This window comes from uncultured Brachyspira sp., from assembly GCF_910588665.1.
Classification (GTDB): Bacteria; Spirochaetota; Brachyspiria; order Brachyspirales; family Brachyspiraceae; genus Brachyspira.
The window spans coordinates 1-57,671 of record NZ_CAJUPR010000008.1; the positions used below are offsets into that span (position 1 = coordinate 1).

Annotated in this window: 45 protein-coding genes; 17 read left to right on the plus strand and 28 right to left on the minus strand. The window is 28.0% G+C overall.

From position 1 onward, the window contains the following. Positions 1–866, minus strand: an 866-nt coding sequence (locus QZ306_RS07080) for a BspA family leucine-rich repeat surface protein (RefSeq protein WP_295162517.1), incomplete at its 3' end; no start/stop codon positions are given. Positions 867–1,097: 231 nt separating this feature from the next. On the opposite strand from QZ306_RS07080, the gene gdhA reads away from it, so the two are divergent. Continuing rightward, on the plus strand, positions 1,098–2,450 hold the full coding sequence (gene gdhA, locus QZ306_RS07085; RefSeq protein WP_295162518.1) for an NADP-specific glutamate dehydrogenase: 1,353 nt from the start codon (positions 1,098–1,100) through the stop codon (positions 2,448–2,450). A 131-nt stretch (positions 2,451–2,581) separates the two neighbouring features. On the opposite strand, the gene QZ306_RS07090 is transcribed toward gdhA, so the two are convergent. Beyond that, positions 2,582–4,030, minus strand: coding sequence for a hypothetical protein (locus QZ306_RS07090; RefSeq protein WP_295162520.1), 1,449 nt, complete (start codon positions 4,028–4,030; stop codon positions 2,582–2,584). Between the two features lie 65 nt (positions 4,031–4,095). Further along, complete coding sequence (locus QZ306_RS07095) at positions 4,096–5,316, minus strand: N-6 DNA methylase (RefSeq protein WP_295162521.1); 1,221 nt, start codon at positions 5,314–5,316, stop codon at positions 4,096–4,098. A 184-nt stretch (positions 5,317–5,500) separates the two neighbouring features. Between QZ306_RS07095 and QZ306_RS07100 the strand changes: the two genes are divergently transcribed. The 5 genes from QZ306_RS07100 to QZ306_RS07120 all read left to right on the plus strand — a co-directional run bounded on the left by QZ306_RS07100 (position 5,501) and on the right by QZ306_RS07120 (position 11,807). Next, positions 5,501–7,318 (plus strand): family 10 glycosylhydrolase, encoded by a 1,818-nt coding sequence (locus tag QZ306_RS07100; RefSeq protein ID WP_295162523.1) that lies wholly within the window; start codon positions 5,501–5,503, stop codon positions 7,316–7,318. A gap of 46 nt (positions 7,319–7,364) precedes the next feature. Further along, positions 7,365–8,069, plus strand: a complete 705-nt coding sequence (locus QZ306_RS07105) for a hypothetical protein (protein ID WP_295162525.1) — start codon at positions 7,365–7,367, stop codon at positions 8,067–8,069. A gap of 108 nt (positions 8,070–8,177) precedes the next feature. Beyond that, positions 8,178–9,338: a cyclic nucleotide-binding domain-containing protein gene (locus QZ306_RS07110; RefSeq protein ID WP_295162526.1), complete on the plus strand. Its 1,161-nt coding sequence runs from the start codon at positions 8,178–8,180 to the stop codon at positions 9,336–9,338. Positions 9,339–9,359: 21 nt separating this feature from the next. After that, complete coding sequence (locus tag QZ306_RS07115) at positions 9,360–10,508, plus strand: cyclic nucleotide-binding domain-containing protein (protein WP_295162528.1); 1,149 nt, start codon at positions 9,360–9,362, stop codon at positions 10,506–10,508. Positions 10,509–10,613: 105 nt separating this feature from the next. Further along, on the plus strand, positions 10,614–11,807 hold the full coding sequence (locus QZ306_RS07120; protein WP_295162530.1) for a cyclic nucleotide-binding domain-containing protein: 1,194 nt from the start codon (positions 10,614–10,616) through the stop codon (positions 11,805–11,807). Here QZ306_RS07120 and QZ306_RS07125 read toward each other — a convergent pair. Both QZ306_RS07125 and QZ306_RS07130 read right to left on the minus strand, forming a co-directional pair. Then, positions 11,804–12,529 carry a TlyA family RNA methyltransferase gene (locus QZ306_RS07125; RefSeq protein ID WP_295162532.1) on the minus strand — a complete coding sequence of 242 codons (726 nt, stop codon included), beginning with the start codon at positions 12,527–12,529 and terminating at the stop codon, positions 11,804–11,806. The two genes, QZ306_RS07120 and QZ306_RS07125, sit on opposite strands and share 4 nt — an antisense overlap. Positions 12,530–12,542: 13 nt before the next feature. Then, positions 12,543–14,036 (minus strand): DUF4836 domain-containing protein, encoded by a 1,494-nt coding sequence (locus QZ306_RS07130; RefSeq protein WP_295162534.1) that lies wholly within the window; start codon positions 14,034–14,036, stop codon positions 12,543–12,545. Positions 14,037–14,242: 206 nt separating this feature from the next. On the opposite strand from QZ306_RS07130, the gene QZ306_RS07135 reads away from it, so the two are divergent. Next, a complete protein-coding gene (locus QZ306_RS07135; RefSeq protein ID WP_295162536.1) occupies positions 14,243–16,543 on the plus strand; it encodes a DUF3536 domain-containing protein in 2,301 nt (766 codons plus the stop codon). Between the two features lie 27 nt (positions 16,544–16,570). Here QZ306_RS07135 and QZ306_RS07140 read toward each other — a convergent pair whose 3' ends face one another. The 7 genes from QZ306_RS07140 to QZ306_RS07170 form a co-directional block, all read right to left on the minus strand. Then, positions 16,571–17,020, minus strand: coding sequence for a hypothetical protein (locus QZ306_RS07140; protein WP_295162538.1), 450 nt, complete (start codon positions 17,018–17,020; stop codon positions 16,571–16,573). Positions 17,021–17,031: 11 nt separating this feature from the next. Beyond that, on the minus strand, positions 17,032–17,454 hold the full coding sequence (locus tag QZ306_RS07145; RefSeq protein WP_295162539.1) for a SoxR reducing system RseC family protein: 423 nt from the start codon (positions 17,452–17,454) through the stop codon (positions 17,032–17,034). Positions 17,455–17,471: 17 nt separating this feature from the next. After that, entirely contained in the window at positions 17,472–18,053 is a 582-nt protein-coding gene (locus QZ306_RS07150) for an RlmE family RNA methyltransferase (RefSeq protein WP_295162541.1), read from the minus strand. A 118-nt stretch (positions 18,054–18,171) separates the two neighbouring features. Continuing rightward, positions 18,172–19,578 (minus strand): tetratricopeptide repeat protein, encoded by a 1,407-nt coding sequence (locus QZ306_RS07155; protein ID WP_295162543.1) that lies wholly within the window; start codon positions 19,576–19,578, stop codon positions 18,172–18,174. Between the two features lie 78 nt (positions 19,579–19,656). Beyond that, the gene (locus tag QZ306_RS07160) at positions 19,657–22,296 is read right to left on the minus strand and encodes a calcium-translocating P-type ATPase, PMCA-type (protein WP_295162545.1); all 2,640 of its coding nucleotides are present in this window, start codon (positions 22,294–22,296) and stop codon (positions 19,657–19,659) included. Between the two features lie 339 nt (positions 22,297–22,635). Next, the gene (locus QZ306_RS07165) at positions 22,636–23,454 is read right to left on the minus strand and encodes a TatD family hydrolase (protein ID WP_295162547.1); all 819 of its coding nucleotides are present in this window, start codon (positions 23,452–23,454) and stop codon (positions 22,636–22,638) included. 26 nt (positions 23,455–23,480) lie between these two features. Beyond that, positions 23,481–23,831, minus strand: a complete 351-nt coding sequence (locus QZ306_RS07170; RefSeq protein WP_295162549.1) for an HIT family protein — start codon at positions 23,829–23,831, stop codon at positions 23,481–23,483. Between the two features lie 177 nt (positions 23,832–24,008). Here QZ306_RS07170 and QZ306_RS07175 point away from each other — a divergent pair, with 177 nt between their 5' ends. Next, positions 24,009–24,944 (plus strand): alpha/beta hydrolase, encoded by a 936-nt coding sequence (locus QZ306_RS07175; protein ID WP_295162550.1) that lies wholly within the window; start codon positions 24,009–24,011, stop codon positions 24,942–24,944. A 53-nt stretch (positions 24,945–24,997) separates the two neighbouring features. Here QZ306_RS07175 and QZ306_RS07180 read toward each other — a convergent pair whose 3' ends face one another. The 6 genes from QZ306_RS07180 to QZ306_RS07205 form a co-directional block, all read right to left on the minus strand. After that, entirely contained in the window at positions 24,998–25,726 is a 729-nt protein-coding gene (locus QZ306_RS07180) for a hypothetical protein (protein ID WP_295162552.1), read from the minus strand. Positions 25,727–25,844: 118 nt separating this feature from the next. Beyond that, positions 25,845–32,780 carry an ABC transporter gene (locus tag QZ306_RS07185; RefSeq protein ID WP_295162554.1) on the minus strand — a complete coding sequence of 2,312 codons (6,936 nt, stop codon included), beginning with the start codon at positions 32,778–32,780 and terminating at the stop codon, positions 25,845–25,847. 100 nt (positions 32,781–32,880) lie between these two features. Beyond that, on the minus strand, positions 32,881–33,213 hold the full coding sequence (locus tag QZ306_RS07190) for an STAS domain-containing protein (RefSeq protein WP_295162556.1): 333 nt from the start codon (positions 33,211–33,213) through the stop codon (positions 32,881–32,883). Between the two features lie 69 nt (positions 33,214–33,282). Continuing rightward, a complete protein-coding gene (locus QZ306_RS07195; protein WP_295162558.1) occupies positions 33,283–33,801 on the minus strand; it encodes a hypothetical protein in 519 nt (172 codons plus the stop codon). A 9-nt stretch (positions 33,802–33,810) separates the two neighbouring features. After that, positions 33,811–34,332: a hypothetical protein gene (locus QZ306_RS07200; RefSeq protein WP_295162560.1), complete on the minus strand. Its 522-nt coding sequence runs from the start codon at positions 34,330–34,332 to the stop codon at positions 33,811–33,813. 116 nt (positions 34,333–34,448) lie between these two features. After that, entirely contained in the window at positions 34,449–35,036 is a 588-nt protein-coding gene (locus QZ306_RS07205; RefSeq protein ID WP_295162562.1) for a TetR-like C-terminal domain-containing protein, read from the minus strand. A 498-nt stretch (positions 35,037–35,534) separates the two neighbouring features. Here QZ306_RS07205 and QZ306_RS07210 point away from each other — a divergent pair, with 498 nt between their 5' ends. The 7 genes from QZ306_RS07210 (at position 35,535) to QZ306_RS07240 (ending at position 41,765) form a co-directional block, all read left to right on the plus strand. Continuing rightward, the gene (locus tag QZ306_RS07210) at positions 35,535–35,753 is read left to right on the plus strand and encodes a hypothetical protein (protein ID WP_295162564.1); all 219 of its coding nucleotides are present in this window, start codon (positions 35,535–35,537) and stop codon (positions 35,751–35,753) included. A gap of 257 nt (positions 35,754–36,010) precedes the next feature. After that, positions 36,011–36,394 carry an efflux RND transporter permease subunit gene (locus QZ306_RS07215; RefSeq protein WP_295162718.1) on the plus strand — a complete coding sequence of 128 codons (384 nt, stop codon included), beginning with the start codon at positions 36,011–36,013 and terminating at the stop codon, positions 36,392–36,394. 64 nt (positions 36,395–36,458) lie between these two features. Then, entirely contained in the window at positions 36,459–36,614 is a 156-nt protein-coding gene (locus QZ306_RS07220) for a hypothetical protein (protein ID WP_295162566.1), read from the plus strand. A 19-nt stretch (positions 36,615–36,633) separates the two neighbouring features. Beyond that, positions 36,634–37,083 carry an efflux RND transporter permease subunit gene (locus QZ306_RS07225; protein ID WP_295162568.1) on the plus strand — a complete coding sequence of 150 codons (450 nt, stop codon included), beginning with the start codon at positions 36,634–36,636 and terminating at the stop codon, positions 37,081–37,083. A gap of 108 nt (positions 37,084–37,191) precedes the next feature. Next, entirely contained in the window at positions 37,192–39,357 is a 2,166-nt protein-coding gene (locus tag QZ306_RS07230) for an alpha-hydroxy-acid oxidizing protein (protein WP_295162570.1), read from the plus strand. 9 nt (positions 39,358–39,366) lie between these two features. Then, the gene (locus QZ306_RS07235) at positions 39,367–40,389 is read left to right on the plus strand and encodes a hypothetical protein (RefSeq protein WP_295162572.1); all 1,023 of its coding nucleotides are present in this window, start codon (positions 39,367–39,369) and stop codon (positions 40,387–40,389) included. A gap of 14 nt (positions 40,390–40,403) precedes the next feature. After that, on the plus strand, positions 40,404–41,765 hold the full coding sequence (locus QZ306_RS07240; protein WP_295162574.1) for a tetratricopeptide repeat protein: 1,362 nt from the start codon (positions 40,404–40,406) through the stop codon (positions 41,763–41,765). Between the two features lie 97 nt (positions 41,766–41,862). Here QZ306_RS07240 and tsf read toward each other — a convergent pair whose 3' ends face one another. After that, positions 41,863–42,717 (minus strand): translation elongation factor Ts, encoded by an 855-nt coding sequence (gene tsf, locus QZ306_RS07245; RefSeq protein WP_295162576.1) that lies wholly within the window; start codon positions 42,715–42,717, stop codon positions 41,863–41,865. 42 nt (positions 42,718–42,759) lie between these two features. Next, positions 42,760–43,572, minus strand: a complete 813-nt coding sequence (gene rpsB, locus QZ306_RS07250; protein WP_295162578.1) for a 30S ribosomal protein S2 — start codon at positions 43,570–43,572, stop codon at positions 42,760–42,762. A 333-nt stretch (positions 43,573–43,905) separates the two neighbouring features. Here rpsB and QZ306_RS07255 point away from each other — a divergent pair, with 333 nt between their 5' ends. Next, on the plus strand, positions 43,906–44,880 hold the full coding sequence (locus QZ306_RS07255; protein WP_295162579.1) for a tRNA-dihydrouridine synthase family protein: 975 nt from the start codon (positions 43,906–43,908) through the stop codon (positions 44,878–44,880). Positions 44,881–44,961: 81 nt separating this feature from the next. Here QZ306_RS07255 and QZ306_RS07260 read toward each other — a convergent pair whose 3' ends face one another. From QZ306_RS07260 to QZ306_RS07295, 8 genes are all read right to left on the minus strand, one after another. Beyond that, positions 44,962–46,698 carry a DUF342 domain-containing protein gene (locus QZ306_RS07260; RefSeq protein ID WP_295162581.1) on the minus strand — a complete coding sequence of 579 codons (1,737 nt, stop codon included), beginning with the start codon at positions 46,696–46,698 and terminating at the stop codon, positions 44,962–44,964. Positions 46,699–46,726: 28 nt separating this feature from the next. Then, positions 46,727–47,530 carry a methyltransferase domain-containing protein gene (locus QZ306_RS07265; RefSeq protein ID WP_295162583.1) on the minus strand — a complete coding sequence of 268 codons (804 nt, stop codon included), beginning with the start codon at positions 47,528–47,530 and terminating at the stop codon, positions 46,727–46,729. A gap of 65 nt (positions 47,531–47,595) precedes the next feature. Further along, positions 47,596–48,228 (minus strand): PASTA domain-containing protein, encoded by a 633-nt coding sequence (locus QZ306_RS07270; RefSeq protein WP_295162585.1) that lies wholly within the window; start codon positions 48,226–48,228, stop codon positions 47,596–47,598. 24 nt (positions 48,229–48,252) lie between these two features. Next, entirely contained in the window at positions 48,253–49,191 is a 939-nt protein-coding gene (gene fmt / locus QZ306_RS07275; protein WP_295162587.1) for a methionyl-tRNA formyltransferase, read from the minus strand. A gap of 63 nt (positions 49,192–49,254) precedes the next feature. Beyond that, a complete protein-coding gene (locus QZ306_RS07280) occupies positions 49,255–50,691 on the minus strand; it encodes a hypothetical protein (RefSeq protein WP_295162589.1) in 1,437 nt (478 codons plus the stop codon). Positions 50,692–50,714: 23 nt separating this feature from the next. Further along, the gene (locus QZ306_RS07285; protein ID WP_295162591.1) at positions 50,715–51,329 is read right to left on the minus strand and encodes a hypothetical protein; all 615 of its coding nucleotides are present in this window, start codon (positions 51,327–51,329) and stop codon (positions 50,715–50,717) included. Between the two features lie 491 nt (positions 51,330–51,820). Then, positions 51,821–53,677 carry an ankyrin repeat domain-containing protein gene (locus tag QZ306_RS07290; protein WP_295162593.1) on the minus strand — a complete coding sequence of 619 codons (1,857 nt, stop codon included), beginning with the start codon at positions 53,675–53,677 and terminating at the stop codon, positions 51,821–51,823. A 93-nt stretch (positions 53,678–53,770) separates the two neighbouring features. After that, complete coding sequence (locus tag QZ306_RS07295) at positions 53,771–56,374, minus strand: ABC transporter substrate-binding protein (protein WP_295162595.1); 2,604 nt, start codon at positions 56,372–56,374, stop codon at positions 53,771–53,773. Positions 56,375–56,678: 304 nt separating this feature from the next. On the opposite strand from QZ306_RS07295, the gene QZ306_RS07300 reads away from it, so the two are divergent. Continuing rightward, a complete protein-coding gene (locus QZ306_RS07300; protein WP_295162597.1) occupies positions 56,679–57,605 on the plus strand; it encodes a tyrosine-type recombinase/integrase in 927 nt (308 codons plus the stop codon). Positions 57,606–57,671 lie beyond the last annotated feature (66 nt).

The window sequence follows — 57,671 nt, forward strand, 5'->3', positions numbered from 1 at the left end:
TTCAAAGCAAGTTTATAAAACTTTTTTACATCTAATTCAGATACAATGCTGTCTAATTCTTTAATGGCTTTTTGAGTATTTTTATCAGAACAAAATTTTAAGTAAAACTCTAAGGCATTATTTTTATCAAAATTTAATGCAGAATTAAACATATAATCAATATACCTCAATTTAGAAATATTCCAATTATTCAAAGACTGATTAAAGCTTTCAGCTTTAAAGAACATACTTTCCATATTTACAACTTTAGAAGTGTCCCAATTGTCTAAAGGCTGATTAAACTCTAAGGCTCCAGAAAACATACCGATCATATCCGTAACATTAGATGTATCCCAGCTATTTAAAGCCTGATTAAAACTTTTTGCTCCATAGAACATATATATCATATTTTCAACATTAGATACATTCCAATTATTTAATGGCTGATTAAAGCTTTCAGCTTTAAAGAACATACTTTCCATATTTACAACTTTAGAAGTGTCCCAATTGTCTAAAGGCTGATTAAACTCTAAGGCTCCAGAAAACATACCGATCATATCCGTAACATTAGATGTATCCCAGCTATTTAAAGCCTGATTAAAACTTTTTGCTCCATAGAACATATATATCATATTTTCAACATTAGATACATTCCAATTATTTAATGGCTGATTAAAGCTTTCAGCTTTAAAGAACATACTTTCCATATTTACAACTTTAGAAGTGTCCCAAGTTTCTATTCCTGAAAAATCTTCTCTTTTGCTATCATAAAATAGTTCACTCATATCAGTTGTTAAGCTTGTATCAATACTGCCTAGATTAATATTTTCATCTTCAGTTAATTTTTTTAATTCTTCTTTTGTTTCAGGTTTAAATTTTTTTTCCATTTTTTGATTTCCTTGTATTTACTAAAAAGTTTTTCTGCATAACAGTTTTTTAATTTCAAAATATATATTAATATATACTATATAAAAAAATAAATCAAGTATATTAATTTAATAAAAGACAGTTAATAAAAACATATTTTTTAAATTAAATAATAATATTACTATTGAAAATAATACTGCTTAATATATAATATCTTCAGAAAATAAAAATTAATATTAAGGAGGTTAAACATGTCTTCTCAAATGAATGAACAATTAGAGGCTATTTATAATAAAATAGTAAAAAGAAATCCGGGCGAGGCAGAATTTCATCAAGCGGTAAAGGAAGTATTAAACACTTTAGAAGCTGTATTAAAGAAAAAGCCTCATTATGCTGATCAGAAAATAATTGAAAGAATATGCGAACCTGAAAGACAAATAATGTTTAGAGTTCCTTGGATGGATGACAAGGGAGAAATACATGTAAACAGAGGATTCAGAATACAATTCTCAAGCGTAATAGGACCTTATAAAGGAGGGCTTCGATTTCACCCTTCCGTTTACTTAGGTATTATTAAATTTTTAAGTTTTGAGCAGATATTTAAAAATGCCCTCACAGGCTTGCCTATAGGAGGCGGAAAGGGGGGGGCAGACTTTGATCCTAAGGGAAAAAGCGATAATGAAGTTATGCGATTTTGCCAAAGCTTTATGACGGAACTTCATAGACATATAGGATATGATATTGATGTTCCTGCAGGAGATATAGGAGTGGGAGCCAGAGAAATAGGCTATTTATTCGGACAGTATAAAAAACTTAAAAACAGATTTGAGTATGGCGTATTAACAGGAAAAGGATTGGGATATGGGGGTTCTTTAGTACGCACTGAAGCCACAGGCTACGGACTTGTATATTTTACAGACCTTATGCTTAAAACTAACGGCAAAAACGGATTTGAAGGCAAAAAAGTTATAGTTTCAGGCTCAGGCAATGTTGCCATATATGCTATGCAGAAAGCCTGTCAGCTGGGAGCTAAAGTTATAGCCTGTTCGGACTCTAACGGAGTTATTTATGATGAAAACGGCATCAACTTAGACACCGTTAAGCGTCTTAAAGAGATAGAAAGAAAAAGAATTAAGGAATATATTAATACGCATTCTAATGCCGTTTATAAAGAAAATGGAAATATTTGGGATATTGCCTGCGATATTGCTATGCCTTGTGCAACTCAAAATGAACTTGATGCTAAAAGCGCCGAAGCATTAGTAAGAAACGGCTGCATATCGGTTACAGAAGGAGCTAATATGCCTGCAACTCCTGAAGCTATTGAAATATTTCAAAAATCAGGTATTCTGTATGCTCCCGGAAAAGCCACAAATGCAGGCGGGGTTGCAACTTCAGCTTTAGAAATGCAGCAAAATGCTTCTATGGATAAATGGGATTTTGACTATACGGATAATAAACTTAAAAATATTATGTCTAATATTCATAATACCTGCTATCAAACAGCAGAAGAATACGGATTTAAAGGCGACTATTTAAAAGGAGCCAATATAGCGGGATTTGTAAAAGTAGCTGATATAATGATACCTTACGGTTTAATTTAATAATTCATAGCTTAAAGAATGCCGTTAAAATAATTTTATGCTAACGGCATTTTTTACAGTCAATAAGTTATTTTAATCTTTCAGATTTATATAAATCAAAGAAAAAGCTATTTTTATGTTCTAAGCTGCACTCATTCATAATTATTATTAAATTCTTTTATCACTTCAGAATATCGTCTGAATCTGAACAGTTCGAATTTATAATTATATTTTTTAAGAATTTCCTCTGCTCTTTTTATAAACTCATCTTGATTATATAAAAGCAAATCTATATATCCTGCCGCTGTACCGATAGCACTGCCCAATACTATACCTATTTCTTTACCGCCATCGCCCATAATACTTATAAGCTCATCTGTAATATTATTTTTTTCATTTAAAAGATTTTTATTTATATTTTCATCTTCAAAATCATTATCTTTATTATCTACAAACATATAAGTTAAATATACAGCTCTTGCCCCCATTTTTGAAATATCAACAACAGAGTTTATATTATAATTGATATAATCATTTATAAGATTCATATAACAGCTGTTGCCTAAAAATATATCTTCTCTTAAAAAATTATCAGATGGCTTACACTCATAGACTGTGTATTTATTGCATGGATCTGAAATTATTTTTTTGCCTCTGTTTTTAATAGTATTAGTTATAAAATCGTATAATTTTGTAAGCTCTATTGCCTGATAAGGTTCCTCATCGCTTTTATTAACAGAGCCTAAATACAGACTTGATATATTTTCCCCTATTGTATGCTCAAGCATTATATAAAAAGCATTATAAGCATAATCTTCATCTATTTCATTTAATTTTTCATTATAAAATTCCAAGTTAAATAAATCAGTTTTCTCATCAAATTCAGCAGAAACTAAAATTTCTTTAAAACAAAAATCCTTACCGTACATTTTAAAATTAAAATTTTCCGAATTCTGATTAGTCATATAAGGATAAAATTTCCATTTGCTTTTTAATTTCTCAGGCATAGCATCAACTATTCTAGGAGTAAGATAAAATAAATATTCCCTGCCCTCTATAGTAAATGTAAACTCATAACCGCCCCCGAAATTAAAGTGCAAATCACTTGATATTAAAGATACGCCATTATAAACAAATTCTGCTATTTCATCAGGTGACATATCAGATTTATTTTCCATATAATCAGATATAACTTTTTCATTTTCTTCAAACCATTTCCAAAATCTATTAACTCTTTCATTAAAATTGATTCCATTATCTCTGTCTTCAGAGCATAGTATATAAAAATTATAAGCGTCGGTATCTTCATTATCTAAATCATAAGCCTTTTTAAAATATATTTCTGCATTTTCCTTATTGCCCTTATAATAATAAGCATAACCTACTCTGTAATTCCATAAAAAATCATCAATACTATCCTCTCTGATATACATTAAATTATTTAATGCTTCATCATACTTTTCTATATTATTATAAGCTCTTGCAAGTAAACTGAAAAGTTTTACATCTCTTTCATCGCTTGGAATTTTTTCTATAATCTCAATAATTTTTTCATGTTCATCATTTTCATGCAGTTTATCAATTTGTTCAATTATATCCATTATATTGCCTCCCGTTTATATATTATATCATGAAAATATTTTTATAAAATTAATTTAATAAAAAATTATATATTAATAATCTTTACAGGAAGAAGTTTTTCCAATTCTGTTTTTGAAATCTGTGTATTTCCTGTTATAAGACTTAGTACCTTTATATTATTCTTATCATTCAAGGCATTATAAATATATTCCAATGTATAATTTTTATTATAATTACTAAGAGGATATATAACATTTACATGATTTTCACATACAAATTTCTTTTTTTTTACTATTGCCGATTTTATATTTATATTCTTATGAGATCCTGTTACTCTATTAACGGCTATAACATTATTTTTTATTATTAAATCTTTTGGAATATTTCTTATATACTGAAGCTTTCTTTTACAAGGTATAAGTATTTTTCCATCAACTATATTAGATGAATATATCAAAGGTATAGCATTATTTTTATCATCGGTGAGATTTTCTTTATATTTATTCCAAGCAATACTTCCTGTTCTTACTTCATAACCTATTTCTTTTAAACTTATGGTATCTTTATATGCTTTATTTAAAAATGCTTTATCCTCTGTAAATATTGTAATCTCATTTTTTGAGAATATATATTTTTTATTTTTATGACTATTAGTTTTTTTGAGTATTAAAATCATAACTTTCTGATTTGCCTTATAAAAATTATAAGAACTCTCTAGAACATGCAAATATTCAATACTGCTGTTATTCATTATATATTCTCTTAATTTACTGAAAAAAGACCCGTTATTCATAGAAGGAGGCACTACATAGGCTAAATATCCGTTATCTTCTAAAAGCTCCAAGCCTATTTTTATGAATACGGAAAATATATTAACCCTCCCGTTTATTATATCAGAATATTTTTTTTTAATCTTTTTATCAGGCTTAAACTCAAAATACGGAGGATTTCCTATAACATAATCATATTTAATAAATTTTTTGGTATCTAACTGCAAAGTATCCAAGCATTTTATATCAGCATTATTTACTAATTTTTTTGATATAGAAACTAAAGTTTTATCAATATCAAAACCATATAATACAGGGCTTTTAAAATATTCATTGCAAGATAAAAGAAACTCTCCGCTTCCGCATGCAGGATCAAGTATTTTAACATTATCTTTTTTATCTGAAATAGATACTAATTTTGATAAAAGCAAATCTCTTATACCTTTAGGCGTAAAGTACTGCCCTAGTTTTTTTCTTTTTTCTATATCTGTATTTAATAGATAATTGGTACTCTCTTTTGTATAATCTTTATGCATTATATATTTAATCATTTTTTGCAGAGGAAAGTATATTTTTTATTTTTCTGTATATCTATAAAAATATCGCTGAGCATCATAGAAATATATATAAAAAATAATATATTGTCAAGTTATATTGACTGTTACTGTCATTAAATATATAATCTAAAAAATATATTAGTGAATATCAGATAAATAATTTATGAAGAAAATCATTATAATAATATCTATAAATATAGTTTTAATATTGTCATGCCAAACATTGAATATAATTATACCAGATAATGCAAGAACAATGCTTGTAAAAACTATGAATGAAGACAGAAGCAATAATCCTCTTTACAGAGAATTCAGAGCCGTATGGATTTCTACAGTTGTAAATATAGATTGGCCTGTTGAGGGAGGAAGCGAACGCGAACAAAAAAAACTCATAATAAAACATTTAGACACATTGCATCAAAATAATTTCAATGCATTATTTATTCAAGTTAAGCCAGATGCTGGAGTGATATTTCCATCTAAAATTAATCCTGCAACAAGATATTTTTTCGGTCCTCAATCTACAAATGAAAAAGATGATTACCCTTTTAAAACTGATATGCTGGAGTTTATAATAAATGAAGCTCATAAAAGAAATTTAGAAGTACATGCTTGGTTTAATCCGTATAGAATCTCATTAACTTATGATACAAATAAAAGCCTAAGCGAACAGTTTTCAAAAAAAAATTTTATACATACCTATGCTTCAAATAATTTAAAGCCTATTTACTGGTATGATAAAAGACTATATTTAGACCCCGGAGAGCCTATAAGCGAAAGATATATAAAAGACTCGGTAATAGAGGTAGTTGAAAATTATGATATTGACGGAATACATTTTGATGATTATTTTTATCAGAATGCTGCCAGAGGAAAAACATATAAAGATTGGAATGATAATGAAAGCGCTAAAAAATACGCAGCAAAAAGAGGATATGATATAAATAATAAATCTTATGATGATTACGGTGTAAACGGACTTTATGCTTGGAGAAGAGATAATATTAACAGACTTATAAACAGCTTATATAAAGAGATAAAGCAAAGAAAACCGTATGTCAAATGGACCGTATCTCCTGCGGGAGTATGGAGAAATAAAACATCTCTGTCAGTGTATGCAGGCAGTGAATACGGAAGCGATACTAAATCGTATAATCCGAATTTTGATGCTTTGCATGCCGATGTTCTTTTATGGATGCTTAACGGCGAAAAAACATCAAGTTTAAATAATGCTACGATAAAAGACGGTTTGAATAAAATGTATATTGATGCTTTAATACCTCAGGTATATTGGAGCTCAAAACATAAAACGGCTCCTTTTGACACAATAGTAAAATGGTGGGCTGATGAAGCTAAAAAATCAAGAAGCGGAAATACCGCAGATATATATATCGGGCATGCTCTGTACAGAATGGGAAGCTCTACAAATATAGAACCTTGGCAGGATACAGATTTAATGTCAAAACAAACGGAATACATCAGAAGAATAGGAAAAGGAGTTATAAAAGGCTCTTCATTTTTTACTATGCATAATATGTATGAAAAAGACAGAGACACGGGAAATTTCGGAAACGAAGCTGTAAAATATATGAAAGAAAATAATTATATATTTAAAGCAATAGTGCCTGTTATGAATACTATGAGATATATAAAACAAGCTCCTTTAAAATTGGAAAATCCGACTATTAAAAAAATTTTCGGAGCAATAGAGATAACATTCACAGATCCGAATGAATATAAAACAGATAAATACGGACATATCATAACGGGAACCTCATCATACTATGCAGTATACAGAGAAGAAGTAGGAGAAGCTGGAATAGAATTAATAGATAAAATAAGAAGAATAAATTTTAATATAAACTCAAAAGTAATATATAGAGATAAAACAGCTCACTCAAAAAAAACTTATATATATTATGTTACGGCATTGGATAGAATACATAATGAAAGCGAATATCTTAAAATAATAAATGATTAAGGTATTTATTTGACAAACATTATATAAATTAATATACTTAATTTATATGATATTAGAAAATATCTACTATACAAATTATTATAAAAATCACCGTATTAAATATGAAATCCTATTTGAAGATAAATACTTTGAAGATGAAAATATAAATATGCTGAATGATAATTACTATATTATGCATAAAAAATATTCAGGATATTTTAATAAAAAAGATATTATAGGCTATGAAAGAAATATATTCAAAATATCGGATAACAGCATAGTCTATAATTATAAAAGCGATGATGCTAAAATATTTAAAATTATTAACTGCAATGATAATGAATATTTTATATTTAACAGAGATTTATCTGGATTCTCAATATTAAACTTAAAAAATAAAAGCAAAGAGTTTAATTTATACTATAATAAGCCCATAAATTATAATAATAAAGAAAAAGGTATTATTGTATTTTCAGATTTTCAGTATAATAATAATCAAATACTTTTTTATGTTTTTTATTTATCAAAATCATATAACAGAGCATATAAAAGAGATTTTGATTATATGCTTTTTCATATTCATGATAATATATTTAATAATCAGAATTATATTAATCTAATAAGCATTAGAAAAACCGTATCTAATAAATATAATTACAGTATGGATTTTAACTATAAGTCATACTTTAATAAAGATAATATAATAGCAGAAAATATATTAACCAAAGAACAATTAATATTAAATAATGATGATTTTAATAACTTATTATAAGAAATCTGCCGTCTGTATATCATAATATTTTTTATATTGACATAATAATTATTTTTAGATATAATCCATATAAACTGATTATACTGCTATTCTAATAATGGAGATTTTATGGATAATAAATATGAAATAATTAGTTTTAATAAAGATGATCTAATTGTTAAATTAGATGAAAAACCTAAAGGTCATTTTTTTTATGTAATACTTAAAGGAAGAGTCGTATTTTATAATGATTTAGATGAGAGGAATTTATATTACAGCGGAAAAGGAGGTATTATAGGTTTAGTGTCTTCAATATTGTACAGCAACTATATTGCCAATGTAATGGCTGTAGAAGATACGGAAGTTGTAAAAGTAAAAATATCAAGTATAACGGATATAACAGATATAGAATTATTAAATAAAATATATGATTATATGTATTCTCTTTTAGAGATTTATTTAAGCAAATATTATACTATTTTGGCTAAAAACAAACTGGATCTATATAATAAAGATGATATAGAGATTATGGCAAACATATATAAAAATAATGGGTTTACAGATACTTCTTATAAATTATTAACAAAATATATAGAACTTTTTCAAAACAGCAATGATATTATAAGAGTAAAAGAGTTAATAAAAGACATTAAGCCTAACAGTGGAGAAATAACTCATATAGAAAAAAATATATATAAATTTCCGAAAGGATATACTCTCTACACTGAAATATACTCAAGCAATAATATATATGTAATACAATCAGGAAAGATTGGAGTATACAGTATAGTTAATTCAAAACAAACTATAAATAATATTTATACATCAGGTTACATAATAAACGGATACAGTCCTAAGCTGGAATATAAGCCACTTATGACAACCGCTATAGTTCTTGAGGATTCTGTAATAAGCATAATAAGTAAAGACGACTTAATAAAAATTATATATGAGCATAAGCCGTCAAGAACCAGTTTAATAAAAATGATTTCATTTAAAGTGGAAAGCGCCATTGAAAAAATAAAATCTTTTAATGAAAATAATCTGAATATAAAATTGATATCAATCATATATTCAATACTAAAAATAGACACTTTATTTAATATAGATGCAAAAAAAATAACATTATCCCATAAAATAGAAGATATAAAAAATATATTAAATATAGATAATAATGAAATTTATGAAGAGTTAAAAAATATAAAATATTTAGAACTAGATAACTCTTCAAATATAATAATAACAAATATAGAAGGATATATTAAAAAATACAGAAAATTCATAAAATAATTTTATTATTCAAATATAATAATGAAAAAGTATAAATTAATAAAATATAAAAAAGGCTCTGTGATATTAAAAGATTCTCAAAATCCTAAAGATAGTTTCTATATAATTTCAAGGGGAAGTGCTGTATCATATAATAATTTTTATAATGAAAAATATACATATAAAATGGGAAATATTATAGGTCTAATATCTTCCGTAACAAAAGAACCATACTATTCTACTGTAGAAACAATAGAGGATACATATTTATTTGAAATAAAAACTGAAAATATAAATAAAATCAATAATAAGCATTTAATAAACAGAATAACAAATTATTTAACATTTATATTGGAAACTTGGCTCAGCAAATACTATTCTATAATAGTAAATAATAAAATAGATTTATACAATAAAGAAGATATATTGATTATGGCTTCTATTTATAAAAATAACGGATTTACAGATGCAAGCTACAGATTATGTTCTGCATATATAAATCTGTTCAGCAAAGACTATAATGTAGATAATGTTAAAGATTTTATAAAGAATATTAATAAATCAAAAGAACCAGAACATATTAATAATAATTCTTATAAAATGTATAAAGGATATTGCTTATATTGCGAATTGGAAACTACAAATCATATCTATTATATAAAATCTGGAAAGATAGGAATATATAATATAGTTAATTCCAATTATGTTGCCAGAATGATTTATCCTAGAGGATATATTATAAGTTCTTATACTCCTACGCTTGAATATAAAACACTATTAACAACGGCTATAGTTTTAGAAGATTCTATAATAGATATTATGACTAAAGATGAATTAATAAAAATACTTTATAATGACGCCGATGCCAGACTTAATATTATTAAAATAATTTCTATGAAAATTATCAGTACGGCATTAAAAATAAAAGCTGCAAAGAAAACAGAATTAAAAGATAAATTAATAGTTCTTATATACTCCGTTTTAAAAATAGAAACTTTATTTTATAAAAATAATCATATAAAACTATATTATACAATAGAAGATATAAAAAATATGCTGAATATAAATAATGATATAAAAGATATAAAAGAAGTTTTAAAAGATATAAATTATTTGGAGTATGATAATTCTTATACTATCAATATTACAAATATAAGCAAATATTTCTTTGAATATAAAAACTATACATAATAATTTTTTACAGTAAAAAATAAAATTAATATAAATATTTAAAAATTATTGACATAAGATATAAATATATTAGAATATACAATATAAATATTTTACGGATTGTATATGCTAAATTATAATACCATTAAATTTAATAAATCTGCCACTATATTTATAGAAGGACAGGAACCTAAATACACATTTTATATAATAAAAAAAGGAAGTGTAATCGTATACAGCTATTTTGCGGATAATTATAATATTGAATATAAAAAAGGAGATATAATAGGTTTATTTAATGCCATTTTAAACGAGCCTTATTTTTCTACAATGAAAGCATTAGAAGAAGTTGAAGTTATGGAAATCAATATTAATGAAATAGAAAAAATTGATAATATAAACCTCATAAATAAAATATATAATTATCTTATTTTTAATATAGAAAAATGGCTGAACAGATATTATTATTTTCTTCATAGGGAAAATAATCCTTATTATAATATAAATTACAGTGAAAACAACATAACTGAAATGTGCCGAATATATTTAGAAAATAAATTTGATGATGCCGCTTATAAATTATATAAAAAATATATAGAACTCAATCCTAAGGATAAAGACAAAAATGAAGAGCTTGAATCTATATTTGAGAATATAAAACCTATGGAAGAAGCAGAAAAGATAGAAGATAATATTTATAAATATAAAAAAGGAAGCTGCCTTTATACGGAACTTCAAGGAAGCAATTATCTGTATGTAATTAAATATGGTAAAATAGGAGCATACAGTATATTTGATGCTAAACAGGTAACAAGAAGAGTATTTGCAACAAATGATGTGCTTAACGGATATAATCCCATATCTAAAAATGAACATCTCTCTACAACTGCAATAGTTCTTCAGGATTCTATTATAGAATTGGTAAAAAGAGAAGATGCAATGAATTTAGTGAGATCCGACAGAAATTTAAGGCTGTATTTTATAAAAACAATGAGTATGAAAGTATATGATACCATATCAAGAATAAAAGCATTTAATGCCAATAATATTATCAGTAAATTTGTAATTATAATAGAAGCATTAATAAAAACGGAACTATTATTTAAAAGTATGAATAAAATAATATTTCAGTATAATATCAATGATATATGCTCTATGATAGGTATGGAATATAAGCCAAGCATAGAAAACGATATTCTAAAGATAAAAACTTTAAATATCTCAGAAGAGGGATATTTAATAGTTAATGATATATATGAGTTTTATAAAGAATATGAAATATATAAACAAAGAAATTCATACAAAATAGAAAATAATTAATTTATAATAAAATATGATAAATATTCTATATTGCCCTTAGCACCTTTTATCGGAGATACGGTTCTATTAATCTCTTTAAATCCGAAGTCTGATATTCTCTGTACAGCATTATCAAGTATTTTTTCTCTTAAAGAATTATCTTTAATAACACCGCCTTTTGATACATACCCTCTTTCTGCTTCAAACTGAGGTTTTATCAAGCTGATCCAATATTCCAAATCATTCAGCTCTTTAAAAATTATGGGAGCGATTTTAGAAACTGATATAAAAGAAACATCGCTTACAATAACTGATGGTATATCATCATTAAACATTTCTCTTTTAATATCTTTAGCATTAAAGTCTTCAATTGATACAACCCTGCTGTCATTACGGAGTTTGTAAACAAGCTGATTATGTCCCACATCAAGCGAATAAACTTTTTTAGCTCCATGACGAAGAAGACAATCTGTAAATCCTCCTGTAGAAGAGCCTATATCCAAGCATATTTTATTTTCTGCAGATATTCCGAAATACGAAAATGCTTTCTCTAACTTTTCACCCGCTCTTGATACATATTTTATATTCTGCACAACTTCTATATTATCGGTATCTTTTATTTTATGAGCTTTTGATGTTACCTTTACGCCATTAATAAATACGCATCCTGCAAGTATTATATCCTGCGCTTTAGATCTGCTTTCGGTATATCCTTTAAAATATACAAATTCGTCTAATCTCATTTATAAAATAAAGTCATAATCCCAAAAAAGATTTTATAATGGAGAGCGAATTTTTATCTTTATCTCTTGTTATAATTTTAAAAATCATCTCTGTGTGATTGTTTTCTAATATATTAGAAGTAAAATAAACAGACTCAAATGCCTCTTTGTATCCATAGCCGAATATACCCATGTCATAATCTAAGTCAAGATACAAAGACATAATATTGTTTTTAGCTAAATTAAGCTTATTTTCATCTAATTTTACAGCAGGAACTTCTCCGTTAATTATAGAATCTATAACATTAGAATCTGAGGATATATAGAGTATAGAATCTTTTACAAGCATAAAAAAATCGTCTAAAGTGTAAACATCATTATTATTATCTTCTGCCAAAACTTCCAATATTGTTTTTACAGTTTCGCTGTCTGTTACAGATGCCGAAATCAATAATGCAGTATTATCGGAACTATCCCAAGCGGATATAAATATATCGCCTCCGAAAAGTTCTATAAGCTTATAAACATCTATTCCATACTCTTCTAAAGTTTTTAATTCCTCGTCAAAGAAATGCATCTTGCTCATATCTCCGACAATATTTCTAATCTGATTTGATAATTCTTTGCTGTTAAAAGCTAATGATAAAAAACCGTAATTATTTTCTCCATTAACAAAAGAATATATATTATCTGCTAGTTGTTTTTTTAATAATGATATGTCATGAGAATAATTAGGAGTATAACTATCTATAATCAGATTGGCATCTCCATTATTAAAATTTATTTTTGCAGTAATAGCCGCATCTTTATAATTATCTCCTGACAATTCTTTATAATTTCTTGCAAATAAGAACTTAGTAAAATCCGAATTATTATCATCAAGTATGCTTAAATTAACCCATATATAAAAATCATTAGTTTCATTTTCCAAAGCAGAAAATCTTTCATCTGATAAAGGATTATTATCTATAAATATATAATTAGCTATATTGGTTATATACTCTTTATTTAACTCTTCATTATACCAATAATTATCTTTTAATTTTAAAGTAATTGTAAATATTTCTTCATTCCAAGAAATTAAATTATATTCATCAAGCGCCAAATATCTGTAAGCTGCATTTTCTGCAACAGAAATTAATTTATCTTCCTGACTAGCCATTTTTATCATCAGTTTATCAAGCTCCGTAATATTTTTAACATCAAATATTAAAGACATTTGCTGATAGCCGTTAAAGAAAACAACTCTGGAAGTTTTAGAGAAGTCTATATATTCGTTTAATCTATTTGTCATAACATCAGCTACAAAATCATCGTCTCTGTATTCTAAATATCTATCCGCATAATTCTGCATAAAAAATTCATTAAAAACAAGCTGCAAATCAACTTCAGCTTTCTGAGCCAGCAATTCTAAATTAAGAGAAAAAACACTATCTGCATTGTCGGGGATATATTTTCTATCGGCAGCATAAGTAAAAATGCTTATTGTTAATAAAAATAATAATGAGATTAATGATACTCTTCTCATTGAATAGTCTCCTTCAGAATTAATTATTGAGAAACAACTTATTTCTATATTATATTAGACTGTAATTAAAAGTCAAGCATAATATATTTATTACAGTATTAATTTTATATTAAAAAATATTTCTAATGAGTAAAAAATTCTTGCAATTAAATATAAATTATTTATAATCATAAAATATTATATTTAATATATTCAGGATATAAATTATGAGATATTTGATAGTACATGGTCATTTTTATCAACCACCAAGAGAAAATCCATTTCTTGGAGAGATACAGAAAGAAGCCAGCGCCGCTCCGTCTCATGATTGGAATGAAAGAATAACAAACGAATGCTACAGCCCTAATGCATATTCAAGAATATTGGATGGATACGGAAGAATTACAGATATGTCTAATAATTATGAATATATTAGTTTTAATTTCGGACCTACTCTGCTTGATTATATAGCAAAGACAAGAGAGGATTTATTAGAAAGAATATTGGAAGCCGATAAAAAAAGCATAAAAAGATTAGGATACGGAAATGCCATAGCTCAGGTATATAATCATATAATACTGCCTTTAGCTAAAAAAGAAGATATGAGGGTCCAGATAAAATGGGGATTATATAACTTTGAAAAATATTTTAAAAGAAAATCAAGCGGAATATGGCTGTCTGAAACAGCTATTAATTTAGATGTTGTTGACGCTTTATACGACTGCGGAATAAAATTTACAATATTGTCTCCGTATCAGGCACATTATGTAAAAAATATACAAACTTTAGATGTCTCAGGCGGCAAAATAGATACTTCAAAACCTTATTGGCTGTATGGTCATAACGGAAAAAAAGTTATAGTATTTTTCTATGATCCTTATATATCGCAATCTATAGCTTTTGAGCATCTGCTTACATCTTCAGATAAGTTTGCAGAGAGGATAAGAAATGCTTACGGGGAAAGAAAACTTGTCAATATAGCAACTGACGGAGAAAGCTACGGACATCATGAGCCTTTTGCCGATATGTGCTTGGCTAGATATTTCAAAGAAAACATTCATTATGATAATATAACTCCTACAAATTATGAACATTATTTGAATATGTATCCTCCTAAAGAAGAGGTCATACTTTATGAGGGAACAGGAGGAAGAGGAACTTCTTGGAGCTGTTCGCATGGAGTTGAAAGATGGAGAAGCAGCTGCGGATGCGGCGGCTGGGAAGGATGCGATTTATCTTGGCGAACTCCTTTAAGAGAGGCTTTTGATATACTTAGAAAAATGCAGGATAAATTATTTAAAACTTTCCTGAACTTTACAAATGAAACCAGAAACTCTATAAGAGAAGAGTATGTAAGAGCTATGTATAATCATGTTGATGCCAAAGATTTATATGAAATATGCAAAAAATATATATCTTTCAAAGAGTTCATATTTTTAATGGAATCATATAAATATTCTTTATTCACATACACTTCATGCGGATGGTTTTTTGAAGATGTTTCAAGATTAGAGCCTGTAAAAAATATGCAGTATGCTGAAAGATCTTTTCACTATGCGAGTTTATTAATTAAAGATAAAAACGATGATTTCGTAGATAAATCCCGTAAAGAGTTTTTAGAAACATTAGAGAAAGCCGTAAGCAATAAGCCAGAGCATCATAATGCAAGATATTTTTATGAAAAAGAAGCCAAAGTTGATGTATTTACAAAACTTTATATTATAAACTATTTTATATTTAATCTTATAGCAAGCGGAAGCAAAGATGCAAATATAACACTTTTTAAACATGAAATAAAGGCAACCAAAATAGAAAAAAATTATGCTGAAGGAATATTGATTGATAATATAGATGCCGATATGTATTTTAAAGTCAATATGATAATCGAAAATCATAAATTTAAAAATCAGATTCAAATTTCGGAATATTATAACAAATTAGATGAAAGTACAATTTATACTATGTATTTAAAAGATTTAAATTCAGATATAAGAGATAAATTGGCTAACCGTTTATTTGAAGAAGATATTAAAAACTTAGATATTTTAATGCATAAGATATATCCTGAATACAGAAAGCTTTTTACATATTTTAATTTAAATAGCATTACTCCAGATTATGACTATAGAAGAATAATGGGTGCTATGGCGTCGCCTATATTAAGAGAGAAAATTATAGAAAAAGGACGCGATGCTTATGATGAAGTTTCTGAAAATTTACATAATGCAAGAAATGCGGAAATATTTATTTCAAACAGCGGAATATCAAGCTTAATAGGAGATAATATAAAATCGGCACTGAATGAATTCTATCAGACTGATAATGCTGCAATAATTTATGATCTTCTTAAAGATATAAAATTCCTTTCTAATAATGATATGCCTATAGACAGAAACACATTTGAAAATATTTTTTATAATATACTTCAAAAATACAGAAACGGAAATATTATCTTTGATAAAGATGAAGAAAAGAATGCATTTAAAGAATTAGGATACTGGCTTAATTTTAATATGGATAATATATAGTATTTTATACCGATAATGAATTATATATTATTCATTAGTATTTCTTATTATTAAGCTCCCGTTGATTAAACTTAAAGTAACGGTAAATAAATTATTTGTAAAGCAATCAACATTTATCTTGATTATTTTTCCGCTGTCTGAAGAGTTCTTTGCCAGTTCTATTCTGCCGTCAGCCTTCTTTCCAAAATTATAATTAGTGGTTATATAATACCCTTCATTCTTCCATAAATAATTTGCATATTTTACACTGTAGCTAAGCGCATCATTTACCCTATTAAAAGTAAAAACTTTAATATCTCCATCTTCTATACTGCGTATTTTAGGATAAATATTTAAACCTGTAATTTTATTAACGGAAGATACAGCATTATTTCCTATAGTATAAAACTCATCATAAGACTTATTTTTTGAAATAAATAAATATGTTATCAATGATGCCGAAACAATAATTACTATAGTGGGTATAATTCTTTTCATATAAAACCTTTTTATTTATTTAAATCTTTTATTGTTTCATTTTTGCATATAATATTAGCTATTATTTTATTGTCCTTTTTAAGTTTTCTTATACCCAAAATAATATATGCAGAAAATACTGCAAATGAAAATATAGGTCCTAAATTATGATAAACATTAATTAATTCAGATACATACTCCCCTATAAAATATCCTGCTATAAGACAAATTAATGGCACTATATAAACAAAAAAATTAGCGCTTTTCTTTAATTCATCAACTTCTATGACAACGCTGTCCCCCTCTAAGGCATTAATTTTATTTAACGCCCTAAGTACAATTGGTTTATGAGAATTGCATATAGTGCATCCGTCACAGCTTGAACTTCTTTGCAATTCAACTTTAGCGGTATTATTATTATATGTTTCCAATACCAGAGCAAATTCCCTTCTCATAAGTAACTCCTTATATTTTATTGTATTTTTTTAAAATTCCTGCAAAATAAAAATATTTCTCTGCTTTCATCTCTTGAACTTTTAGGCTTAAATATACTTACAGAATCAAAATGTTCTTTAAGCTCATTTTTAAAATCAGGCAGATCTCTACCGTCAAATACTTTTATAAAAAAATGTCCCTTATCTTTTAATACATTCTTAGCAAGCTTAAAAACAGTCCTGCATAAAGAGATGGATCTTAAATGATTGGTTTCTTTATCGGATATTGTATTAGGCATAGCATCACTTACAACAACATCAAATAAAGTATTATCAAAATCGTCAATATCCATATTTTTTATATCTCTGAGTATAAACTTAAATTTCTGATGAGCAAATGAATTCGGAAGTATATCAACGCCTACTACAAAGCCTGTTTTCAATATTTTATTAAGCATATACTGACTGAAAGATCCAGGGGAGCAGCCGACATCTAATATTATATCGGAAGGTTTTATAAACTTAAATTTATTCTGCGCTTCCTCTAATTTAAATACACTTCTTGCTTTATAATTTTCTTCTTTTGCCTTTTTAAAATAATAATCCTGTATTTTTTTCATTATATGCTTAAACTCTATTTCTAAAAAATAAAAATCATAAATTATAATATAGAATTTAAAATAAAAAAGCAATAGATAAATTATCTACTGCTGTTTTTATTTATAAAAAAATATAAAATTATAATATCCAATCAAGTTTTTCTTCAGACCTTACTACGCCTACAGGTAAATTTGAAAGAGAAGATTTATCTACTAAATTCTCCAATCTCTTTATACCTACAATATCAATCCTAGACATAGCGGCATATCTTATAGCTTCAGGACTTACCATAGCGCATGTTACAAGTATGGAATTAGAAATATTTGAATTAACTGAATACTCATATAAATGCATAAGCTCATCATTAAATATAGGACTGTAATAAGTTCTGAAATAAATTATTTTTTTAGGAGCATGAATACTGCTGCTTTCTTTGGCAAAAATAATAAGATATTTTTTATCAGTAGTTTTTAAAGAATAAGGAATGAGCCCCATACTGGAAACCACTTTTAAAGCCATGTCATTGAAATCATTGCCCTCCAATTTAAAGAACTTCTTAATATTTTCGCTGTATCTGGAATCTTTATAATTATTTAATTTTTCATTGGCATCTTTATAATTAGGGTCAAGTACTATTATTCCTTCCAATATCTCCATAGATTTATTAATATTTCCGATTATATCATAACATTCTGAAAGCGTATATAATATGGCTAAATTCAATTCCTTATCATAGCTTTCATAGCCTATTGCTTTTTCTAAAATCTTAATAGCTGATTCTATATTCTCAAGTTTTATATAACAAAGTCCCATTTCATACAATGATTTAACGGAATATTCCTTATCCTTATATGAGACGGAATAATATTTAATAGCAGACTTATAATCTTTCCTGCCTCTATACGCCTTTCCTAAATTATAATTTAATAAACTGTCATCAGGATATTTTTTATGCACGATATTCATAAAGGAAATAGATTCATTAAAGTTTCCTATATTAACAAAACAAAAAGCTTTATATTTCAAAGCATCTAAATTATTAGGCTGAATATCTAAAACTTCATTGAAATATTCTATAGCAGTTTCGTACTGTCTGTTTTCATAATATATGATTCCTATTTCCATAGAAACTTCCAATTTATAGCCGTCTATTTTTAAAAGAGTAAGATACTGCGCTAAGGCTTCTCCTTTTCTTTCTATTTTACTTAAAGCTCTAGCTAATGATAGTATAATTTCAGGCGATTTATCTCCGTTATCAATTGCATGTCTGTATTCTACAATGGCAAAAGAATATTCTTTCATTTTAAAATAGCAGTCTCCTATCATAGCATGTATTTTTGCTCTTTTTATTCCAGTTTTATCTTTACTTAATATTTCCTTCAGCTTTAATAAAGCCATATCATATCTGCCGTCTGCAATAAATTTATTAGCCTTATCAATATCAGATACTCTATTATTAAATTTAGGCAGAAAAAACTTTCTGACAATTAAAAGAAGTGTTATGAATACACATATAAATACTATAATAGAAATATTATAATTCATATTTTTTAATTAAACTATAAATAAAATCTGAATTATTTTATATCTTTTTAAAAATAATTTCAATTCTTTTTATATATTTTATTTTCTGTTTGCAAATCTTATAAATATCTTCAAAATTTCGGTAGCTGCAATAATAATTACAGAAACTCCGATTATCTTTATCCAAGTATTAAAACTTAAAGGAACGGTATTAAAAAATCTTCCCGCATACTGAATCAAGAATATTTGCAATACAAAAGTAATGCCAATACTCAAAAGCATTAATTTATTACTTAAAAAATACTTAAATACGCTTTCATATCCAAGCTCTCTGCTGTTAAACGAATTAAATATCTGAAACATTACAAACATAGAAAATAATACCGTAGACTGCTCTGCATAAGGAACATTAAGTATATTTAATCTGCTTTGAAGCATAAATAATATAATCATAACCGAAGCTGAAAATAATATTTTAAATATCATATTTTTAGTTAAAATGCTTGCATTTCTTTTTATAGGCATTCTTTTCATCAAATTATCTCTGATAGGTTCAAGTCCTAAAGCAATGGCTGGCGGACCGTCCATAATAATATTTATCCATAATAACTGTACGGCAGAAAACGGAGATTTTAATCCTATTAATGATGAAATAAGAACAACTGCCACAGAAGCCAAATTAACGGTAAGCTGGAACTGTATAAATCTCTGAAAATTATCATATATGCCCCTTCCCCATTGCACAGCCTTGACAATAGTTGCAAAAGAATCATCAAGAAGAACTATATCACTGGCTTCTTTTGATACTTCCGTTCCCGTTATACCCATAGCAATACCTACATCTGCATTTTTTATAGCAGGCGCATCATTAATACCGTCTCCTGTTACAGCAACAACATTACCAGTCTCTTTTATGGCATTAACTACACGCATTTTTATTGCAGGTGTGCTTCTGGCTATAACCGATATTTTACTTAGATTTTGCTTTAATGTATTATCGTCCATAGCATCTATATCTTTTGCCTCAAGAACTATGCCGTTTTCATTAAGTATTTTTAATTCTCTTGCTATAGCGGATGCGGTAACTATATTATCGCCTGTAAGCATTTTTATATTTATGCCTGCATTTATGCATTTATCAACAGCATCATAAACCTCTTTTCTTATAGGATCGGATATAGCTGCAAAGCCGTCATATATTAAACCGCTTTCAAGTTTCTCTCTATTATTTTCAACATTATTATCAGCTATTTTATGGGCAAATGCTATCACCCTTTTAGCTTCATTTTGGAATTTTTCTATAGCTTCCTCAATATATTTTCTATCTTCATCTTTTATGCTGCACATAGATATTATTTTCTCAGGGCTTCCTTTGGTAAATACTATAATTTCATTATCTATTTCAGCAACAGTTGTCATATTTTTTGTTTCCGATGAAAAAGGATATTCATATATAGTTTTTGATTTCTCTCTTATCTCTTTATAATTAAATCCAGATTTGCCTGCAGCAACTAATAATGAGCATTCCGTAGGATTTCCTAAAAACTTAACCGTATTATTTTTATAATCAATATCGGCTGTGGAGTTTATGGCAAAGTTTTTTATAATTTTTTCATTTATAATATTTTCAGGCTCTATATATTCGCCGCCTGCAAATAATTTATTTAATGTCATTTTATTTTCTGTAAGAGTACCAGTTTTATCAGAACAAATAACATTTATGCTTCCTATAGTTTCGCAAGCCTGCATTTTCTTTACTAATGCATTATGACCAGCCATTTTAATAATATTAACAGAAAGCGAAACTGCAACTATTGCGGGAAGTCCTTCAGGAACGGATGCAACTATTAATACTATACTTGTAATAAAAGCTTCTGAAATAACGGTAAAATTTACATTCCCCGTTCTGATGAAATTGACAACCTGTATGATAAATACTATAACAGCAGCAGTTATTCCGAACATTGCTATCTTTTTGCCAAGCTGAACTAATTTCTCCTGCAAAGGTGTTGAAGTTTTCTTTGTTTTTGAAAGCTCCATAGCTATTTTTCCAAACTCGGTGGCATCTCCCACGGAAGTAACAGCTATTTTTCCATTACCAGCTGCAACAAATGAACCTGAATAAACCATATTTATTCTTTCGGCTACAGGTGTTTTATCATCTGTCAATACAGCATCGGCATATTTTTCCACAGTTTCGCTTTCGCCTGTCAAAGCAGATTCATCAATATTAAGCAATACGCTTTCTAATAATCTTCCGTCAGCTGGAAGTTTATTCCCTGCTTCTATAAAGGCAATATCGCCTACAAGCAGGTCTTTTTGATTGATTATCTCTATATTACCGTCTCTTATAACTTTTATACGGATATCTTCATTAATGCTGTTCAATGCCTCAAATGCTTTTGCACTTTTTCCTTCCATAACTATGGTAATAGTAATAGATAAGCTTATGGCTAAAAATATACCTAAGCATTCTAAAAAGTCTGCATGTCCTCCATTAAAATATGCCGCTGTATTTACAGAAACGGCTATAATGCCTGCAAATATAAGCATTAATATCATAGGTTCTTTCAGAGATTCTAATATCTTTTGAATTACAGAAATATCTTTCTCTTTAGTAAAACTGTTAGCTCCGTATTTTTCTAAACTTATCTTTCTTGCATCTTTAGTTAATCCTATTTCAGGATCTACTTTAAGTTCTCTTAGAATATCTTCTTTACTGCCTAAAAAACTATCCATTAAACACCTCTTATTATTTTTTTAATGTAAAATAAAAAATGCATAAAAAAGACCCATCTATAAATAAACAATCAAAAAATCATAAATTTAAAAGCTTATTTATACTTGAGTCTCATTAATTAAGGCTGGCCAAACTTTTATATAAAAGCTGAGATTGTTGACTTTGCCGCATAAAGAATATGCCAACTACTCCCTCATAAGTATTTAATTATGTAAGTCTATATAATAACATATAAAAAAATAATGTCAATATTTATTGTAAAAAAGTATTGTCATGGAGCTGCAGATATTGTACTTTTTTCTGACATAATATTTTTGATTCTATGATTGTAATATATCCTAATAATGAAATCTATTTAAATCTATAGGCAAGTCTAAAACTCTTACAGTATTTTCCAAAGCGGCTCTCATAATATCTTCAGAACTCTCTCCCCTAACCTCTGAAATGACCTGAACAGTATACGGAATAAATGAAGGTTCATTTGCTCTGCCTCTTACCCTTTGAGGAGTTAAATAAGGAGAATCAGTTTCTATTGTAAGCATATCTTTAGGAACATATTTTAAAGCTTCTCTGATAAAATCATTTTTCATATATGTGACGGAACCTGAAAAAGAAAGCATATACCCTAAATCTAAGGCATTTTTAGCATCTTCCGTATTACCGCTGAAGCAATGAAATATTCCTCTTTTCGGTATATCCGCTTCTTTTAAAATTTTAAAAGTATCTTTAAAAGCATCTCTGCTATGTATAATTATAGGCAAATCAGTATTCTTCGCAGCTTTGCATAATTGCTCAAAAAACTCACGCTGCTCATTTTTATTTGAATTGTTATGATAATAATCAAGCCCTATCTCTCCGACCGCATATACAGACTTGTTTTTATTTTTTAATGTTTTTTTATTTAAATTTTTTATTTTTAATTCAAATGCTTTTATGGTATCTTCATCGTTTTCATTAGAATAATCTGGATAATATCCAATGCTGAAAAATACCCCCTCAGCTTCTGACAATATAAACATACGCTCATCTGCATCATTAGGGTGAACGCCTATATCTATAAAATAAAATATTCCGGCTTTATTAGCTCTCTGCAAAACTGCTTCCAGTTCTTTACTCTTTTTTGATATATATGTAAGGTGGCAATGACTGTCTATCATTAGATTATCTCCAATTATTATTTATTTTATTCTGACAGTTTATCATCGGAAATAATATGAAAATGCACATGAAATACTGTCTGACCTGCTCCTTCTCCTAAGTTATTAATTATTCTAAACGATTCCAAATCAAGCTCTTTTACAGTTTCTTTTATAGTGTCTAAAATTTTACCCATTAAAGCCGTATCCGTTTCTAAAATATTTTTAACATGAACTTTAGGGACAACAAGCAGATGTACTTTAGCTTTAGGATTTAAATCTTTAAATACTACACAGTATTCATTTTCTTTTATAAACTTTGAAGGAAGTTCTCCTTTTATTATTTTACAGAATATGCATTCCTCATCAAAATGTTTTGCTTCGCTTAAATCAGACATAAAAATCTCCCCAAACATAAAAATATATTTATTAATAATATAAACTAAAATAAAAAATTAATCCATATATATATTATGATTTATTAAAAAAATAACTTATATTAATTACTTTTATTATTTGATTTGTATATTTAAATTAATATTATATAATAGTTTCAGTAAGATTAGGATAAACTAATGCAGATTATATTATATATAATATTTTCAGTAATATTTTTAATATTGATAATTTTAATAATAACAGCAAATTATTTTGTAAATAAACTTCTAATAAAAACTGATAAGAAATTATTTGAAAGAAAAGAAAATAATAATCAGGAAGATAAAGAAAAAAAACTAATAAAAGAAAAAAGAAAAATATGGTTTGAAAGCATTCAGAAAGATGCATATACTTTTTCTGAAGATAATTTAAGATTGCATGCGCATATAATAAATAATAATAAAAGCGATGTATATGTTATAATAGCTCACCCTTATGAAGGAAGAGGTTCTTATATGAAATACTTTGCGGAAAAATTTTATAATATGGGATTTAATGTAATTGCAGCAGATTTAAGAGCACATGGAGAAAGCGAAGGGAAAATATATTCGCTTGGATATTTAGAAAGGCTTGATATTAAAGCTTGGATTAAATATATAAATGATAATTATAATAATGCAGAAATAATTCTATATGGAATATCTATGGGAGCAAATGCTGTTATGATGTGCGCAGGCGTAGATTTACCTGATAATATAAAAGCTATAATAGAAGATGCGGGGTTTACAAATGCTTATGAACAACTAAGAAGCAGATTAGATATAGCATGCAGATTTCCTTTTCTTCCGATAGTAGAACTTACCTCATTTATGTCCCAAATAAGACTCGGTTTTTCTTTTGATGATATTGATGTTCAAAAAAATGTATCAAAATCTAAAACTCCTATTCTTTTTATACATGGAGATAAAGACGAATTAGTGGATTATAATATGGCTTATAAGCTGTATAAATCATGTATCTGCGAAAAAGAAAAACTTATTATACAAAACGGCAATCATATATCTGCCGTATTTAATAATGAAAATATATACTGGGGGACTGTAAAAGATTTCATAAATAAATATATTAGTTAAAATAAAAAGGCAGGATATCTTTATCCCGCCTTAAAAATAATATTTATAAAATATTAATCATCAACAAAATAGAAACTGAACTGTCCGCCTACATCAACAGCGCCGAAATCATTTTTGCTGAATCTGGAATCTGTAACTTTTCCAGGTCCGAAATCATATCCTGCATAAACTCCGATTCCTAAAGCGGTTTCATCGCTGAAGTAAAATAAATAATCTATTGTTAATTTTACATAAGGAATAATTGCCATTCTGTACTGTTTTTTTATGCTGCTGTAATTATAATAATTGTTTACATCTTCAAATTGATTATATGCAGTATTATAATTCTGAGTAATTTCTCCAGCCGCCAGCGGTATTTTTATTCCCGCTCCTAAACCTATAAAAAAGTTATATATATTAACTTTCGGAAGTATTCCTATAGTTAAGGTGTCAAAATAATAAGTAGTTTTTATATTTTGAAACTGACCTTGAACTCCCGCTGTTTTGCTTTCATTGTATGCATAAACATCTCTATGATATGCCAAATCCAAAGATAAAGAAAATCCCAAATAATTATCAAAACCATTATATATACCGGGAGTTATGCCGACACCCCATTCAAAAGCCGCATCTGAAGTAAGCTTTCCGTCATTATTATTTACGCCTAATTTATAATTCTGATAGCTTAAAGAAATGGAAGCTCCTAAAGGCACATATAATCCTATACCCGCATGAAAATCGGCAAAAACAGTATGAAATTGAATTATGAAAATGCTGATGACAGCAATAAATATTTTTTTCATAAAACACCCCTTTTTTAATATTTATAATAATATTATAATATATTGTAAATAAAATGTCAAGAAAAAGTAAATATTTTTTACTGAAAAATATAATTTTAATCAATAAAGTAAAATAAATTTATTTAAATATATTGTATTTAGGTATTCCCGGAAGTATATAATCAAATAAAGTATAATTAGCCTTATATACAGTATTCATATCGCCTGACTTTATAATATTTATTGGAACTCTGTAATTTTTTATAAATCTGTATGAGTTTATTATTCCATTATCAAAATTATTATACAAATATTTCATAACGGTATAATAATCTCCTGAATCATTATAAGTATAAGTGAATAAAAGCTTTGTTTCATTTCTTGATTTTAAATATGCATTTATATCTGTATTTCTTGCAGGAGATAAAAATATATCTGCACTTTCATAAGGTTTATTTCTATTTGTATCTATTCCTATATAATGTATTAGAGGAATATTACCCTCAGGATTATTAAATGATTTAACTGCCTCTCTCTCTAAAGAAGTATAGAAATTAGTTTCGGAATTTAATTTTACAGAAGGTTTTCCAAGCTCTAAAATATATGAAGGAGAATATTGAAATTCCCTTATTTTTACAACATCATTATTTTTAAAAGCTTCCAAATATGCAAACGGAACTGTAAATAAATTAGCAGCAGAACCTGTTATATATATTCTTTCAGCTCTTTTTGCATCTTTAATAATATCGGAAGATAGCATTGCATTTTGAACAGACTTTAAAGAATTTCTTCTGTCTCTGGCTTTTGAGGCATTTGTAAAATCATTCATATATGAATTAAGTTTATTCATATCCGACAATACAGATTTTTTTACTTGTCTGTCTCCCACAACATAACTGTATGCGGTATATTTATTATTTTCATAAGAATAGAATATAAACATAGTATTTGTGCTTTCATTAGAAAATATATTATAAGCATCTTTTATATTATCAGCAAAATCGCTTTCTGGAACTCTTATTTTATTTAATAATCCGTATATATAGGCGGAATTTGTACTGTAAAGAGAGTAGAATCTGTCGGCAAAATCAGAGATAGTTCCTGCTTCAAATATGTATTGATTTCCGTAAATATAATTCATAGCTGTAAATATATCATTTTCATTAGTTGCATTGGAATCTTTTATAGTATTTGCAATAGTCAGTATTTCATTGGTATTATGCATTCTGCTTAAAAAATTAGTTACCGCATCAATTGAAGTTTCAGCATATATTAAATCGTAAATGACGGCTATCTCAAGTATTTTCTGCTTATTATCTCCGTATGCTCTGTTTCCTATATAATTTAAATATCCTACAGATTCTTTAGGATTATTTTTAGACTTTAAGAATCTTGACAATGTTCTGGGTGTAAAATATTCATCTATTAAATCATAATTATTATTAGTATATAAATACATAAAATGCAATGCTCTGTTGGCTCCTTTTACGGCTCCTTCTTCTCCCATTCTTCTGTAAATAGGGAGCATTGATTTTATAAATCTGTATGCATTGGAATCGCTTATATTGGTATATGAGCCTGCAAAGAATTTATAGCCTTCTTCAGAAAATAAGTATGCCGTATTGGTATCTTTTGCATTGTATCTGTCTTCAATAATTCTTGCATAATTAATAATTTTTTCATCATCGCTTTGAGAGTATGCAATAAGATTAGACATCATAGACATAGTCGGAGTTTCTTTATCTAAATAAGAATTATACAGCCTAATTTTAAAATCATAAGCGGCATTAGACAGATAAGATATATCATAATCCGGCTTTCCGTATATGGTAAACATATTATTATCACAGCCTTTCATACTATCTTCAAGAGAATTGGAAATTAATTTTCTGAAATAATTAGTATAAAACATAATTCTGGAATCTCTGCCTTCATTACCCACAACTAAAGCTATATTATTTATATTTCTTAAAACTCTTATATTATTTGTAAATGTTTCTTTATCAGAATAAACTATATAGAGATTTTTATTCATAATATTTGATATATCTGAAGCCGATGCTCCTGTTATATCTGCAACTAAAGGAACATAAGAATTAGTTGCTATATCTTTTAATTCTATAAATCTGAAGTTACCTCTTTTTATTCTGTTGGTATAATTTGTTTCTTTAGTAGAATTGTACGCTATATTTGTATATAGATTATTATTATTATTATTATTATTATTATACTCTTTTGAAGCATCATCTGTATAATTATAGCTGTAAGCATTATCGGCTGAATTGGTATTGCTGGATATTGCAATACTGCTGTTTATATTTCTTGAAGTTTTGAAAAAAGATATTAATCTGCTGTCTATATAGGCGGTTTTCGGAGGAAGCATATATTCAGTAGAATCATAAAGCTCCCTTACAAAAATATTTTTATTGCTTATTATGATAGGTCTGAATCCTATATGAGTAACATAATTTTTTGTTTTGGGCATTTCATTGCTTTGCGTATAAAAATATGTTTTTCCGTTTTCTCTTACGAATCTGTATCCTAAATAAGTATCCCATATTAATGTTTCATCTTTGCGCATAGCTCTATCAATATCTTCAGGTTTTACATCGCATATAACAATAGACTCTATCGGAGTATTTGAGAATATTTTTACAGCCTCTTTTTCATATTCTGCAATTTCTTTCAGCATAGCAGTTTCAGTTCTGCTGTCATAAGAAGATTCAACCAAATATGAATATCTCTGATATACATAAAGAGCTTTTTCATAAAGTTTATAATACTCTCTAAGATAATAATTATTTTCTCCCAAAGTATAAAGCCTTCTGTCTAGAAATTTTCTTCTCATATCAATGGCATCAAACATAGCCAGTATATTTATGCTTGCATCTGGATAGCTGCCTTCAAGAAACTCTATAACCTTATATTTTGCCTGTTTTAATATAAAATTATTATCTTCAACAAATGTTATCATAAAAACGCTTTCTCTTATTCTTTTAAGTATTTTAAATACATATTGTATAGGATAATCCAAGCTGTCATTATACTGAGATTTATATTTGGAACTGAAATCTATCAATGTTGTAAGTATTGCAATTTCCTCAACTGCAAATGCCGATGCCTGAGCTTTTGAAAATGCAGACATATATTCTCTTGCCGCTTCCTCTATATATCCGGCCAATTCATACGCCTTAGCTAAATTATATCTTATAATAATTTCCGTTTTTAAATCTACAGGAAAATTAGAATTAGATGAGAGAATATACTTATATCTGTCAATAGCATCTTTAAGCATAGATAATCTTTTAACATTGATATCATGCTCTGTCATATATTCTGAATCATCATATAATTTTTTTCTGTAATTAATATTGTTGTCTGCGGTAAGCTTAAATGCCATTATATAGTTAAAAGCGGCTATATGCGAATATAATAATAATCTGTCCTTTGCACTTACTGCATTATTGGTGGATAATATATGAAGCGTTTTTGATGTGTTGAATAACTCTATAAAAAACTCCCTCTTCATAGAAGTTAAATCATTCTCCGATAAATGCCTTAAATATAGAGATGATAAGCTTAAATAATTTTTAGCGTCATTGTTTGCATTCTGATATTGAAGGCTAGGATTTTTATCAAGAGTTTCTTTATCTAAAGTTTTTTGATACTCCGCTATCGAAGCTTTAAAAGACATTATTGAGTTATACTGATCTCCCTGTTTATAATAAAGATATCCTTCATTATTGTAATATGTTGAAAGCATTAAAGGCTTAATAGATTTTTTAGGTTTATCCTGAATAATATAGTCATGATATGAAGATAAAGCTTCTCTTGACTGAGAATATCTTCCCGTTTTCTCATATAATTCCTGATATATTGAATAAAGCATCTGCTGCTTATCAACATTAAGAGGCTCTCCGGGTATATATCCCCCTAATGAAGCAAGTCCCAAATTTATTATATTGATGTTAGCGCCGTATAAAGTTATACTCAGATAATTAGGAGTATAAGCTGAAGAATCCAAACTGTCAATTTTAGATTTTACGCTGTCGCAGTATAATAAAGCATTATTATAATCTTCCAATTTCAAATAGCATGCGGCAAGCAGAAGTTCATTGAGTTCGTTTTTATCAGAATCATTTTCCGTAAGCTTATCTCTTTCAAGCAGGGATTCCACAGCCTTTTTATAATCCTTCTGCTCTATGGCTGCAATTGAAGTATAGCCTACTATTTTATATACAGATTCTTTATCCCCTAATTTCTCAAACAGAGAACGGGCTAAATCATATTCTCTATATGCTCCTTTTATATCATTGTTCATCCATAATGAATAGCCGTAAAAGAAATGATACCAAGCTTTGCTTTTATCGCTTCCTACTATATTAATTAATTTTTCTGCTTCTTTGTATTCATAGGCTGCATCGGTATATCTTCCGTTTATTAAATAAGAATTTGCAAGCATTATAGATACTATATTAGGCTTTGTTTTTATCTTGCTTTTAGCCATTATTAAAGCATCTATTATTTCAGAATCTAAATTTGCAGTTTGAAATGAAAGCAGATTATATCCTATATATTTATCGTTTGTAGAAAAATTATTTTTATATGCAGGAACTAATTCTATTACGCTTTTATAAGTCTTATCATTTTGAAGCACCTGCATTTTTAAAGCCTGCGCAAATGTAAGCATTTCGGCTTTCTTTATATAATAATTTTCTTCATCGGGATATAAAAATATAGCAAAATCTATATATGAAACAGCCTTATCCACTATAGTATTAAAAGATTTATTAAGATACAAATAAAAGCCGTCTTCTCTTTTTTTATCGCTTATAACATAACGCTCTTTGCTATACTGCTTTGAAAGAGCCGCCGAATAATATCTGTTTGCCAAATAGTAATATGCATTAGCCAATTCGGCATGCGCTTCATGAGAAGAATATCTGCTTGACAAAATATTTCTTTCTCTTTCAAGTATAGTTTCTTCAAGAGATTCTATTGTACTGTATGCTCTAAGACCGCTTTCTATTACTTTTACAGATGAGGATGCATCATTAGGATTATATTTTAAAGATTCATTATAGTTGTCATAGGCAGATGCATATTTACCTTCATTATATGCCTTATCTGCAATAGATTTATAATAATCTGCCAATATATTTTTAGATTCCATAGCTTCATAAGTAGATTCAAAATTTTTTCCGCCTGAGGCTAAAGCTTCTTTAAACAAAGCATAAGCTCCGTCATCTCTCTGCGCTTTGAAAATCTGAGCATTTGCATAATAGCCTAATGCAAGCATTATATTATTTTTAGATTCGGTATAAGGCTTAAATAAATCCTCCGCAGCTGCATAATTTCTTGAAAGTATAAGTCCCTCTAAATATATAAGTCTGGAAGCTGCAGATAAGGGAGAATAAGGATGGGAATTGTCTATTACCGTACTATATGAAATATTTGAATCTCTGATAAAATCTTTAGCTATTTCTAATCTGTCTGAAAATAATAAATCCTTTCTCTTATATGGAATATTATAAATATCTTTATCCTGAGGATATTTATAATCATTATATTCAGCCGAACGGGAATACAGCTTTGCTATAATCATATATAAATCTTTATCAATATTAAGATTTATAATATTATTAAGAATACTGAATGTTTCTTTATTTTTTTTATCCGCTTTATATTTTTCATAAGCAGATATGTATCCTGACCATGCAGTAAAATTAATTGCTTCCGAATTATTATTAGTTAAAAAATATTCATTTGTATAAAAATCTGCATCAAGAAAATTATCATCATTTATTTTTGAAGCTAAAAAACCTGTAAATGTATTGGAATATTCTGAAATCAGTATATTTTTAGCATTATTATATTCACTTATATTTTTATTTGTATAAGATGATATCATTATATTAAAATACGCTTTTGCAACATTATTTTTATCTTCCTCAAAAGGAAAATATTCTGAAAATCTATCTATAACATCAATTTTTCTATTGTATGGAAGCTGTGCAAAATTATTATACATACTCTGAGAATTATTATCTTTTATAAAATACTCTTTTGTAGAGCCCATAGTTACTATACTTGTATTATTTTCACTTACAATATAAGCACCTACCAAAGCGGAAGGATATGCCACATTAAAAGTTGTTAATTGCGTATTATCAGATAATATATAATACTTATGAGTTACTAAAGAATATGATGCTAGGCGTCTTTTATCATTGTATGTTAAATTTCCATCTCTGTCGGTATCTTTTTCTATTTCAAAAAAAATAATAGTATCATCATTATAAAAAGACGGATTGAATTTAAATGTTTTTGTATCTGTAAGTATAGTTAAATTAGTCTGAGAATTAGTATCTGGATTTAAATCCAATACAGCTAATTGAGAATATATCTCTCCTGTCTTTGAAGTGATAAATGCTATTTTTCTATCATCAAAAGAAAATGCGGGAGATGAGGCTTCAATATCGGATAATTTTTTAATATCTTTTCCATTCGGACGCATAGCAAAAAGCTTTTTAATATTTGCATCTCTATCCGAAACAAAAGCTATCATATTTCCTTTATGCGATATTACAGGATCAATATCATAGCCTTTATAATCGGTAAGTCTTATAATATTTTGCTCCAAATTTTCTAAATTATTTTCTGAAGTTCTTATGCCTGCCATATTAATTAATTTGTATAAATAAATATCTCCGAAAGCATCGTCTCTGGTAGACGAGAATACTAAATATTTTGATTTATCATCAACGGAAACTGAAGCATCTATACTAGGACTTCTTGTCAATCTGTAAGTTTCTAATGTATATGAATCTACTGCAAAAATATCCGTATTTCCTGCATTTTCTCTTGAATAATATATCCAAGTTCCGTCCCTATCTATAACGGCATCTAATGCAGGATTTAATTCTCCAGATGTGAGGGAGTATCTCTTATATTCTCTTAAGAATGGTCTGCTGCTGAATGCAGAATCTGAATTTTTCTGACTTGAAGCACATGCAAATAAAACAAAAGAAAGTAAAATTAATATTTTAAATTTTATATAATACTTAAATTTCATAGCAAATTTCTGATTATAGTCAAATATAATTCAACATTAAAAAAATAAAACACATATAAAAGCATTATACAAAATATATAATAAAAATCAATATAAAATATCAGAATGAAGCCGCCGCATCATCAACATTATCATAAACTTCAAACAGATCTTCCAATTCAACAGTTTTCAGTATTTTTTTAATAATATCAGGAACCTGCGCCAATACCAGTCTTCCATTTTTATCTTTAATTTTTCTCATTATGGAAATAAATACTCTTATTCCGCTTGAACTTAAATATTCAATGCCTGACAATTCCAATATTAAATTAACAGAGCCTGATTCAACCAATTGTTCTAATTCAGACTCTATAGATACCGAAAGATTAACATCTAATTTTCCTGCCAAACTTACAACTTTTACTTTTCCTTTATCTTGTATATTTAAATTCATAGATTTCTCCTTAAATTACAGCTATTTTTTAAGTATAACAAATAAAAAATATTAGTCAATAAGGCATATTTAAGATAAAATGCCTATCAAAGCTTTTTTATCCCAATTTATATCAATATATTTAGGAGAAGGAAAAGTATCCCATTTTATATTTTTTTTAGCAGACCAATTTTCTTTACTTTGAAAAATACCGTTAAGCTCCATCCATTTATTAAGTTTCGTATAGTATGATGATTTATATGCATAAGTATAGTAAAGCTTATTATTTTCAACTATATACCCTTCTGTAAATGTTGCCTTTATAGAAGGATAACCTGAAAAAACCAGCATAAACTTATTTAAATAATCTGAATTGACATATACAGCCATATTATTATATCTTGCTTTTAAAAATGTCAGTTTTTTTACGCCGTTTATAATAATTTCTCCGTCATCTTTAAATATATAATGCTTATCAGTTTCTTTAACTTCTCTGTTTCTGACTAATCTTATCCAAGCATTATCATAAGATATAACGCTTTTATTATTAATAGAAAATAAAATAATAATAACTAATAATATAACCGTTATAATAAAAATATACTGCATTTATTTAAGTTAATATAATTCTCCCGCATATTCGCCTTCAGCCCAGTTAACATCCTCTGGCTGAGGTACAGGATAAGCTCCCCAATTTGCATTAGAATTGGCAATCCATCTGTCATTAATATATACGGAATTATTTTTTTTCCAAGAATCCAATTTTTTCTGATAACTATTTATATATTTAGAATACCTTATTATTTTTACGCCTTCTATAGAATAGCCCTCAACTAAATTAATTCCTAAAGCAGGGGCATTATCATAAAACATAGATATAGGAGACTGATGCATATAATAGGCATGAGTATCGGATCTTGCTCCTAAAAATTTATACATCTTTACAAGAAAAAGAGGAGACTTACCCGATACTAATTCTAAATCTCCTCCTGGTCTGCCCTCATACAATGCGCCTTTCATATCTATAGTTTTTTTAAATATAAAATTAGCCCAATTTTGAGAATAAGTGCTGTCTTTTGTAATATTTTGAGCATTCAATAAATTAACTGATAAAACAAATAAAAAAATTATTTTCTTCATAATTTTTTCTCCTAATCTTTATATTATTAAAATTGAATTAAAAATATATAAATTTATTCTTTAATTATCGACATGATATTTTTATTTATCTACAATAAATAAGATTTAATTTAAATTTATTCTAAAAAAACTCTTTGCATAATTATATCGGATAGGTACTGTGCTAAATCTTCCACAGATATAAAACAGTCATTTTTAATCCAATCTGTAATAACTGATACAAAAGCTCCTGAATAAAAACTGCTCATAACTCTGATAACATATTCTCTGTCAGGTCTTATGGTTTTAAAATCCTTTATGCCTTCTATAATATAAAATCTGAGATACTCTCTTAAAATATCAGTAACGCTTCCGTCTTTATTATTCTCAAATATAATCTTTAAATATTTTCTGTTAAGATAAAAATACTGAAGTATTTTATTCATAATATCAACATGAGAGTTTTTTAATTTATTTTCTATTTTATATCTATTTAAATCTTCTAAAAATTTAGCTTTATATTCATCTAATTTAGACTTTAATAGCTCATATTTATCATTATAGTATGTATAAAAGGTACTTCTATGCATATTGGCTTTTTCGCATATATCTATTACTCTGATATCTTCAAAAGATTTTTCTTCAAGCAAAAGTCCAAGTGAATCTTCCAGTAATTTTTTTGTTTTCTTAACTCTAGCATTATTTTTATTTGAATTATTTTTCATAGTGCAATACCTTACTTAACTAATAATATGCTTTTATAAATTATATTATATTAAAATGTAAACTATATTTATATAATAATAAAAATATAATTATATAAAAATAATATTTATTTATGCAGCTTAATACTAATTAACAAATATAATTTAATCTTTGTAAAACTATATTATATATTTAATTCATATTTTTTTATTTAAACTATAAATTAATAATAAAATATACTACACTGTAATTATATAATATTGAGGTATCTTACAATAATGAAAAAATTAATATGCTTTTTTGCTGATAACAGAATGCTTGTAAATATCATAATATTCATATCTATATATAATAGGTTTATATTCATATTATAATATAGATAACTTGCAGGTTTATTTCAGGCTGTATTTCTGCTTCCTAATAATTTACAGCATAAAACTAATAAAAAATCAAAAATAAAATTATTTAAAAATATAAAAAATCCGCTTGACTTTGATAAAGAAAAATTATTCAATGCTATGAAAAATCCTTTCAATAAAATATTAAAAATACTCTTAAAGTTCAGATATTTTGTTGTTTTATTTTTTATAGCACTTTTAATATTTTCATTCTTCTTGGCTAAAGACAGTTTGAAAAAATTCATACTGATATATGATACCAGTTCAGACAGTATAATGATAAATATTGACTCTGTAATAGGCAATTCTATAAAAAATACTATGAAATATATTGAATAGATTGAAGGCATTATATATAAAACTGTTAATGAAAAAGATTTAATTGCAGTAGCAGCGTAATAGGAAAATAAATTAATCAGAATATAGTTGATATTTCCAAAGAATCTGCCAACTTGGCTGGAATAACTGTTTATCTTATACCTTCAACGGAAAGAAAAAAACGGCTTATGATATAAAGAATTAGACGCTTTAATGGTATCGGTGAAGCTTCCTATGGATCCGGGAAAGCCGTTGATATAAAGATAGTCGGAAACGATATTAATCAGACAAGAAAAGTAAGAGATGAGATAAAAGCATATTTACTTAGCTTAAACGGAGTTATAAATTATTATGATGATGATAAAATAGGAAAAGATGAACTTAGAGTATTATTCAGCTATGATGAAATAGCCCAATTAGGCATGAATGTTGCCAATGTTGCAAATGAATTGAGAACGGCATACAGCGGAGCAATTGCAACATCAATACAGGAGCTTGATTATAAATTGGACTTCAGAGTTCAGTTAGACAGAGATTATATATATGATACGAATGTACTTAATAATTTAGTAATACCGAATGTTTATAACAGACTTTTATATTTAAAAAATGTTGCCAGTATAGCCGAAACCAACGGAGTATCTTCTATACAGACATTATAACGGACAAAGATGCATTACAATAACAGCCGATTTAATTCAGGGAGAAAATACATCAATACAGTTGATGTTTGCGGTAAAAAATCATTTTAAAGATATTTCCAAAAGATACCCTGGCGTAATAATAGGATTAGTAGGAGAAGCTGATCAAACTGTGGGAGCTTTGGACGGACTTATAGCTACATTATTTATAGCAATAGTTTTAATTATTAATGCAATTTAAAAAGTTTATACAGCCTTTAATGATAATGTTTTTAATACCTTTTACACTTACGGGTATATTCATAGCATTTTATCTGCATAGAATGCCTATGTCATTTATAGGATTTATAGGAATTGTGGGTTTATGCGGCGTGCTTGTTAATGACGGCATAATAATGATAGACTTAATAAATAAAATTATAGAGTCTGGAAAAAATAATCCTTATGCTTTAAGTAATCCTAAAAAATTTGCATTTAATTTGATAGCAGAAGGAGGCACTCAAAGACTTCTGCCTATATTTCTTACTACTGTAACTACTGCAGGCGGATTAATGCCTACAGTTTACGGTATAGGAGGAGATGCTGATTTGATATTTCCTATAGTTATGAGTTTGGCTTATGGGCTTATATTCTCCACTATGATAACATTAGTATTTCTGCCATGCTTATTTATGACGGCTTTTGATTTGAAATTAATAAAATTAAAATGATTAGTTATAATTATAATAATTATAATAGGTAATAAAATTAAAAATTCTCCAGTTTAGTATTAAAATTTCGATATTAATAACACTATAATTGATTAAAGGCGATACAATATGAAAGGCAAACGCATAATAATAATAGGCGCAGGACTATTGCAAGTACCTGCGGTACAAATAGCTCAGGAAATGGGACTTTATACAATAGTATTTGATTATAATAAAGATGCTTACGGAATGAAAATAGCGGATTATCCTATGGTGGTATCTACAAGAGATGTTGATGGAAGTGTAAGAGCGGCTAGAGATTTGAGTCAGAAAATGGAAATACATGGTGTTATAACTGTAGGAACAGATGCTTCTACAACTGTTGCGGCTGTGGCAAATGCATTAGGACTTCCGGGAAACAGATTTGAAGATGCTTATGCTGCCTCTAATAAAATAAGAATGAGGGAAAGATTTAAAAAAAATAATGTGCCTCAGCCTAATTTTTTTCCAGTATGGAATTATGAAGAGGCAATAGAAGCATATAGAAGTTTAAATACTCATGCTGTTGTAAAACCTGCAGATAATATGGGAGCCAGAGGGGTTATGAAAGTGTCTGATGAAAACAGCGTATTAGCGGCATTTAACAGAGCTAAAAGCGCTTCTCCGTCAGGCGAAGTTATTATTGAAGAGTTTATGGACGGTCAGGAACTTTCTATTGATATGCTGATATATAATGATGAAATATATGTTACAGGTATTGCCGACAGGATAATAGAATTTCCTCCGTTTTTTATAGAAACAGGACATATTATGCCTTCAGCATTGGATAAGGAAAAGCTTGATAATGCTGTTGATGTAATGAAAGCTGGAATAAGAGCATTAAATTTAAAAATAGGAGCTGCTAAAGGCGATATAAAAATAACAAAAAACGGAGCTATGGTAGGAGAAATTGCCGCAAGATTATCGGGGGGGTTTATGAGTGCTTATACCTACCCTCTTTCTACAGGAGTTAATCTTATAAAAAATGCATTAGAAATAGCTTTAGGTAATCCCCCAAGCGATTTAAATCCTAAATGGAATAAAGTTTCCGTTGAAAAAGCATTTCTGCCGGGTACTGGTATTATAGAATCAATAGAAGGTATTGAAAATGCTAAAAAAATAGAAGGCATAAAAGAAATATTTGTAAAAACTAAAGTAGGCGACATATTGGTTACTCCGACAAATAATTTGGAAAAAGCAGGAAATATAATCGCTGTAGGAAGCACAAGAGATGAAGCTATATCTGCAGCAAATAAGGCTATAAGCGCCGTTCATTTCAGACTTACTGATGAAAAAAGTATAACGGTAGAAGAAATAAAAAGAATAGCTCAGGAAAAATTAGCTTCAAAACATAATGCCGATTATATATTTAATAATACCGATGAAAAAACAGGACTTTCAAATTATTCTTTTAATCCCAGTCTAATACATGAAGAAAAAGCTGTTAATTTAGAAACAGAATTATTTAATACTCATGTGTCTCAGCCTATTATAATTGACACTATATATAATCTAACTGATGTTATAGACGGCATAATGGATATAAGAGAATATTATGAAATTGTATCGGATACAGCTTTAAATTGCGGAGTGCTTGCAGTATTCAACGATTTTAATAATGAAGAATTATTTGAGCTTTCAATAAAAACTATAAAAAGAAATAAAAGAGGAATTATTATGCTTAACGGTAATAATCCTTATGATATTTTAATGCAGAAACTAAGAGATGCGGAAAAAAACGGAGCATGCGCTGCAGGCATAGATTTTTCTTATTGCTATAATATTAATTCTGATTATAAAGTATATGTAAAAAGCGAAAAAGAATTATTAAAAATAAGAAAACAAATAGAAATACCCATAATAATTAAGGGAATATCAAATGAAAATGATATTAATAATGTAAATTCAATGCATATTAACAGTATATATTTTTCAAATAATAATAAGTATGCATTAAAAGGTATGGAAAAAGTTGCCGATACTATTAACAGAGCGGCATGTAATCTGCATAATAATAAAATGCAATTAACATTGCTTGCAGAATCTGCCAGATACGGAGCAGATGTATTTAAATATTTTATGTTAGGAGCTAATGCTGTTTCTGTAACAGAAGAAAGTTTTATTGCAGCCATAAGTAAAGGCAAAAAGGGTCTTGAATATGCTTTATATTCCAATAAATTAGAATTGGAAAAAATAATGAAAGTATTCGGTCAAAATCAGCTTAAATATAATAATGCGATATGGCGAAAAAATTAGGAATCACTTATGGAAGATAAACAAATAAGCCTGTCTAAATCATATATATACGGATTTCTATCCGCTATGATATGTACTTTGATATACAGCACCGTTATTATACCAATATATATATTATTAATATCCTCTAATCCTCAGAATTTCTTTGTACATTTACTGTATGCTCTTGATATTTGGGTATGGATATGGATAGGAATTTCCATATTATACGCTTTTATCATAGTATTAATGCAGCCTACAAAAAATTATACATATTTTTCAAAAACAGTAGAAAATTTACTCTTTTTTGCGGTTACTTCCGTAATTCTTATATTATCTATAAGCTATGTTCCTGAAATACAAAAACTTCTCTATAAAAAAGATTATATATTTTACAGCGGTATATTATCAGGAGGTTTATTCTTAATATCAATACAATTATCATACAGTATAAAAAAAATGATAATATTCATGTACAAAACTATATTATATAATTTGGGATATGCTGTTGAAGATGATATAATATCGGAAAATGAATATAATAATGAATTCTTAAAAACCGACAAATCAGAATATGAAATATTCTCAAATACACTTAAAAACACAATAGCATTCTCTCAAAGATATAATCATGCTATTGGAATAATGGCTTTTAAAATATCAAATTCAGGCTCTATAATAAATGAATACGGAAATGAAGCCTATAAGAAATTAGAAGGCGAATTAATCAATGTTATCAAGAAAAATGCAAGAATAGGTGAAAATCAATGTCTGCTTCATGAAGATATTATATACTCGGCAATTTTTGCAAATGAAGATCAATCTTGGAAAGCGTCTAAAAGATATTTTAAAGCATTAAAAAATTATAATTTTGAATATGATGATGAGCCTATAGATATAAATGTGTCTATGGCAATAAGCGGATTTGATTTTTCTAATAATATGTCAAATAAAATATCCGTATTTGCTGTAAAAGAATCTATGATGAGAAAAATTAAAGATGCTTTAAATGAATCTGAAGAAACAGGAAGTCCTGTTATATATTATGAATAAAAGGGATAAGAACCGTGGAAGCTTCATTAATTGTAATATTAGTTTTAATCGTTTTATTGGGTTTCGCCACTCAATATGTTATTAAAAGTGGATCATATCCTATTAAATTAAAAAAAATAGTTCAGGCATATAATGAGCAAAATTATGATATAGCTATAAGAGAAATTAACACTTTAGACCCTAAATATAAAAAAGATGCCAATATATTATGGATGATGGCTAATATGTATTATAAACAGCAGCAGTATATTTTGGCTATGGCTTCATTGCAAAATATGATAGACGGAGCTTATTTTACAAAAGAAATAACGGAATTAAATGTAAGAGAATTTTTAGCTAAAATATATGAGCAAACAGGAAACTCTAAAAAAGCTATAGATGAATATGACATGATAACTAAAATCAGGGATCAGGACTATGATTCTCTATATAAAGCAGGAACTATTTGTTATAATTACGGCGAATGGATACAGGCGCAGAAATATTTTTCTCTAGCCGCAGCCCAGAATGACAGCAATCCTCAGCTTTTATATATGCTTTCATATTGTTTTTATAAAATCCGTTCTTATCATGCGGCTCAGCAGAATATAGAAAAAGCAATATCTTTAGACAATACAAATGCTCAGTACCATTTGCTGCTTGGAGAAATATTATCCTCAAGCAGGGATTTCCAAAATGCTATTAAAGAATTAGAAATAGCTTATGAAAGTAATGAAGTATCAGACAAAGATACAATATCTTTAAATCTTGCAAACTCATACTATGAGCTTGGAAATTATACTAAAGCAAGAGAATATTACGGACAGGTTCTTACCAAAGAGAATATAGCCAATGAAAAAGTTATAGATGAAAGATACAGATATGCTGAAACACTTGTAAAGAATAAACAATTTGAAGCAGCAGTTAAACAGTGGGAAATAATTAAATCTGTGAGAAATATATATTTAGATGTTGAGCAAAAATTAAAAACATACAGTTCTATTATTGCCAATAATGCCTTTAGAACGGCGCTTGAAATGGATGTAACGGATTATTTAGAAAAACACTTCTACAGAATATTAACAATAAATGGATATGTAGTTACAGATAATATGAGAAAATCCGATACATTAGCATTCTTTGTTACAATGAAAAAATTCGGCTCCGAAGGTCAGTCATATAAAAGCACATTTGCTTTAGATACATCAGGCTATCCTATGAGGCAAGACACCGTAGATCAATTCATGGAATATGCAAGGCAATATAAAAGTGCCCACTCATTCTTAATTAGTATAGGAGATTTCGCACCTAATTTAAAAGTTGATGATACAGTTATGATTATTGAGCCTGAAAGATTTGAAGCTATTATTGAAGGCGTTATATCATTCAGCGATTAACAAATAATCATATATTAAATAAAAAAGCTATGATTTTGATTATCATAGCTTTTTTATTTAAACGGAGTGCTATAATTGTTATTTATTTAATTATTTATTATACACCTAAAGAAACGATTACAAAATTTTTAATATTTGCTTCAGAACCTGACTCTTTAGAAATTTCATCTATCAGACTTTTAATAGATATTTTATTGTCTGTAAATAATTTTTGGTCTATAAGAACGCTGTCGGAATACCAAGAATTCATTTTACCTTCAACTATTTTTTCTATCATATTTTCAGGCTTACCTGCATCTCTTACCTGCTTTTCAAATATTTCTTTTTGCTCTTTTACGGCATTTGCATCAATACCTTCCCTATTTAAAGCTAAAGGTTTTTCACTTGCAATGTGCATAGCTATTTGATCTGCTATCTCATAACATTTTCCTCTAGGCTTAACATCAAATTCAACTACAGCTACAAGCTTATTATTAAAGTGAGCATAAGTGCCGAAAAATCCTTCTGTTTTCATAACTTTAACATCGGCAAGTACTGTTTTTTCGCCCCATTTCTGTATTCCCTCATTGATCATGCCCTGTATAGTATCTCCGTTTTCACAATTAGCATTCAAAAGAGAATCTATAGAAACATTATCTAATCCCATAGCTGTGCTTGAAATAGTTTTTGCCAAATTAATAAATAATTCATTCTTAGCGACAAAATCAGTTTCGCATTGCAGTTCTATACAAGCAGCTTTAGTTTTATCATCATTAATGCAGAAGCCTATAGAACCTTCTTTCACCGTACGCTCACTTTTTTTAGCAGCAACAGCCGCACCTTTTTCCTTTAGAAGGCGAATAGCTTTATCCATATCGCCGTCAGTTTCCTGAAGAGCCTTTTTACAATCCATTATACCAACACCTGTACGCTCTCTAAGCTCTTTAATAGTATCCATACTAATATTTGCCATCAAAATTATCCTTTATATTAAATATTTTTATTCTGTCAACAATTATTTGTCATCTTCCTGAGAAACACCATATTTTTCAGCAACAGCCTCTGCGGCCTCTGTGGCGCTATTATCATAAACTTCTTCCTCAACTTCTCCTGAAATATCATGCTTGGCTAATGTTTCTTTTCCAGCCTCATTTTGCCCCTCTATAACTGCTGAGGCAATTACGCCTGCAAATAAACTGATAGCCCTTATAGCATCATCATTTCCGGGTATCGGATGATCAATTACATCAGGATTGCAGTTTGTATCCACAACGGCAACAACAGGTATTCCCAATTTTCTAGCTTCGCTTACGGCAATAGCTTCCTGCATAGGATCTATTACAAAAATCATATCAGGTAAATTCTCCATATCTTTAATGCCTGCAAAGTTTTTCTCTAATCTTTCTTTTTCCTTAAGAAGAAGTATAACCTCTTTTTTAGGAAGCTTATCAAAAGTTCCGTCAACCTCTTCTTTTTCTATTTTCTTAAGTCTTGCTATGCTTTTTTTAATGGTGGAGAAATTTGTAAGCATTCCTCCAAGCCAGCGGTTATTAACATAATACATATCGCATTTTTCTGCGGCTTCTTTTATGCTTTGAGAAGCTTGTTTTTTAGTACCCACAAAAAGAACATTTCCGCCGTTTCTAGCCATTTCTTTAACCACTTCATAAGCTTTTTTTACATAGGTCAAAGTTTTCATAAGATCGATAATATAAATATCGTTTCTCTCTTGAAAAATAAAAGGCTTCATTCTGGGATTCCATTTTCTAGTGGGGTGTCCGAAATGTACGCCTGCCTCTAAAAGGTCTTTCATAACTGGTAATGACATATCGTATCCTTTAAAATAAAAATAGAGTACCGACTACAGCACCCTATCCATAAATTTCAACATCTACAAAAACATTAATATTATAAAAAATCATAATGCTTTGATTACTGAATTAGTAACAATGTCTTTTCTATATTCCTTTTAATACCAAAAGAATAATTTAAAAACATTTTGCAATTACGGAAAAGTATACCAATATAATCGGTTTTATATATAATAACATAATATAAAAAAATGTCAATATTGCAAACTATTTAAATATATTTTATACTATTAAAGTTTTTAAATTAATTGATTATATTTATAAAAATTATAATAATTTCAGAGAATAATATGAATAGAAATATTATTATAGACGGTATCAATATACCTTCAAGATTCTTTTTAGCGCCTATGGCTGGATATACCGATTATGTATTCAGAAGACTGTCTAGAAGATTCGGTGCGGGACTTCTTATAACTGAATTAATAAGCGCTGCGGCTTTGGCAAGAAAAGTAAAAAAAACTTATAGATATATGGAATATAAAGAAGATGAAAAACCTATATCCATACAGTTATTTGGGGCAAATGAAGACGATTATAAAAGAGCTATTGAAATAACTGATTTAAAAGGATTTTCATTTATAGATATAAATATGGGCTGCCCCACAAAAAAAGTAATAAAAAATAATGGAGGTGCAGGACTATTAAAAGATACTAATAAAATGATATCCATATTAAATGCAGTAAAAAAAGAATCTCCATTGCCTGTAAGCGTAAAAATAAGACTTGGATTTAAGAGAGGAGAAGGCGGCGAAATAGAGAGAGCTTTAGCGTTAAAAGAAAACGGAGCATGCTTTATTACATTGCATGGAAGATATGCAAGCGATTTATACAGAGGTACTGCGGATTGGGAGGCAATAGCAAAAGTAAAAGAGGCGCTTGGAAAAGATTATATTTTAATAGGAAACGGCGATATAAAATCAAAAGATGATGCATTAAAAGCATTTGATATTTCTAAAGTTGATGGAATAATGGTAGGAAGGGCTGCTATAGGAAATCCTTTTATATTCAGAGAACTTAATACTATATTTGAAGATAATCATAAATATGAGAACAATACGGAAAAAAATTACTCTCTTAAAGATACCATAAAAGAACATATTAACGGATGCTGCATACTTTACGGAGAAGTAAGCGCAATACATTTTATGCGTAAATTTATTATGAAATATCTGACAGGATATAAAATGGAAAATAAAATAGAACTTATGAAATGCGAGAGAAAAGAAGAATTATTTAAAATATTAGATGATATTTTGTCATAACTGCTGTATTAATTTAATATATATAATATTATTAATATAAAAATTATATATTTTACTATCTTAAAATATTATATACTTTTATTAATTTTTCTTAATCTCTCTTGGAAAATCATATTCTTCTAAAGGAAGTAATTTTGGTGCTTTCTCAGATATATCTCTAAGTTCTTTAGAATAAAAGTATTCCGTTCCTGATATCTTTTTTGATATATATTTTCTCATACTTGAAATATAAATAGTAACACCTGAAAAAAATCCTTCCATAGCGGTTATGCTGCTATGAGATAATTTTTCAAACTCGGAGCTCATTACATCTCTTTTAGCTTCCAACTGAGATGTTTCTCTTACAAGATTTGTAATTCTTTTTAGTATATCTTTTATAGCATCTCTTTTATTTGGGGGTATTCTCTCTATAAAAGCTTTAGGATTTTTAAAATATTCTGTGCCCAGTAATGATTTTATTTTACTTATTTCTTCTTTATTTGATTTTATAGTAATTACAATATTTTTGAACTCTTCGTCCGCCTCTGCATCTCTTCCTACTGTAATAGTAGTTTTAGTTTCACTCATAGAACCTATACTCTTAGCCCAAACACCATTTAAAGCCTTAACATTTCCGCCTATAATAACACCTTTGCCTTCAAGTATTATAACTCTGTCATTACATGCTATTTCTGCATTAACAAGCTGATTTGAAAGCAAATCACCCTTACATACTATACTGGCATTTCTGATAAAACCTGAATATATTTTGCCATTAACTTTTATTATACTGTTGGCGCCGCCTATTATACCGCCTGAAACAATTAAATTTCCTGCACATTCTATATCAGCATCTTCTATATTTCCATGAACAAATATATCGCCCTCTGTTTTTATTAAAAATCCTGGCTCAACATTATCTTTAATTATAAGAGATCCATTAACTTCTATATTTCCTGTAGATAAATCTACTTTATCAATTTCAGCAACTGTGCTTACAGATAGAGTATTATTATGATTGTTAAGTATTCCCCTTATACCGCTTCTGATGACAATACCGTCATCATCAACTGTAATATTTTTACCTACCTTATAGCAAGGATCTTCATCATGATGGGCTTCCATTAATGCATCGTATATATCCAATCCGTCCATAGAAGGTTTTTCTTCTATAAAGTGAGCTATTTGTATTCCCGCTTCTATATTATGTATAAATCCCCTGTCTTTAAAATCCATATTGCCCGTTTCGGATTCTTTTCCCGTATCTATAGTAAAATCATAATCAAGTATTACTTTTCTGACATTTCCGTCTATAGGTTTTCTTCCCTCAACAAATACGCACATAACACCTTCGCCGTATTTCAGATTATATTCAACAAGTTCGGCTATTTTATCATAATTAACCATTAATTTTATAGGTATTTCGGAAATAATAGACTGTATTTCCTCAAGAGTTAATTGCCTCTTAAGATGTTTTTGAGAAGGAAGAAGCATTATGCCGCGCCATTTATCAGCCACATTAATAACAGGTATTACAGAAACAGATTTTAATTCATCATAAAAAACATATCCATGAGCCGTACTTTCATATAGACCCGTATTTTTATTGAATTTTACATTTTTACCTGATTTTATTCCCTCGCGTTTAGAAATAGATTTTAATATGGCATCTCCCGGATGAACATAATTCTTTAATAGTTCCTCATACAGATTTTGATCTTTATCATCAATATCAACTATCTGATCATATATTTCCCTCACATTAATAGTATTGTCATAAAGAAATTCATAATTATTAGGATCAATTGATAAAGTTGGTTTTATAATTTCCTTTGCCATATATTCTCCTTAAAAAACTCAAAAACACTTATATTTTTTTACATAAGAAGAGCATAACATCTCCTCTATTAAATAATTTAACATATTTATCAAAAAAAGCTTTAATTATTTTATTAGGTTTCTTTTCTATTGGTATAGATCCCCAAGAAAAATCACTAATTATATTAAAACCAATGCTTTTAATATATTTTGACAATGTATTTTTAGAAAATAACCATAGATGCTGCGGCATTACGGCTCTCCAAGATACACCATACTTCTTAGCAAACATACCGTCTGCATTGGGAGTTGTAATCGCTAAATATCCTCCTTTAGAAAGTATTCTGTATATCTCTTTTAAAGTATCAGTAGGATTTGGGACATGCTCTATAACATGAGAAAAATGTATAAATGAAAAATAATTGCTTTCAAATCCGACATCTGTCAGCGGTTTTTCATAAACTGTAATATTATAATTTTTTCTTGCATATTGTGCTGATGAAGAGCATATTTCTATTCCCTGAACATTATAACCTTTAGTTTTTAAATAATTAAGCATCATACCAGTTGCACATCCTATATCAAGAACATTTTTATTTGGGAGCTTATCCTCTATTTTATCAAATCCTATATCTTTCATAGCAAGCTTCATAAGAGCGAAAAAATTTTCCTGATTTGCAACTTCATATTCAAAGTAATTATCGCTGTATATATCATTGATATCTTCCAAACTTAATATAGGATACTGATATATAAGTCCGCAATTTGAACATTTATTATAGCTGACTGAATCTGTTTTTATATAAATTTCAGAATCTGTACAGCCGCAAAATTCACATTCTATTTTTTCCACTTTACAACTCTCCAATATAATATTCGGAAAAAAAATGCTTTTCTTTACTTTAAATAAAATATATTTTATTGCTCTTTAGAGTTAACCGTTAATATTATTTCGCTGTTTATATTAACAACTTCATCTGCGGCAGGAATTTGAGATAATACTATATTATTTTCATACATATCATCGCTTATATCTACTTTAGGAAGTAAGCTGACATTAGTCATTGTTCTGAGAATTTCATTTGTAATTAAACTTACGGCATCTTCATACTTCATACCTGTAACATCAGGCATTTTAATAAGCACCTGTTCTTCAGCATTTACAACCAAATAAACTGTTCTTCCTCTCTTTACTTTTATGCCTCCCTTAGGCTCCTGACTTACGATAGTACCTAACGGGTAATTATTAAAATAATGTGTCTGTACATTTAGATTCATTCCCTCTTTTTCCATTATATTAAATGCCTGAAACACTTCTTTTCCTTCCACATCAGGCAAAACAAAAGACTCTCCGCCTGATTTTACTATTATAAAAACTATAATTGAAATAATAAAACCCTGCAAAACAAAAATGAAAACGGCAAAAATTATTAATCTTTTAAATACCAAAAAAGATTTTGGATCTTCAATTATACCGTTTGGCAATACATTATTAATTATTTTTTTTATATATGACAAACATTTATTAAACATATCTTTTATCTTATTCATATTATATAATCGCACTCCTGTTTTTTAATTAAAATATTCGCCTATAACAGGTTTGTTTCCGCATAAAAATTCTTTTACAGTCTGTCTCTTCTTTCCTTCTCTCTGAAGCTCTTTTATAATATAAATACCGTTAAGAGACTGAATATAAATACCGCTGTTATTAACATCAATTATTTTTCCGAAATCAGATTTTATATTCATATCTTTTACATATCCGCTTTTAAAAACTCTTATATATATATCTTTATAAAAACAATATGCTGAAGGCCATCTTTCAAAAGCTCTTGTCATATTATGAATGCTGACAGCATCTTCAGAGAAATCAATTCTCCCGTCTTCTTTTTTTATTTTAGTACAGTATGTTGCAAAAGTATTATCCTGCTTTATCATATTGGATATATGCCTATCAACATCTTTAAAAAACTTTTTTAATAAATAAACTCCGCTTTCTTTTATTTTATCATACAAATCTGTAAACTGATAATCTTTGTCTATATTAATTTCATGCTGAAGTATAATATCGCCTTCGTCCAGTTTGATATCCATTTTCTGCAATGTAGTGCCGCTCTTTTCAAATCCGTAAAGTAATGCATGCTCTACAGGACTTGCACCTCGAAGCAGCGGAAGCAGAGAACCATGAATATTAAGAGGCATAATTTTAGGCAGCGATAAGGTTCTTTTATTTAGAATTTTTCCATATGCTACAACTATTAAAAAATCAGGACATAAACCGCATAAAGTATTATAAAAATCATCTTTATTAATACTTTCAGGCTGAAAAAGTTTAATATTATTTTCCAAAGCCGCATTTGCTGCAGGAGAATTAATAATATTCCCTTTTCTATCTTTTTTAGTATCTATAGGAGCTATTACTCCGCTTAAATTGACATTATCTGTTTTTAATAATTGCAAAATACAATCTCTTGTAAAATCTGTTGAGCCTGCTACTATAACATTATACATATGACGATTATATATTTTTATAATGAAAAGTCAAATATAATTATAAAATAAATGATTTCAGAGTTAAAAAGCAATTCCTTTAATATCCTCTAAAAATTGAATAAATAAATCAAATATTATAGGATCTATGGCTATTTTTTCTTCCGTAAACATATTTTGCATAAATAATACCACATCTTTGGGATTTTTATTTCTTCTTCCTTCCATAAAGCTTAAAGTATCGTATATATCTACAATCTCAAACATTTTTGCAGGAAAATATGAGAGAACATTTGCATTTATAATATCTTCAGGCTCAAAACTCATTAGAAAATCAATTTTATGCCTAGTATCATTTATTTTTTTATATATAAAATTCTTTAATATTCCGCTGCCGTAATCATAGCATTCATGATGAAGTCCTGCAATCAAAGAAGCTTCATCTTTCTGATTTAATATATATTTAAGAAAATAATAAGCTTTGACGGTATGAAAATCTTTAAAATCCTTGTCTTTTATAAAATCATCTGAGGGAATAAAATCAGTCATATTAAGCATAGCGGTGTCATGATAAAAAGCCCCTACAGCATAACTGACGATTTCAGAGCTTGTAAATTTTCTTATGCCAAGCCTGAATACATTTTCTAATTTTTCTATATTTTTTATGATATTAAATCTCTCTAATATAATCTTGTATTTATTTAAATAAATATTTTTATAATCCTGTCTTAATTTATTGCTTAAACCCTTATTAAATAGGTTATTATAATAATATAAAAATTCTATCATAAGTATGCATACTCTATTGCTATGACTTAATATATTTGAATCGTCAAGCATATCCAAACTATCAAAAATATCTCTGAAAAAATAATCTTTTTCCAAACAGCCTACTACAGAACTCATTATATTTAAAACCATAATATTAGTTTCTTCAGTAAAACCGCTGTGGCTATTATCTGCGCTTTTTATATATTTCAAATGTCTGATAAAATCCAGCCTTACTATAATACCCATTCCTGTTAATAAACGCTCTATATTTGCCGCAATCTCGGCTGTAACCTTAGGGGCTTTAGATTCAAGCTTTATCTGGTCCAAATGAGGTTTTAATAAATGCAGTCTGTTATAAGCTTTTTCTTCCACTATTTTTTTTAAAAGATCATTATTGGCAGACTTTAATTTATCATTATTAGATATGCAGTTTTTATATATATGATAAAAATATTCAAACTCCCCGTATTTATTATCATCAGTTCCGTCAATTACAGCGCTTTTATTGATGTTTGGATTATTTAAATTAAAAAACTTTGTGGAAAATGAAGATATATAAAACTTTGCATCTTTAATAAAAATATTATCTTTTTGATTAAAGAGAATTTCTATAGAGGTTCCGGGTATGATAATGCTTATACCATTGGAATTAACGCAGGTCAGCTCTATATTTTCTTTAATTATCATTTCCTTCATTTCTATGATCTTATCAAAATTAATCTCATAATATTTATTCATTGCCTTAAACATAAATAATTCCTAAAAAATATATTTTAATTTTCCATTTCCTGCAAAATTTCCTTGATATGTTTAAGCTGCCTGTCTGCTGTTTTATTATAATCAATTTCGCTAAATGATATTTTATACGCTTTATCAATTAAATTATCCATCTCTAATTTAGACTTATTTCTCATAACTTTAACTGCTAATTCTTTTGTAACAGCCCATCTCTCTTTAGCTAAATTATAAAAAAATACAGCATATTCAAGACTTTTCTTTATATCTTCTTTAAACTGCGAATTATAGAAATAATAATTTTTCTTATCATAAAGGCCTGCGATATAGATATAATTCTGAGTTATCAGATAATTGAACTGCATATGCATAAGATCTTTATATCTGCTGTAAGCTTCTTCTGTCTCTATTATAGCCAAAGCCCTATTAACAAAATCAAAAGGCGCATTTAAAGCTCTTTCAAGATAATCTACATTTCTAAGCAAATCATACTCGGCATAATAAGAAGGCAAAGCATAAAGCCTATAATAATCTTCAGCATAAATTATATATCCGTAATCTTTTTTTTCAACTATAGTTGATTCTTTCATACCTATTTTAGGATATAGATTAATACTAAATATAAAAATAAATAATAATATTAGTTTCTTCATACATTTAAAACTTATAAATTAAAATATTACTGCTTTTATTAACGGTATAAATTATATAATTCTTTATAAATAAAAAAATTACTTTTGAACAATTCTTTTAATGATATTTAAAAGTAATAAAAAATAACCTGATATAAATAAAAAATTTACTATACATATACTTAAATATATTTTCTTTTTTAAATTTATTATTTTTTCTATACGAAATGCAAAAATAGAATTAAGTATTATAGAAGAAAAAAACATAAAAGTATAACTGAATATTGTAAAATAAGTCCTAATAATAATTATTGATAAAATATAAAATATAATACTAAAAATAAATAATAATATATTTATATCTTTATTTATCTAAAACACAATATAATATAAAAAATAAAGGCATTAAAATATAATAATACAAAGGCATAAAAATTAGAAAATATGAAAAAATAGACAAAAATGAAGCCAATAAGAAATAAAAGCCTGATATGCTAAACATAATAATTGCTTCAATTTTGCCTTTCTTCAGCCTCTTTTAAAATTTCAAATATAGCGCTGTTATTATTATTTCTGGCTATATCTATAGGATATTCTCCCCTGTTGTTTCTCACCATAATATCAGCTCCGGATAAAACTAACTCGCTTACTATATCAATATTTCCAGAATTAACAGCCTTATGCAAAGGTGTGTCGCCGTTTTGATTTTGAATATTAAGATTTGGTTTTTTTTCCAACAGCATTCTGACAATAGGAAGTTCTGAATGTTCCGATGCTATATGCAAAGATGTGTTTCCGTATTTATCGGCTGCATTAATATCTATTTTCTGAGTTAAAAGAATTCTTACAATATTTTCAGCACCGCTTTTTGAAGCTATCATCAAAGGTGTATAACTTGATATTCCTGCATAATTTATATCTGCTCCGTTTTCTACCAATATCTGAAGCAAATCAACATTATCATTATCAATTGCATATTCAATTAAACTCTCTCCGTCTTTTGTTACAACAGAAAGATCAGCCTTATTTGATATTAATAATTTTGTAAGCTCAACATCATTATTCATAACAGCTATTGTCAAAGGACTAAAGCCTCTGCTGTCTTCCATATTTATATCCGCTTTGTTTTCTATTAAAAGCTTTATCATATCGTTTCTGCTTGATTCTATAGGACTGTTTATAGCATATAAAAGAGGAGTTTTTTCATCATAGCTTTCCGCATTAACATCGGCTTTATTTTCTATAAGTATCTTAGCAAGTTCAATATCTCCGTTATTAGCGGCATACATTAAAGGAGTCCAGCCTTCATTATCGGAAGAATTAACATCAGCATTATTCTCAAGAAGAATTTTTACAGTATCTATATATGAATTCCCGCTTGCTATTATTAAGGCATTTTTTCCATTAACAAGTTTGTTTAATATGTTTTTATTTATATTTGCGATTATTTTCTTTGTTATCTCAGCACTGTCGGAAGATAAGCTTGATAATAACTTCAAATCTGCAGGCGAAAAATAAATATTGTTAAATCTGGATCCTGCAGCAGCCATTATTATATTTCCGTGTACATCATTTTCTCCTGCATCTTCTATTTTAGCTCCTTTAGATAAAAAATAATCCACTAAAGAAGAATTAAGAGCTAAAACTGCATTATAAAGCACAGTTGTACCGTCTGAATTTTTATAATTAATATCGGCACCGTTATCTATTAAATATCGTACTATACTCTCATCGCTGTTTTCAATCGCATAACCCAAAAGCAAAGGCTCTCTTTTCAAATCAAACGAATTATCCAATAAAAGCTTTATCATAGCTTTATTAGTCTGAGATACAGCATAATACATAGGATATCTATCTAAATTGCTGCCTGTATAAGAACCGTATATATTAGCTTTTCCTTCATTAATAAGAAGCTCAGCTATTTTTACATTATTATTGCTTATTGCCAATATAAGCGGAGTTACGCCTGAATTGTTATACTTCTGCGTATCGGCTTTATTTTCTAATAAAAATTTAACGGCTTTAATATTATTATTTTTTACAGCATAATATAAAGGGCTTTGATTATTATTGTCCGTTTTATTGACATCAGCGGCATGATTATTAACCATTTCTTTTACAACTTTATCGCCGTATCTTTTATTATATATTTCCTCACTGTATATTTCATATTTTTTAACCATTTTATCCATATCAGATTTATTTTTTATAAACAAAAACAAGCCCGCAAGTATTCCAGCCCCTGTAAGAAACACAAATACAATAGCTCCAGCCACTACTGCTACTTTAAATATATATTTTTTATTTTCTTCTAATTCTTTAGATTTATTTATTTTTTCTATAGAGTTATTATTATTAAAACTTTCCATAAACTGATAATTTCCTGAAATATTAAATTTGGATTATAATAACATATTTTTAATAAAATTAAAAGGCTTTCATATAAAAAATTATATAACGCTTTATTGTAATGCAAAACTTCTGGTTTCTATGTAAGGCGTTTCATCTGCAATATAAGATTCTATAACGGCAATATAATTTCCTTTAGATATAGAAGATAATTCTTCTTTAGGTATTGTTAACTTGAATACATCATCATGCAAAACAGCATTATACTCTCTTTCAATTCCGTTTTGCAATTGAAGCAATACTTTTACCTTTGTATCAGAATCAGGCATATAAAAATCATTATTCGGATAATTGTATACAGATACATAAATATCCATATTCATATCATTATTTTTATTTACTATAGCAGGCATTTCAATATCCTCTATTCTGCTCATTTTCATTGATAATTTATCTATCCAATACTGGGCGCTGTATCCGTAATCTTTAAAAGCGGTTAATTCTATATAGTTAGCCTTTGAATCTATTCTTGATATAAAAAAAGGTCCGTTTGATATATAGGCATGTCCGTATTTATCTATAAAATCGTAAGCCGCCTGATATCTCTTTACAGCCTCTTCTTTTGTAATAAAGTCTTCTATTCCTATAGGAATATACCCGCTGTCTCTCATCTCTATTAATTTTTCTTTTATATCCGATACGCATGTGATATTTTTAACATCTATTGCAGTTAAAGACTGATCCTGAGAAATAGTATAAACATTTCCAGATTTTGATCCTTCCAAAACTATTTTCATTATGGCTTCATTTATCTCAAATGGAATGACGGTATTTCTGTTAGGATTTCCTATTTTAGGACTTACCGCAGCTGCTGCAATTTGCCTGTTCATATCCATAGGCCAATAATAATTTCCATAAAGAGTAAAGCTTCCGTCATCATTTAAAACACTTCCTACAGCACCGTCCATAGCCGAAAGATATCTTCCAGCCATAGCTGAATCATAATATTTATCATTCTCATTTGTTTTTGTTATAATATTTGCTATAAATACGCTGCCGTACATTAAATCGGCTAAAGACGAATCTATTCCATGATGCCATTTAAAAGTTCTGGGCTTAAAGCTGCATTTCACATAGGCGGTAATATTATCTGACTTTTTATAAACTAACTCACCTTTCTCATTAACTTTTACAAACAAACCCTCCTCCCATTTCTGAGTATAAGGATTATACATTTTAGCATTTTTCGGAACTTTTATTGTACCTGAAGGTATATTGTTATTTCCAGCTTTAACGCCTATCTCCAAACTATTTAAATCTGCTTCTCCTAATATAAACTCAGTTTTTGCTGTAGATGGGGATTCAAATGTGGCACCTGCATCGGAACAAGGACCTATCATTATAGCAGAATAAGCATCAGAAAATCCGCCTACGCCTACAGGATCCCAAGGACTTATAAATAAAGATCCCTGAGATGAATGCTGAAGCACCCTTAATATCTTTTCTCCATTGCGGTTAGGCTTTATATCTGCACTTCTTATAGACCAACTATTAATTCCATCTCCAACTCCGTAAAGCATTCTGCTATTAAATCTATCTTTATTCGCCGCAAAAAACTGAGTCTGAGAGTTTAAATATATCCGTACGGCTTCTTCAAGACCAATTTCCTGCAGACGCATATTTCCATTCCAATACTCTTCAGCAGTCAAAAACCAGCCGTTTGAATTCTTATCGCTTATTTTTGAAGCTTCTCTATTATCATAATTCCAAAACTCCGAAATATTGCATCCAGGCATATAATTGCCTTCTTTTACATACATTTGTCTTAATGAAACATCCCACCAAGCACGTGTAGCTCCTGCACCCCAAGCCTCTGTAATGATATTCCATTCATAATTTTTAGGGTCTGAACCGTACACAACCTGAGTTGCTTTATTTCTGTCATATAATAATTTTTCTACTTTTATTCCTGTTTTTTCTATTAAATCGGATATGGCGCTGCCTGCGGGAAGTCTGCCTGTTGGATCATCAACCCTTATAACAAATTTAACAGTTACAATATCATTATTATATTTCCACCATCCGTTTTCTTTTTTTAATTTCCCTCTGTTTTCAGGCAAATCGGCGGCTTTCTCCATAGCTTTATTTATATCATTAATAGCTTTTTCCTCATTGCCGTTAATAGTCATACCCATTTTTGAAGGTATCAGATTATATCTGTAGGTTCCGGGCTGACCTGGTGTTGCCTGAGTAAATGAAGGCTCCCCAGCTCCTCTTAAAATTTCATCAATAAGTTTTTTTCTGTCAATTAAAAAATTCATTGCAAATCTTATTTCCCTTATAGCCAAAGGATTAAAATAAGTTTTACCGTCTTTTGCATCAATAGTATAAGGTGCTTTATTAGGTATAGGATTAAATAATAAACTCCAAGATCCTGAAGGCACTGCATAAGTATCCAGCTTTTCTAAATCATTTTCATTTAATGACAGATAAGTACCTCCGTCTATTCCGCTTGCCATTAAATCGGCTCTTCCGTCTGCCACATCTTTAATAGCTATAGTCATATCAGTTCTTACTTCATATATTATTTTATCTATTAAGGCTCCGCCTGTGTATGTTTTAATTATTTCTTCTTTCTTATTATTATACGAACATGAAAATAATATCAGCAATATTAGTATTGATAATTTATCTAAAATTTTATTATTTGATTTCATTATAAAGCCTCATTATATAAAAAGAACTTAACATAATATATAATAACGGCATAAATAATAAATGTCAATAATATAAAAAATAATTAAAGCGAAGTTTACTGAAATTTATATTAAAGCTCAAATACAGTATATGTATTTCTTTCTTTTTAAATTTATATACATACTCCTTAATCTTTTTTATTGCAATATTATTCTAAAAAATTAATAATTATCATATCAAGTTAACATACTTCATAAATTTATGAATTAAATTTTCGATAATAATTCATACAGATACATTTCTATACTTCAATGAGGATCTATTATGAATATGCAAAATTATAATGTTTTTAATGATAAAGTATATATTTTACTGGAAGAGTTCAGCGATTATCTGCAGACATTAAATTTTGCAGCGCATACTATCAACAGCTACAATAAAGACTTAAAAGAATATTTAGATTTTTTAAGTAATAATAATATTTTCTTAGAAGAAGCGGATCATTATTCTGTAAGAGAATATTTAACATTCTTGAAGGAAAAATCTTTAACAAATTCAACTATGTCAAGACATTTATCATCTATTAAAAAATTTTATAAATATCTGATAAGAAACGGATACTCGGATAAAACCAGAATAGCCGATATGAAAAGTCCGAAAAGAGAAGAACATATAGCTAAATTCTTATCAATAAATGATATAGATAATATATTATCTATTGATGATGAAGGAGATTTTACTCTTATCAGAGATAAAATGATGGCATTATTTATATATGCAATAGGATTAAGAGTATCGGAACTTGCTTCATTAAAGCTTAGTATGATAAAAAAAGGAAGCGAAACATTAAGAATATGCGGAAAGGGAGAAAAGTTCAGATATATACCCATACTGCCTATAGTATACGAAAATTGGGATATATACATAGAAAAAAGAAGAAGCATTCAAAAAGAATATTCTCAAAACAATGATTATCTATTCATAAATAAATTCGGAAAGCCTATAAGCGACAGAAGCATAAGAACTTCTATGAAGCGTTTAATAAGAAATTCAAATATATTAACAGATTTCTCTCCGCATACTTTAAGACATACTTTCGCAACTCATCTTCTTAATAATAATGCAGAGATAAGAGGTGTTCAGGAATTACTTGGACATGAAACTATATCAACTACTCAAAAATATACACATGTTACAAACTCAAGACTATTTGAAGTATACAATAAATTTCATCCTCATTCTAATAATTAGTTTTTTACTGCTGATAATTTACTGTTTTGCATTATGGTTGATTTATAATAAATACTTTTTAAATAA

Excerpts from the sequence above, each read along its gene's own strand:
- gdhA (WP_295162518.1), top strand. The coding sequence starts at position 1,098 with ATGTCTTCTCAAATGAATGAACAATTAGAGGCTATTTATAATAAAATA.
- QZ306_RS07090 (WP_295162520.1), bottom strand. The coding sequence starts at position 4,030 with ATGGATATAATTGAACAAATTGATAAACTGCATGAAAATGATGAACAT.
- QZ306_RS07095 (WP_295162521.1), bottom strand. The coding sequence starts at position 5,316 with ATGCATAAAGATTATACAAAAGAGAGTACCAATTATCTATTAAATACA.
- QZ306_RS07100 (WP_295162523.1), top strand. The coding sequence starts at position 5,501 with ATGAAGAAAATCATTATAATAATATCTATAAATATAGTTTTAATATTG.
- QZ306_RS07105 (WP_295162525.1), top strand. The coding sequence starts at position 7,365 with ATGATATTAGAAAATATCTACTATACAAATTATTATAAAAATCACCGT.
- QZ306_RS07110 (WP_295162526.1), top strand. The coding sequence starts at position 8,178 with ATGGATAATAAATATGAAATAATTAGTTTTAATAAAGATGATCTAATT.
- QZ306_RS07115 (WP_295162528.1), top strand. The coding sequence starts at position 9,360 with ATGAAAAAGTATAAATTAATAAAATATAAAAAAGGCTCTGTGATATTA.
- QZ306_RS07120 (WP_295162530.1), top strand. The coding sequence starts at position 10,614 with ATGCTAAATTATAATACCATTAAATTTAATAAATCTGCCACTATATTT.
- QZ306_RS07125 (WP_295162532.1), bottom strand. The coding sequence starts at position 12,529 with ATGAGATTAGACGAATTTGTATATTTTAAAGGATATACCGAAAGCAGA.
- QZ306_RS07130 (WP_295162534.1), bottom strand. The coding sequence starts at position 14,036 with ATGAGAAGAGTATCATTAATCTCATTATTATTTTTATTAACAATAAGC.
- QZ306_RS07135 (WP_295162536.1), top strand. The coding sequence starts at position 14,243 with ATGAGATATTTGATAGTACATGGTCATTTTTATCAACCACCAAGAGAA.
- QZ306_RS07140 (WP_295162538.1), bottom strand. The coding sequence starts at position 17,020 with ATGAAAAGAATTATACCCACTATAGTAATTATTGTTTCGGCATCATTG.
- QZ306_RS07145 (WP_295162539.1), bottom strand. The coding sequence starts at position 17,454 with ATGAGAAGGGAATTTGCTCTGGTATTGGAAACATATAATAATAATACC.
- QZ306_RS07150 (WP_295162541.1), bottom strand. The coding sequence starts at position 18,053 with ATGAAAAAAATACAGGATTATTATTTTAAAAAGGCAAAAGAAGAAAAT.
- QZ306_RS07155 (WP_295162543.1), bottom strand. The coding sequence starts at position 19,578 with ATGAATTATAATATTTCTATTATAGTATTTATATGTGTATTCATAACA.
- QZ306_RS07160 (WP_295162545.1), bottom strand. The coding sequence starts at position 22,296 with ATGGATAGTTTTTTAGGCAGTAAAGAAGATATTCTAAGAGAACTTAAA.
- QZ306_RS07165 (WP_295162547.1), bottom strand. The coding sequence starts at position 23,454 with ATGATAGACAGTCATTGCCACCTTACATATATATCAAAAAAGAGTAAA.
- QZ306_RS07170 (WP_295162549.1), bottom strand. The coding sequence starts at position 23,831 with ATGTCTGATTTAAGCGAAGCAAAACATTTTGATGAGGAATGCATATTC.
- QZ306_RS07175 (WP_295162550.1), top strand. The coding sequence starts at position 24,009 with ATGCAGATTATATTATATATAATATTTTCAGTAATATTTTTAATATTG.
- QZ306_RS07180 (WP_295162552.1), bottom strand. The coding sequence starts at position 25,726 with ATGAAAAAAATATTTATTGCTGTCATCAGCATTTTCATAATTCAATTT.
- QZ306_RS07185 (WP_295162554.1), bottom strand. The coding sequence starts at position 32,780 with ATGAAATTTAAGTATTATATAAAATTTAAAATATTAATTTTACTTTCT.
- QZ306_RS07190 (WP_295162556.1), bottom strand. The coding sequence starts at position 33,213 with ATGAATTTAAATATACAAGATAAAGGAAAAGTAAAAGTTGTAAGTTTG.
- QZ306_RS07195 (WP_295162558.1), bottom strand. The coding sequence starts at position 33,801 with ATGCAGTATATTTTTATTATAACGGTTATATTATTAGTTATTATTATT.
- QZ306_RS07200 (WP_295162560.1), bottom strand. The coding sequence starts at position 34,332 with ATGAAGAAAATAATTTTTTTATTTGTTTTATCAGTTAATTTATTGAAT.
- QZ306_RS07205 (WP_295162562.1), bottom strand. The coding sequence starts at position 35,036 with ATGAAAAATAATTCAAATAAAAATAATGCTAGAGTTAAGAAAACAAAA.
- QZ306_RS07210 (WP_295162564.1), top strand. The coding sequence starts at position 35,535 with ATGAAAAATCCTTTCAATAAAATATTAAAAATACTCTTAAAGTTCAGA.
- QZ306_RS07220 (WP_295162566.1), top strand. The coding sequence starts at position 36,459 with ATGTTTGCGGTAAAAAATCATTTTAAAGATATTTCCAAAAGATACCCT.
- QZ306_RS07225 (WP_295162568.1), top strand. The coding sequence starts at position 36,634 with ATGATAATGTTTTTAATACCTTTTACACTTACGGGTATATTCATAGCA.
- QZ306_RS07230 (WP_295162570.1), top strand. The coding sequence starts at position 37,192 with ATGAAAGGCAAACGCATAATAATAATAGGCGCAGGACTATTGCAAGTA.
- QZ306_RS07235 (WP_295162572.1), top strand. The coding sequence starts at position 39,367 with ATGGAAGATAAACAAATAAGCCTGTCTAAATCATATATATACGGATTT.
- tsf (WP_295162576.1), bottom strand. The coding sequence starts at position 42,717 with ATGGCAAATATTAGTATGGATACTATTAAAGAGCTTAGAGAGCGTACA.
- rpsB (WP_295162578.1), bottom strand. The coding sequence starts at position 43,572 with ATGTCATTACCAGTTATGAAAGACCTTTTAGAGGCAGGCGTACATTTC.
- QZ306_RS07255 (WP_295162579.1), top strand. The coding sequence starts at position 43,906 with ATGAATAGAAATATTATTATAGACGGTATCAATATACCTTCAAGATTC.
- QZ306_RS07260 (WP_295162581.1), bottom strand. The coding sequence starts at position 46,698 with ATGGCAAAGGAAATTATAAAACCAACTTTATCAATTGATCCTAATAAT.
- QZ306_RS07270 (WP_295162585.1), bottom strand. The coding sequence starts at position 48,228 with ATGAATAAGATAAAAGATATGTTTAATAAATGTTTGTCATATATAAAA.
- fmt (WP_295162587.1), bottom strand. The coding sequence starts at position 49,191 with ATGTATAATGTTATAGTAGCAGGCTCAACAGATTTTACAAGAGATTGT.
- QZ306_RS07280 (WP_295162589.1), bottom strand. The coding sequence starts at position 50,691 with ATGTTTAAGGCAATGAATAAATATTATGAGATTAATTTTGATAAGATC.
- QZ306_RS07285 (WP_295162591.1), bottom strand. The coding sequence starts at position 51,329 with ATGAAGAAACTAATATTATTATTTATTTTTATATTTAGTATTAATCTA.
- QZ306_RS07290 (WP_295162593.1), bottom strand. The coding sequence starts at position 53,677 with ATGGAAAGTTTTAATAATAATAACTCTATAGAAAAAATAAATAAATCT.
- QZ306_RS07295 (WP_295162595.1), bottom strand. The coding sequence starts at position 56,374 with ATGAAATCAAATAATAAAATTTTAGATAAATTATCAATACTAATATTG.
- QZ306_RS07300 (WP_295162597.1), top strand. The coding sequence starts at position 56,679 with ATGAATATGCAAAATTATAATGTTTTTAATGATAAAGTATATATTTTA.